At 43.4% G+C, this 57,671-nt stretch carries 42 protein-coding genes (2 of these 42 cut by a window edge); 19 read left to right on the top strand and 23 right to left on the bottom strand.

Annotated features, from left to right (window positions below; genetic code table 11):
* Positions 1–34, top strand: the 3' portion of a protein-coding gene (locus BM736_RS18315) for a GntR family transcriptional regulator (RefSeq protein ID WP_076414835.1). 638 nt of this gene lie to the left of the window's left edge; the window shows 34 of its 672 coding nt (coding positions 639–672); the start codon falls outside the window, past its left edge; it ends in the stop codon at positions 32–34.
* 114 nt (positions 35–148) lie between these two features.
* A complete protein-coding gene (locus BM736_RS18310) occupies positions 149–1,213 on the top strand; it encodes a ketoacyl-ACP synthase III (RefSeq protein WP_076414833.1) in 1,065 nt (354 codons plus the stop codon).
* Between the two features lie 203 nt (positions 1,214–1,416).
* Here BM736_RS18310 and BM736_RS18305 read toward each other — a convergent pair whose 3' ends face one another.
* Entirely contained in the window at positions 1,417–3,447 is a 2,031-nt protein-coding gene (locus BM736_RS18305) for a PhoX family phosphatase (protein WP_076414875.1), read from the bottom strand.
* Between the two features lie 777 nt (positions 3,448–4,224).
* Here BM736_RS18305 and BM736_RS25210 point away from each other — a divergent pair.
* Positions 4,225–4,380: a hypothetical protein gene (locus BM736_RS25210; RefSeq protein WP_179079076.1), complete on the top strand. Its 156-nt coding sequence runs from the start codon at positions 4,225–4,227 to the stop codon at positions 4,378–4,380.
* A gap of 121 nt (positions 4,381–4,501) precedes the next feature.
* On the opposite strand, the gene BM736_RS18300 is transcribed toward BM736_RS25210, so the two are convergent.
* The 17 genes from BM736_RS18300 to BM736_RS18220 form a co-directional block, all read right to left on the bottom strand.
* Positions 4,502–4,681, bottom strand: a complete 180-nt coding sequence (locus tag BM736_RS18300) for a hypothetical protein (RefSeq protein WP_076414831.1) — start codon at positions 4,679–4,681, stop codon at positions 4,502–4,504.
* A 980-nt stretch (positions 4,682–5,661) separates the two neighbouring features.
* Positions 5,662–7,062, bottom strand: coding sequence for a Re/Si-specific NAD(P)(+) transhydrogenase subunit beta (pntB, locus tag BM736_RS18295; RefSeq protein ID WP_076414829.1), 1,401 nt, complete (start codon positions 7,060–7,062; stop codon positions 5,662–5,664).
* A 12-nt stretch (positions 7,063–7,074) separates the two neighbouring features.
* Positions 7,075–8,619, bottom strand: a complete 1,545-nt coding sequence (locus tag BM736_RS18290) for a Re/Si-specific NAD(P)(+) transhydrogenase subunit alpha (RefSeq protein WP_076414827.1) — start codon at positions 8,617–8,619, stop codon at positions 7,075–7,077.
* A gap of 459 nt (positions 8,620–9,078) precedes the next feature.
* The gene (locus tag BM736_RS18285; RefSeq protein WP_076414825.1) at positions 9,079–9,660 is read right to left on the bottom strand and encodes a lecithin retinol acyltransferase family protein; all 582 of its coding nucleotides are present in this window, start codon (positions 9,658–9,660) and stop codon (positions 9,079–9,081) included.
* A 128-nt stretch (positions 9,661–9,788) separates the two neighbouring features.
* Positions 9,789–10,475 carry an exonuclease domain-containing protein gene (locus BM736_RS18280; protein ID WP_143562430.1) on the bottom strand — a complete coding sequence of 229 codons (687 nt, stop codon included), beginning with the start codon at positions 10,473–10,475 and terminating at the stop codon, positions 9,789–9,791.
* Between the two features lie 54 nt (positions 10,476–10,529).
* Positions 10,530–12,401 (bottom strand): DUF294 nucleotidyltransferase-like domain-containing protein, encoded by a 1,872-nt coding sequence (locus BM736_RS18275; protein WP_076414823.1) that lies wholly within the window; start codon positions 12,399–12,401, stop codon positions 10,530–10,532.
* A 107-nt stretch (positions 12,402–12,508) separates the two neighbouring features.
* Entirely contained in the window at positions 12,509–13,357 is an 849-nt protein-coding gene (locus tag BM736_RS18270) for a lipopolysaccharide assembly protein LapB (RefSeq protein ID WP_076414821.1), read from the bottom strand.
* A 2-nt stretch (positions 13,358–13,359) separates the two neighbouring features.
* Positions 13,360–16,773 carry a DNRLRE domain-containing protein gene (locus BM736_RS18265; protein ID WP_256717970.1) on the bottom strand — a complete coding sequence of 1,138 codons (3,414 nt, stop codon included), beginning with the start codon at positions 16,771–16,773 and terminating at the stop codon, positions 13,360–13,362.
* A gap of 592 nt (positions 16,774–17,365) precedes the next feature.
* The gene (locus BM736_RS18260; RefSeq protein ID WP_076414817.1) at positions 17,366–19,084 is read right to left on the bottom strand and encodes a sodium:solute symporter family protein; all 1,719 of its coding nucleotides are present in this window, start codon (positions 19,082–19,084) and stop codon (positions 17,366–17,368) included.
* A gap of 41 nt (positions 19,085–19,125) precedes the next feature.
* Positions 19,126–19,392, bottom strand: a complete 267-nt coding sequence (locus tag BM736_RS18255) for a DUF4212 domain-containing protein (protein ID WP_076414815.1) — start codon at positions 19,390–19,392, stop codon at positions 19,126–19,128.
* Positions 19,393–19,717: 325 nt separating this feature from the next.
* Positions 19,718–20,308 carry a thiol:disulfide interchange protein DsbA/DsbL gene (locus BM736_RS18250; protein ID WP_256717972.1) on the bottom strand — a complete coding sequence of 197 codons (591 nt, stop codon included), beginning with the start codon at positions 20,306–20,308 and terminating at the stop codon, positions 19,718–19,720.
* Positions 20,309–20,407: 99 nt separating this feature from the next.
* On the bottom strand, positions 20,408–21,271 hold the full coding sequence (locus tag BM736_RS18245; protein ID WP_083700338.1) for an SDR family oxidoreductase: 864 nt from the start codon (positions 21,269–21,271) through the stop codon (positions 20,408–20,410).
* Between the two features lie 65 nt (positions 21,272–21,336).
* Positions 21,337–22,545, bottom strand: coding sequence for an HD-GYP domain-containing protein (locus tag BM736_RS18240; protein ID WP_076414871.1), 1,209 nt, complete (start codon positions 22,543–22,545; stop codon positions 21,337–21,339).
* 784 nt (positions 22,546–23,329) lie between these two features.
* Entirely contained in the window at positions 23,330–23,857 is a 528-nt protein-coding gene (locus tag BM736_RS18235) for a DUF2919 domain-containing protein (RefSeq protein ID WP_076414809.1), read from the bottom strand.
* Between the two features lie 140 nt (positions 23,858–23,997).
* Positions 23,998–26,034 (bottom strand): NAD-dependent DNA ligase LigA, encoded by a 2,037-nt coding sequence (gene ligA, locus BM736_RS18230; RefSeq protein WP_076414807.1) that lies wholly within the window; start codon positions 26,032–26,034, stop codon positions 23,998–24,000.
* Between the two features lie 82 nt (positions 26,035–26,116).
* The gene (gene zipA, locus BM736_RS18225) at positions 26,117–27,190 is read right to left on the bottom strand and encodes a cell division protein ZipA (RefSeq protein WP_076414805.1); all 1,074 of its coding nucleotides are present in this window, start codon (positions 27,188–27,190) and stop codon (positions 26,117–26,119) included.
* Between the two features lie 22 nt (positions 27,191–27,212).
* The gene (locus tag BM736_RS18220) at positions 27,213–30,623 is read right to left on the bottom strand and encodes a chromosome segregation protein SMC (protein ID WP_076414802.1); all 3,411 of its coding nucleotides are present in this window, start codon (positions 30,621–30,623) and stop codon (positions 27,213–27,215) included.
* A gap of 212 nt (positions 30,624–30,835) precedes the next feature.
* Here BM736_RS18220 and cysZ point away from each other — a divergent pair, with 212 nt between their 5' ends.
* The gene (gene cysZ / locus BM736_RS18215) at positions 30,836–31,612 is read left to right on the top strand and encodes a sulfate transporter CysZ (RefSeq protein WP_076414799.1); all 777 of its coding nucleotides are present in this window, start codon (positions 30,836–30,838) and stop codon (positions 31,610–31,612) included.
* 375 nt (positions 31,613–31,987) lie between these two features.
* Here the strand turns inward: cysZ and BM736_RS18210 are convergent, their stop codons facing one another.
* The 3 genes from BM736_RS18210 to BM736_RS18200 form a co-directional block, all read right to left on the bottom strand.
* Complete coding sequence (locus tag BM736_RS18210) at positions 31,988–32,662, bottom strand: hypothetical protein (protein ID WP_143562429.1); 675 nt, start codon at positions 32,660–32,662, stop codon at positions 31,988–31,990.
* Between the two features lie 276 nt (positions 32,663–32,938).
* Positions 32,939–33,571: a type B chloramphenicol O-acetyltransferase gene (gene catB / locus BM736_RS18205; RefSeq protein WP_076414795.1), complete on the bottom strand. Its 633-nt coding sequence runs from the start codon at positions 33,569–33,571 to the stop codon at positions 32,939–32,941.
* Between the two features lie 77 nt (positions 33,572–33,648).
* Positions 33,649–35,835, bottom strand: a complete 2,187-nt coding sequence (locus tag BM736_RS18200) for an OsmC domain/YcaO domain-containing protein (protein ID WP_076414793.1) — start codon at positions 35,833–35,835, stop codon at positions 33,649–33,651.
* A gap of 340 nt (positions 35,836–36,175) precedes the next feature.
* Here BM736_RS18200 and BM736_RS18195 point away from each other — a divergent pair, with 340 nt between their 5' ends.
* The gene (locus BM736_RS18195) at positions 36,176–38,551 is read left to right on the top strand and encodes a carbohydrate binding family 9 domain-containing protein (protein WP_076414791.1); all 2,376 of its coding nucleotides are present in this window, start codon (positions 36,176–36,178) and stop codon (positions 38,549–38,551) included.
* 149 nt (positions 38,552–38,700) lie between these two features.
* On the opposite strand, the gene BM736_RS18190 is transcribed toward BM736_RS18195, so the two are convergent.
* A complete protein-coding gene (locus tag BM736_RS18190) occupies positions 38,701–39,951 on the bottom strand; it encodes a diguanylate cyclase (RefSeq protein WP_076414789.1) in 1,251 nt (416 codons plus the stop codon).
* Between the two features lie 222 nt (positions 39,952–40,173).
* Positions 40,174–41,361, bottom strand: a complete 1,188-nt coding sequence (locus BM736_RS18185; protein ID WP_076414869.1) for an RDD family protein — start codon at positions 41,359–41,361, stop codon at positions 40,174–40,176.
* A gap of 341 nt (positions 41,362–41,702) precedes the next feature.
* Between BM736_RS18185 and cysK the strand changes: the two genes are divergently transcribed.
* From cysK to BM736_RS18110, 14 genes are all read left to right on the top strand, one after another.
* Complete coding sequence (cysK, locus tag BM736_RS18180; RefSeq protein WP_076414787.1) at positions 41,703–42,671, top strand: cysteine synthase A; 969 nt, start codon at positions 41,703–41,705, stop codon at positions 42,669–42,671.
* 744 nt (positions 42,672–43,415) lie between these two features.
* Entirely contained in the window at positions 43,416–43,847 is a 432-nt protein-coding gene (locus BM736_RS18170; RefSeq protein ID WP_076414785.1) for a CBS domain-containing protein, read from the top strand.
* Between the two features lie 224 nt (positions 43,848–44,071).
* A complete protein-coding gene (locus tag BM736_RS18165) occupies positions 44,072–44,461 on the top strand; it encodes an NADH-quinone oxidoreductase subunit A (protein WP_076414783.1) in 390 nt (129 codons plus the stop codon).
* A 61-nt stretch (positions 44,462–44,522) separates the two neighbouring features.
* The gene (locus tag BM736_RS18160) at positions 44,523–45,104 is read left to right on the top strand and encodes an NADH-quinone oxidoreductase subunit B (RefSeq protein WP_372828708.1); all 582 of its coding nucleotides are present in this window, start codon (positions 44,523–44,525) and stop codon (positions 45,102–45,104) included.
* Between the two features lie 3 nt (positions 45,105–45,107).
* Positions 45,108–46,901 (top strand): NADH-quinone oxidoreductase subunit C/D, encoded by a 1,794-nt coding sequence (gene nuoC / locus BM736_RS18155; RefSeq protein ID WP_076414780.1) that lies wholly within the window; start codon positions 45,108–45,110, stop codon positions 46,899–46,901.
* 8 nt (positions 46,902–46,909) lie between these two features.
* On the top strand, positions 46,910–47,629 hold the full coding sequence (gene nuoE, locus BM736_RS18150) for an NADH-quinone oxidoreductase subunit NuoE (RefSeq protein WP_256717967.1): 720 nt from the start codon (positions 46,910–46,912) through the stop codon (positions 47,627–47,629).
* Complete coding sequence (nuoF, locus tag BM736_RS18145; protein WP_083700335.1) at positions 47,626–48,987, top strand: NADH-quinone oxidoreductase subunit NuoF; 1,362 nt, start codon at positions 47,626–47,628, stop codon at positions 48,985–48,987. The genes nuoE and nuoF overlap by 4 nt, the downstream gene beginning before the upstream one ends.
* Positions 48,984–51,953 (top strand): NADH-quinone oxidoreductase subunit NuoG, encoded by a 2,970-nt coding sequence (gene nuoG, locus BM736_RS18140; protein WP_076414779.1) that lies wholly within the window; start codon positions 48,984–48,986, stop codon positions 51,951–51,953. Before nuoF ends, nuoG begins: the two co-directional genes overlap by 4 nt.
* Positions 51,937–52,893 carry an NADH-quinone oxidoreductase subunit NuoH gene (gene nuoH / locus BM736_RS18135; RefSeq protein WP_076414777.1) on the top strand — a complete coding sequence of 319 codons (957 nt, stop codon included), beginning with the start codon at positions 51,937–51,939 and terminating at the stop codon, positions 52,891–52,893. Before nuoG ends, nuoH begins: the two co-directional genes overlap by 17 nt.
* A 12-nt stretch (positions 52,894–52,905) precedes the next feature.
* Complete coding sequence (gene nuoI, locus BM736_RS18130; RefSeq protein WP_076414776.1) at positions 52,906–53,421, top strand: NADH-quinone oxidoreductase subunit NuoI; 516 nt, start codon at positions 52,906–52,908, stop codon at positions 53,419–53,421.
* Positions 53,418–54,095, top strand: a complete 678-nt coding sequence (locus BM736_RS18125) for an NADH-quinone oxidoreductase subunit J (RefSeq protein WP_076414774.1) — start codon at positions 53,418–53,420, stop codon at positions 54,093–54,095. Before nuoI ends, BM736_RS18125 begins: the two co-directional genes overlap by 4 nt.
* Entirely contained in the window at positions 54,095–54,397 is a 303-nt protein-coding gene (gene nuoK, locus BM736_RS18120; protein WP_076414772.1) for an NADH-quinone oxidoreductase subunit NuoK, read from the top strand. Before BM736_RS18125 ends, nuoK begins: the two co-directional genes overlap by 1 nt.
* A 1-nt stretch (position 54,398) precedes the next feature.
* Entirely contained in the window at positions 54,399–56,240 is a 1,842-nt protein-coding gene (gene nuoL, locus BM736_RS18115) for an NADH-quinone oxidoreductase subunit L (protein WP_076414769.1), read from the top strand.
* Positions 56,237–57,671, top strand: partial view of a NuoM family protein gene (locus BM736_RS18110; protein WP_076414767.1) — the 5' portion only. The gene runs 92 nt beyond the window's last position; only the first 1,435 of its 1,527 coding nucleotides appear in the window; the start codon lies at positions 56,237–56,239; its stop codon lies beyond the right edge, outside the window. Before nuoL ends, BM736_RS18110 begins: the two co-directional genes overlap by 4 nt.

The following is a 57,671-nucleotide window of genomic DNA, read 5'->3' as shown; positions in this document are numbered from 1 at the left end:
AATACGTGATCTAGTCGCACAGCAAGTGGCATAAGTCACTACTCTTAAGCTTAAAAAGCGTTAAGCTTAAGAGACGCTAAGCTTAGTTTATTATGTTAGATAAGGCAGAGCTCAATCAGGTTCTGCTTTTTTATTTGAGAGAAAGCACATGCAGTACGCCACAATCACTGGCTGGGGAAAATGCGTTCCGCCGGCCACATTAACAAATCATGATCTGTCTACATTTATCGAAACTTCTGATGAGTGGATCAAACCTCGAACGGGTATTAGTCAACGTCATATCAGCCATGTAAATACTTCAGAGCTTGCTTCAGTTGCAGCGCAGCGTGCTTTAGCTGCCGCAGGTATTGAAGGAAGCGATCTTGATATGATCATCCTGGCTACTGCCAGCCCTGATACGTTAATCCCTAACATAGCATCAACAGTACAAGCTAACGTAGGTGCAACCTGCGCAGCATTCGATATCAATGCGGCTTGTAGTGGCTTTTTATACGGCTTAGGGTTAGGCAGTTCGCAGATTAAGAGTGGACAGTGTAAGAAGGTGCTAGTCATTGGTGCTGAGCGACTCTCTTTCTATTTAGATTGGTCTCGCCGCGAAACAGCCGTTCTTTTTGGGGATGGTGCTGGCGCTGTCGTACTTGAAGCCACTGATGAGCCTATTGGTGTACTTGGTTATGAGCTTAACAATGACCCCGCTGGACGCGATATCCTTAAAGCAGGTTTCGGTACTGCAATGGATAGGTTTAGCGCCGCTTCATTAGACTTCTACATTGAGTTTAATGGTCAAGAGATCTTCAAGCGTGCTATTGCCGGTATGGGTAAACTAAGTACTAAGGTACTCGAAAAGTGTGATACGTCTAAGGATGATGTTGACTGGGTTATCCCTCATCAGGCCAATGAGCGTATTATCGATACGCTAATCAGTCGTATGAAGATCCCGAAAGAGAAAGCTATCGTCAATATTGCTAATTATGGTAATACTTCGGCAGCGACTATTCCAATTGCGATTTGTGATGCATTAGAGCAAGGCAAGATCAAACCAGGCCAAACTATCCTCTCTTGTGCCTTCGGTGCTGGCCTTACATCAGCAGCAGCATTGATCAAATGGGGTGATAGAGTCACGCCAATCAACGAAAGCGATGCAGAGTTACCACCTTGTGATAAAACAGGTATAGAGCTTGTAAGTAAAGCAGTTAAGCATTTTTGTGGCTAATTATAAGTAAGCCTATCGACGATAGGTGAAAAAGCTAAAATAAAAAATACCAGCCTCGGCTGGTATTTTTGTATCGGGATATATCTAGCTTCAAGATCCATTTATAGCTAATAAGCAACTATAAAACAAAAGCTTACCAGAGCACTTGATAGCACTTAAGTAAACTCGGACGCAACAAACCAAATATTGTGCCCGCTTGTTAATTAAACGCCAATCTCTCCACCATCCTCTTTGCGGATGATAACGGTAGCAGAGCGCGGACGAACCAACTCCCCTTGCGGTGTTTCATCAGTGGCATTCATGCTATATGGCCAATTACCAGGATGCTGCACATTCAAAAAACAGTTCTTCTGATCTGGCGTGAAGGCAAGCCCTGTGATCTCACAGTCATTTGGACCCACAAAGAAACGTCTTAACTCGCTTTGATTGTCTGCGTGTATGGTATCCGCTTCTCCATCACTGTTGACCAGTTGAGTCGGAATGACCGCTAGCATTTGGTCATTCGTCTTGTCTTTTACCTCCATTGCCCCGCTATTATCTGTTTGTACCCAGAGAATACCGCGGGCATCAAAGGCCAGCCCATCAGGACAAGCAAACTCATTTGATTCAGTTAACCCCGATAGGTTGATATCATCACTGCCGTCTGACGGTGAGCCAAATACAAATATGTCCCAGTTGAACTCTGTGCTGTCTTCAACATCGTTCCAGCGAATGATATGACCAAACTTGTTATCAGTCCTTGGGTTAGCCACATTGGTTTCCTGACGCTTAGTATTATTGGTCAAGGTTAAATAAACGGTACCACTAATAGGATCGACGGTTGTCCACTCTGGGCGATCCATAGGGGTAGCACCAACCAGATCTGCAGCGCCAGCAGTATTAAGAATGATCTCTGCCAAAGAGTTAAAGTGATCCGCTAATGTGCCACCGGTTTTTGTCTCCCCCTCTAAGGTAAGCGGTAACCAATGACCGACTCCCTCTTCACTGAAACGTGCCACGTATAAAGTACCTTCATCCATATACTTAGCACCGACTGCAAGTCTGTCTGTACGATCAGCGTCATCTGGATCCCAAAGGGCATCAGAGACAAACTTATAGATATATTCGAAGCGGGCATCATGACCGGAGTAGAACGCAAGAGGTTTGCCCTCTTCGACTTTTCCGTAAGCACAGCCCTCATGGCGAAAACGCCCTAACGCAGTACGCTTTACAGCAACCGATTGTGGATCATGGGGATCGATTTCAACGATATACCCATAACCATTGGCTTCGTTTCTATAATCATCTAACGCACTATCACCAGAGGGTGTGATGTCAAAGCGAGAAAACTCACTCTCAGTCTCGGTTTCATCACCAGCAAGATCTTCCCAGCTATAACGCCCGCCACTAGTTGAAATACCTATTCTTTGCTGCTGCTCCGATAACTCACCATGATTAACAAAGTATCCCGGCCAATTCTCCTCACAGGTCAAATAGGTGCCCCATGGTGTAAAGCCATTGCCGCAATTATTCGATGTACCGCGTATCATCTCCCCAGTTGGCGAAAATGGCGTGATCAATTCGCTATGACCAGATAAAGGCCCCGCTATCCTCATCTCGCTGGCAGCAGTAAAGCGGCGATTGTACTCATCATTTTTTATCACTTGCCATTGGCCATCAATGAGCTGAATACGCACAACACTAATGCCATGTGCGTTGATCTCTTTTCTTATCTCTTCAGTGCTATCTCTCAAACCTGAGATCAGATCGACAGTAGGACCATTCGGATGAAGCGCCTCTTGCTGAATATATTCATGGTTAATACATAACAAGCCATCAGTTGATGAGTCATTGAGCGAATAAAAGTACATGCCATCATGATTTTGACCGACAGAATTAGCCTGATCTAATGCCGTATTGCTGCCATCGCTTTTCCAGTCATCGGCCATATCATTCAGCGGCGTTCCCCAAGGGGCTAACACTTGTGCTGAGTAACCTTTAGCCACGACTGCTGCATCCTTTTTTGCCCCTGCAATAGAATCGAATCCGAGTTTTAGCTCAGGAATGGGATCGGGCTTAGGGTCGCTACTACTAAAACAACCAGTGAGTCCTATACCACTAAATAGTGAGAATCCCGCAGCGCCCATTCCTGTTTTTAACATACTCCGTCTTGAGATATGCTTGTCCAATACATCTGAAAAGGCTTCATTATTGCTCTTGTTATAGACTGTTCCATCGTGCGTTGCTTTACTCATAATATCCTCAGTACGACTAATTGCTGACATATTCTGAGCTGCACTCTAATGAGCGTAAGTGACATTAACATGACGAAATCAAAACAGATTTATGACTAAAACCTGATTATTGATGGTGCTTATACCAATCGGTATAAAGATGTGGCCATTCAGCGAGAGTTTAGCGCTTGTGAGACAAGGCAACGAGTGAAGAGACATAGTTATTCTACGTTTAAGCTCGTTAACGCAGCATCAGAAGTGCTAAAACTCGCCTTCTAGGAGTTTTTTGGCAGCCTACTTCTGTGTTGAATAAGCTCGAAAGGGATCACCATTCCCTCACTCATTCGCCTTGAATTAAGCCGCCAAAAATAACTCTGAACTGACCACCTTCTTATACCGATTGGTATTAATGAAAAAATTTTTAATAATGCCTAAGCGTCACTCAAGCAGGCCTTAGGATTGAATTAGCACAGGGAGTCAGATAAGCGTCTTACTATGGCGCACTATTCGACTTAGTGAACCCATCAAGAAAAGTGATGCCCGATTACCACCTTGTGACAAAACAGGCATAGAGCTTATGAGTAAAGCTGTTACGCATTTTGTGGCTAATTCCAAGTAAGCCTATCAATGATAAGTAAAGAAAACTTAAATAATAACCACCTACTGAAGAAGGTACCTTGAACATTGTGCCTTTAAAATGAGTCACTCCAAGGGAGCTTTAGCTATCGTGCAGCTGCAAGTCGCCGTTAATATCCCTATAGGCTCTGCTAAATCATCGACCGCTAAGGATGGCTTGGAATGCAGATAAACGTATGGAACATTTCCAGCACTGATTTAGCAGCTTGCACTGCACGACTCGCTATACCTCTGCTCAACATTCGACATAAAAAGGAGCTATTAACGACTTCAGGCAAGGCTATGGATGATAGCCACTTACTGAAGTCGTTGGTTTAGAGCTGTAAATAAAAATACCAGCCTAGGCTGGTATTATATTTTAGGATATCTCTATCTTCGAACTCCATGGATAGTGAATAAGAAGCGTTTTATCCAAGGGTGTTGGCCACTTTATTAGCCTTTAGTTATAACCACGCACATAGTTCCAAGTCACATCATCGCTCATATTTGCTTCAATATAATAAGCCTCATACTCTTTTTTTATTACGCTTGTGATGCTGAATTCCCCAAAACCTTCAATCTGATCATCAAGGTGATTATTCTGATCATTTCTTAAAACGACTTTTTTTGAATTGTTCATAATACTTCCTTATCTATATTAATACGCTAATGACCGAGTCAGCTTAAGGAAGTTCTAGTGCTCGCAGAGATACTAAACAATTCCGACTGATAAAATGATTAAACAGTAAACTTAGATCAGCTTAAATACCAAACATTCAAACTTAAGTTTTATAAAGCCCAAACTTAATGCAAATAAACCGATGACTCTAAAACCCAACATACACGATAGAATAAGATATTCAATCTAATATCCCATTCCACCATGCGATAGCAATTCCACATTGTGGAATATATGTAAAGAATCTACCTTTTGAAGAAAGTGATTTTGAAATTTCGGCCTAAGAAGGGAGCTTTAGCTAGCGTGCGCCTGCAAGTCGCCATAAAAATACCACTATAGGCGCAACTAAATCATTGACCGCTATGGATGGCTTGGAATGCAGGTAAATGTATGAAGCATTTCCAGTACTGATTTAGCAGCTTGCACCCCACTACTCGCTAAACCTCTGCACAACATCTGGCATAAAAAGGCTAAACCTGGATGAACTTATAAGCTGTGTACCCCATAGATACAATAATCGACTCACCCCAGATGGTCTCACTTTAACAAGATACTTTCAGGCAAAGCCTAATTGATGATAACCACCGACTGAAATAGGTGGTTTAGGGCTGAAAGTAAATAATCCACCTTCTAAAGAAGGTGGCTTTAAAATGACTCCCTATAAGGGAGCTTTAGTTACTGTGCACCTGCAAGTCGCCGTTGATATATCCCTATAGGCTCTACTAAATCATCCCTGATTTAGAAGCTTGCACTGCACTATTCACTAAACCTCTGCACAAAGTTCGGCATAAAAAGGCTCTATTTACGACTTCAGGCAAAGCCTATAGATGATAACCACCTACTGAAGTAGGTGGTTTAGGGTTGAAAACAAAAATGCCAGTCATTACTGACTGGCATTTCAATATCATCTTAAGTAAACGTATAAACGCTACTTATTGATTTTAGATACTCGCTAAGATCTTAGATACAGATGCTTTCGCATCTCCAAATAGCATCTCAGTATTCTCTTTAAAGAAGAGTGGGTTCTGTACACCAGCATAACCTGTAGCCATAGAACGTTTAAATACCACAACATTCTCAGCATTCCACACCTCAAGGACCGGCATACCCGCAATCGGGCTTCCAGGCTCTTTAGCTGCAGGGTTAACGGTATCATTTGCACCAATCACGAGAACAACATCGGTATCACCGAAGTCTTCATTTATCTCGTCCATCTCCATCACAATGTCATATGGCAGCTTTGCTTCAGCAAGCAAAACATTCATGTGTCCTGGTAGACGACCTGCAACCGGGTGTATAGCAAAGCGCACTTTCACACCACGATCACGTAGCTTTTGTGTTATCTCAGCAACTGGATATTGTGCTTGAGCAACAGCCATACCATAGCCTGGCGCGATGATAACGCTACGTGCGTTTTTAAGCATTTCTGCGACATCTTCAGCTTGCGTCTCACGATGCTCGCCTTGTTCACCATCAGCGATAACCACGGTACCGCCTTCTGCGCCAAAGCCACCTAATATCACAGAGATGAACGAGCGGTTCATCGCTTTACACATGATATAGGACAGGATTGCACCCGAGCTACCCACTAATGCACCAGTAATAATCAATAGATCATTGCCTAACATGAAACCTGCTGCTGCCGCAGCCCAACCTGAATAGGAGTTGAGCATTGAAACAACAACTGGCATGTCAGCACCACCGATAGCGGAAACTAAGTTGTAACCGAACACGAAGGAGATCAGAGTGACAATAACCAAAGCACCGATAGCATCGGTCTGCATAAAATAGATGCCTAAGGCAACCGATACAATCAGCATGGCCAGGTTTAGCTTATGAGCACCAGGGAGTGCTTTAGGCGAACTGCTGACTAGGCCGCGCAGCTTAGCAAATGCGACAATAGAACCGGTGAACGTTACACCACCGATAAAGATCCCAAGAAAGACCTCAACATCATGGATACTTTTTGCAACAGGGTCGATAGCGCCTGTGACCGCATCCATTAAACTGCCATGATCAACTGTGCTTGAAAAGCCAACTAATACAGCCGCTAAACCTACAAAGCTGTGAAGTATAGCCACCAGCTCAGGCATCTCAGTCATTTCAACTTTGAGTGCCAAACGGATACCGATAGCGGCACCGATAGCCATTGCACCAGTAACAATCCAACTGTTACCATCAATTTGAGTACTAGCAAGTGTTGCTACAATAGCAATCACCATACCCACGATACCCAAAATATTACCCCTTTGGGCAGTTTCTTGTTTACTTAAGCCAGCAAGACTAAAGATAAACAGTACGGCAGCAACTAGATAAGCTGCAGTAACTAATCCTATAGACATTATTATCTCTCCTTAGTCTTTACGGAACATCTTCAGCATACGCTGAGTCACGGTGAAACCACCGGCGATGTTAATTGAAGCAATCAAAATGGCAATACCAGACATAATCAGCACCGCAGTATTATCACTGTTCATCTGAACAAGCGCCCCCACTACGATAATGCCACTAATTGCATTGGTCACACTCATCAACGGGGTATGCAGTGAATGACTCACATTCCAAACGACGTAGTAACCAACAACACAAGAGAGAACGAACACACTAAAGTGCTGCAGAAAATCTGCAGGTGCATTATTAGCAATCAGACCAAATAGTCCTGCAGCAACAACTGCAATAGCTGGCTTAATCCAAGGATTTTTCGGTTTCTCTTCAACAACAACTTCCGCTTCTTCAACTTTGGCTTGAGGCTGCGCACTCACCTGAATCGCAGGTGGTGGGAAAGTGATCTCCCCCTCTTTTACCGCTGTTACGCCTCGAATCACTTCATCATCAAAGTTAATTTCATACTTGCCATCTTTTTCTGGCACCATCAACTTGAGCAGGTTAACTAAGTTAGTACCATATAGTTGGCTTGCTTGAGTAGGTAGACGACGAGATAGCTCTGTATAACCGATAATCGTGACATCATTAACAACAGCAACTTCACCTGGTACTGTCAGTTCACAGTTACCGCCATTAGCAGCAGCCAGATCGACAATCACGCTACCAGGCTTCATTAAGCCAACCATATCCTCTAGGATAAGTTTTGGTGCTGGCTTGCCAGGAATAAGGGCGGTAGTGATAATAATATCGACATCTTTGGCTTGTTCGCGGAACAGCGCCATTTCAGCATCGATAAACTCTTTACTCATCACCTTCGCGTAACCGTCACCAGAACCAGATTCCTCTTCAAAATCTAGCTCAAGAAACTCAGCACCCATTGAGTTGATCTGCTCTTTCACTTCAGGGCGAGTATCAAAAGCACGCACGATAGCACCTAAGCTACCTGCAGCACCTAATGCTGAGAGTCCTGCAACACCTGCACCAATAATCAATACTTTTGCTGGCGGCACTTTACCTGCTGCAGTTATTTGACCGGTAAAAAATCGACCAAAATGATTAGCAGCTTCAATTACTGCACGGTATCCATCGACATTAGCTAAAGAGCTTCGAGCATCGAGAGATTGCGCACGCGAAATACGCGGCACCATATCCATCGCCAGTAAGTTAATCCCCTTAGCTTTAAATTTTTCTAACAACTCAGGGTTTTGAGCCGGCCATGCAAAACTTGCAACTGTCGCACCGGCTTTAAGTAGATCAACTTCGTCAACGCCCGTATCACTGTTGATAGTCGGCGCATTCACTTTAAGTATGAGATCGGCATGAAATGCATCTTCAAGGCTAACGATGTCAGCACCTGCTTCTTGATACGCTTCATCTTTAAAGTTAGCTGCCGCTCCGGCACCGCTTTGGACAACAACACTGAAGCCTAATTTCTTAAGCTGAACTACAGTGGCTGGTGTCGCGGCTACCCGGCTCTCCTGCGCGAGGATCTCCTTTGGTATTCCGATTTGCATAGTGTTTTCCTGGTGTAGATGGTGATGTTTTCTATTTGCTGATGCCTAAGGTATAAACTCAGTCATGCAATAGCTAATAATTTTTAGTTCGTTCAGATATAACAAAATATCGCATAGGGTCAAATGCGCCCTTCAAATGGGTAAAAACCATAATCAGGCATCTTGCTAATGTTCTCAAAACCAATCAACAATACCAAGATATTTGAGTTGTGGGTCAATAAATTTCAAGAAGTGGGGCTGAGGTCAATAATTTTGTTGTGAAAATGGAGCTCTGCGGGGCTGTCAATCTCGATCGGGTATTAGTTATTTACATTAGTTATCAGATTCATCCACATATTAAGCTGTGATTAAAGTGAAATCATCATCACTTAACTGAAATTGCCGTGCCATGGACTAGTGCTTTAACTCTATTGTTTCGATTATTAAACAATCTAACTCATATATGAACAGTAATAGGCTTTACCGAATATCGATTAACGCCTCGTCCCAATAGATACTCTGCTCAAAATATTGCGCTAATTTCTTATTGAAATCGTTAAAGCTTGGCAGTGACTCCTCTACGCCACTAAGACAAGACCAGACAAAACGGTGGCAGTTATTATCAAATAGGTCATATTCACGGTAACTAAAAATTTCCATCTCAGCACGATGCAGCACCTCCCCATCGATAAGTGGCTGATGAGCATGATTGCAAGCCACATAAATTTTGGTACCTGTTCGACCAGCTAAAAATCGTGCTGTTGAGACCGCGCGAATAAGCCCATTACCATGAAGCTCTATTAAAGTATTATCATCAAGCCAAATGCCAGTGTGCTCGATGACACCGTATACAAAGCAGCATATTATTGCCCCAGGCTTTGGCTTTACTTGCTTATGGCCGCTTTGCCAAAGGCTTGGGTGTAAACCAACTGCTTTGCCATTTAGCTGTTGGGGGTCAACACCACTATGACGCTGGCGCTCTAAAGCATGTCGTTTTTCACGTTGATCAGCCAGTATTGCCGCGCCAAGTGCACCACCCACTAATAGAAGAGGTAAAGCCATAGATAAGTCTCTGAGAAAGTAGCTTAATATTGAGCCTAATCAGTTAACCTAAAGATGTGAATATTAACTTTGTAACTATTTTTGTGTTTCGCTTACTGCTTGACGGATATCGTCATATTTATGAGAGCTCATTTTATGGCAAGCAACTCTGCAAGCTTTAGCCTCTCGCCTTGACCGATAGCCGCAGCCTGAGCAAGCAGGAGTTCACCACAAGCAAGTGCGTCAACCAAAGCATTATGCGCAGCGTATACAGGCAAGCCATACCGCACTCGGCAGGCACCTAGCCTCAATGTTCCCTCCTTCAGTAAGTCATGCTTTCTCAGTAGTCGTTTTCGCTCTACCGCTAAGGTATCAATCGCTAATAGTTTTACCGGCTCACCAATACAACTTGAAATCGCATTTTGTAAAAAACTTAAATCTAATGGTGCATGGTGTGCCACCAGCATCTTGCCCTGCGTTCTTTCAAGAAACCAAGTTATTGCCTCTTTAATGTCGATAGCATCGTCTAAGTGATTATCTAAAATGCCATGGATCACCGCACTTTGACCGACCCCGCCATCTACTTTTATTAATTTTTGCTCCGCCTTATCGAGCGCAAGTAGATTATTCTCTATGGGAATTAACCCTATGCTGAGGATCTGGTCGTTAATAGGATCAAGTCCTGTCATCTCTAAATCGACAGCAATCAAGGAGGAGTGATCAAAGTCTTGTGCAATGACAGGCATCAAGTCTCGATAATAGCCCTTCATCAGTTCTGAGCGAGTCTTAAACGCGCGCCAACAGAGTGTCGACTTATAAAGCTGAGTTATCACCATTTAGCACTCCGAGTGCAGTTAAGCTCAGAAGCGAATTGAACACCGCAAATCATGTTAAAAACTCCGAGTAAATTTGAGTTTAATCCCAGCCTGAGCGTCATGAACGACCTTAAAAGCATCTCTAAGTTGATGGCGAACGAGTGAGGAGAGGTGTTGTGGCTTTAAATAGTTTGAGATCTCTTGGGAGTGAGTATGCTGATAGCCCTGATTGGATAAACGCATATGTGCAATAAATTCATGCGCATCAGCCAAGTTTAACGCATCTTTTCGATTGATAATATTAAGCTCAATCAGCTCACGGATCCGTTTGGCGGTATTAACCTCTTTGATCCCTGCCGATAACGCATAAACACGGGCAATGTCATTAATCAATGCATTGCCTTTATGTTTAAGATCTATCCCTTTCACTTCACGCCCATCACGTTCAAGGACAAACTTTTTGAAGAAACCCAGTGGCGGTGATTCGATTAAGGCATTTCCCGCCATCCCAGCCAGGAATATATCGTTATTCTTGGTATTTGCCAGCACCTCATCCTGTAAGCTATCAAACAATGAACTTGGGCCATATACAGAGCGCATATCAAAAAAGATACTGGCATGCATTAATGCCTTTGGCTCTGGCGTATTCACCCAGGACGCAAATTTCTGTTGCCACTGTTTCAATGTCAGTCGCCATTGAGGGTTTTGCGCCATAACATCCCCTGGGCAATAGATATAGCCACATTGATCCAGCCCTGCGCACACGGCTTTAGATAGTGCCTCGAAATAGGCTGATGCTGCAGCATCTGGCTCATGAGCAAGTAACAGGCCATTGTCTTGATCTGAGCAGGCAGCTTGGTCTTGGCGACCTTGAGAACCAAACGCTAGCCAGCAAAACGCCATTGGCGCTTCACCGAGTAATTGTTGATTCAACACGATAAGCCGTCTTGTCAGCGCATCGGTCACAGAGGTTAAAACCCGACCTATCTCCTCAGCCCTAGCGTCTGCGCTTATAAGGTTTTGTAGCAGCAATGGGATCTGCTTACTGACACTGATGAGACTTGCCACTGTATCTTGTCGTTCGATTTCACCAATCAGTAATAACGGCTGAGAGCTTTGTCCACGTAAAATATCTGTACTCGTCAAGATACCTACAGGTATCTCATCCTCTACGATAGGGAGATGATGAATACTATGCTCACTCATCAATAACATAGCTTCAAATACTAGTGAGTTAGGCGTTAACCTTTTTGGTCGAGTCGTCATCGCTTGGTGAACTGGTAGCTGGCCATCTAAGCCTTCCGCTAGCACACGATTACGCAGATCTCTGTCAGTTAATATGCCGCACAGTTTCTGCTGGCCCTTTATTTTTTCATTGTAGTTATCTAGCACTAACACTGATGAAACCCGTGCTAGGCGCATTTTTTGCGCAGCCTTCGAGATACTTGCATTCTTATCTATGACTAAGGGTTCTCTAGACATCAAGGTACTGACTCGACTCGTTGTTGCAAGTTCTTTAGCTTTAAAACGACCTTGATGACGTAAACGTTTTGCAAATGCACGATTGAAGAAACGATCAAACTCGCGTGATTCCACTCGCAGATGATCAAATGTTTGTGGGTCTAAGTGGTAAACCAGACCATCTTCTAATATCTGCACCCGGTTACTGACTTTCTCCCCAGAAAGTAATGAGGGAAAACCAAAGTAATCCCCCTCACCAAGCCTGTCTAACAGTTCACCTTCATTATCTCTTACTTCAAAAGCACCACTTCTCACGATATAAAGCTGAGGATGAGTTTCATCTAGGGGGACAATTGCTGAAGCCTTACTGTAATAGCCTACGGTGAGATTTTTACAACAACGTTCGAGTACGCTATCGGTTAAAGAGTCGAAAGGCACTTGGGCTTTGATAAACTGTGTAATCGGCTGTAGTTCGCTTGCGTCCATAAACGGATACCTGAAACAGTAAAACTCATCTCAAAACTATACCCAATTTAAGGAGATAGAGGTATTCGACTTATGGCGATGCTATGACACTTTTAGCGTGAGTTCACTTACTCTATTAACTTTAATTCAAGGCGTTTTTGCATCTCTTTACTCGCAACCGTTGCACGGCGATGCGCAGGCTGGTTATTGAGTGTCATTAAGCCTTTTTTATAAGCGGTTTGTGCCTCTAAAAATCGTTTTTGTTGTTGATAAATGTCCCCTAATTTAAGTTGCCAACGCGGCAAGCTTTTAACACGCTCAGCCAACATATCGATTGCATTTATTGCTGCTTGCCATTCACCTTGAGCTAAATGGCTCTCAACTAAGAGATCAACAATCGTCACTATGGGACCTAACAGCTCCACAGCCTCATTGAGTCCATCAACTGCTAATGCACTTCCCTCTTCATCAATCAGCATAGCCATATTTGCACGTTCAATGAATTGATCTGGCGTAGGCCTTGATAGGGAGCTAATAAAGATATCCATCTCATCGACAGCCGCACTATACTCCTCGAGCGCGATAAAGGTACGTGCTAGATTAAGCCTCGCGGCCTGGTAACTTGGATCGAGTTTGATGACTTTAGACAAGAGTGTATGCGCCTCACTGGGCATCCCCGATTGTAACCGCATCCTCCCCATGTAAAACCAAATATTAAGACGTATATTAAGATCGTCAGTGATATCCATTGCACGTTGAAAATCTTGCCTAGCAAGCTCCCAATGTAAGGCTTCGGTATAAACCTGCCCTCGATGTAAAAATAGCTGGGCTTGCTCCGTTTTTGAGGCGAGTTCAGTAGTTAAAGCCAGATCGAGTTGATGGTTTAAGTGTTGTACTCGCGTATCAAATTGAGCATGGCTTGATGCCAGCAGCGAATGAAATAGACAATATAGACAAAACCCATAGATGATTTTCATGGCTAAGGAACCGTTACAGACCCAAAGGTCATGACATCATTGAAACTATCACTGTCTCGCTCAATGTGAGTGACAGTGAAAAAGAAGCTATCACCACTTTGAGCCGTTTGCTTTGAGCGCTTCAAGGTCAGCACGCCATTGTCAGCGGTTATCCCTGAATCACTCTCTTTTGCACCACCAGGTAAAGTCCACTCCCCACTAACCAGTGCCCCTGGTGCTGGATTATTCGCATCATCCCTTACGGTAATTTGCGCACTGACATCATAACTGCGCCCTTTTCGCTTAAGGGATAAAGAAACGTCCTCAGCACCTAATATCACAGGTGGTGAGATAGTCGTGCTAATCGCCACCTCTTGAGACATATCTGACTCATCCAAACCAACAATCACTGATACAAGATAATAGTAATTTTCATTGTCTATGACTGAGCTATCTGGATAACTCGTTAGTGAAGTCTGTCCTAAAAGAATGTAACCACTGCCAGCAGTTTGGGAGCGATAAATATTGTAGTACTCTGCTTGGGAAACGACATTCCAATTGAGCAACACATGACTTCCATCAAAGCTTGCTGTGAGCCCAGTTGGCGCGCTGATGCCATCACACGCGTTAGCATCTGATTGAATGCAGTCACTGCTCTCTATATTGTCACTTTCTTGGTAGCTGTACCCCGCTAGATTCACTGAGTTTACTGACAAAGTAAATTGGCCATCATTGCTCTTATTAACATTCGTTGAATTAAAAAGGACCTTACCGTCACTGCCTGTCACATCAGATACCGCTAAGTTTGACAATCCTGTCCAACTCGCTTGAACACTTGCATTGGCAACAGGAGTACCTAAGGCATCGACCACAAGCACTGCAGCCTTTGCTCTTTGCTTTTTCTTATTTACCGACTCCATACTCATTGTGATGTCATCCACATGAACCGATGCGGATATTGCATCAGTGGTAACCGTTAACCCGCTACTGAGTAGAGACTCATTGTTAGCCGCATCAAACGCTAAGATTTGATACAGATAACTGGTAGCAGGTGCTAGGTTTGAATCGACAAAGCTAGTCGTTATCGAGGTTGATATCATCACCTCGTTACGAAATACTTTATAGCCAGTAACAGCCACATTATCACTCGCTGCATCCCACGAAATTGATGCGCTATCGCTATCAACTGATCCTAATAGCAGGTTTTCAACTTGAGTGGGAGGTACACTATCCCCTTCTGGCTGAGGCAAGGAATAAATCAAAGTCAACTTAGGGTGAGTACTACTCGACTCCCGAGCGTAAAAATCCGCACCATCACTGGCGGATGTGCTGGCCAGAATAATCCCATAGTTATTTGCTGAACCATCTACCCAAGACTGCACCAGTGCGATACCAGCTGTATTTAGATTAAAGGTATACAAGCCCGATGACGGGGAGATTGATGCTAGAGAGACTAAGTTTCGGTCCGCAGCCCCCAGCGCACCGGCAACCTCCCAAGCTTGACCGGTCGAATACGCTTGCCAAGTCACCTGCGTCTCAGCCCAATCTCTGTTGAGCGAATAAACATCATATTGACTCGAGGATGGATTGAAGACATCGAGTGTAATGGCCACGGATTCAATAATGGCGTCGACAGGGACCTGAGTGAGATCCCAACGAATTAGACTTGATAGATCGACGCCAGCCCCATCATCACCATCAATATATAAGTTAGGATTTAAACCATAATTACTGCTGCTATTAAGTTCGCTAATGTACGCATCACGAGTACCGTCATAACTCGGGTCAGGAGAGACACCATCTTGAAACGCCACCGTGAGCAGGTTGATAAAGGTGAATGTATGCTGAGTATTAGTGGCAATAGTATTCAAGGCGACATCTTGAATATCGTTCATCGTCAACATATACAATTGTGAGGGTTGCAGAGTCGATGTCGTTAGCGTGACTTGCCGTTGGTTATCACTCAGTTGCGCCGATATAACAGTCGCGCCGTTGTCGAGTTGGTAATGTGAAGCATCTTCTGCACTAGATTGACTCAAGCTCTCCGAGAAGTTAACCCTTATTGTCATAGCATCTAGTGCATTTAGTGATACCACAGTAGGCGGTATAATATCTGGGCCTTTACTGATGGTGAATTCATCTTGCGACGTATTAGTACTATCGATAAAAGTGGCGGTTAGTTCATTTTGCTGAACTTCCAAAAGCACAGAGCCGAGCAAGTTGATAGAGGCGTACATGGCCGGATGATTTAGGGCGCCACCTGATATTTTCCCAGAACTGCCTGCGACCACATACACTGCACCATTGTTAGCCTGCTGTAACTGGGCCGTTTTTTGATAGCTTCCATCACTCGTTTTATTACCATCGCCCCCATCGAGCTTCATTGATTCAGTAAAGCTTGATGAACTGCCGTAATGGCTATCTATTAGGTATGAACGCTCATAGGAATGACTATGACCAGATAGCACCAGATCAACCCCATATGATTCTAGTATGGGTAGCGCATTTTCTCGCATCTCAATTAAACGACTTTCCGAGTCTGAATCATGAGAGCCTTTGGTATAAGGTGGGTGGTGCCAGTAAGCCACAATCCAAGGCTGGCTAGTCGACTCTAAATCATTAACCAACCAAGTTAACATCGCTCCGCTACTAGAGCGGTCGGTCTCATATGACTCTAAGCAAATAAAGTGGATCTGACCGTGATCGAAAGAGTAGTAAGCCTCAGTCCCAGAAGGAACGCCGCCGGCCTCACCGTTGGTGGGTAATGTAAAAATGTCATAATAAGCACCTGACTGCGTCGCAGAATCTGCAGTATAGCCATCATGATTGCCTAAGGTTGACCAAAGCGGTGACTGCCTTAACAACTCTGGGTAGATGTCAAAAACGGCAACTTGATATTCGCTGTCAGTGCCAGAAGAGTACGCATTATCACCTAGCATTATCCATAGATCTGTATAATTGCCACCAGCACGCGCTTTATAGGCGTCTCGAACTGCTCTTGCATTATTATTGGCGGTGCCTGAATCACCGATAATCCAAACCCGAGTCAGATCTGAGTTACCAAGAGCAGGAGAAGTATTGAAAAAGTGGCTAGTGTCACCGCCAGCAAGCACATCGCCTTGATTGTCGAGTACGGCATAATAATAGCGCGTATCAGGCTGTAACGAAGAGATGATCACACTATGATCAATGGCACTTTCACCACTAGCCGTATTTAGTAAACTATCGTGCTCAGTACCATACTTGACCACCGAAGGCCCAGCAACATCAGTCCGCCATTTGACCGTCATGCTATGACTTGTACCTAACTGCAGATAAGGTCCTCTTTCTATCGTTTCACTCTGGACAAAAAGTGGAAACAACAAACTCATGCTGAACAATATCGCACAGAGTAACCTGACTTTAAGCTTCTCTTTACCTGAAAATAAGCTGTACATAGCAACCATCACAGCATGTATACAATGAGCTAAGTATATGCCGTAAAGCCGCTACCTGCCTGTGGTTATGGCCTTTGAACCTATAGATGAAAACACGGTAGAAAGGTAACTCATTGAGGAGGCATAGCTTATCTCGATTAGCATTAGATCAACTAATAATGTAATCGACGTGATTTTTAAGCTGCTATTAATACCAATCGGTATAAGAAAGTGGTCAGTTCAGAGTTATTTTTGGTGGCTTAATTCAAGGCGAATGAGTGAGGGAATGATGATCCCTTTCGAACTTATTCAACACAGAAGTAGGCTGCCAAAAAAACTCCTAAAAGGCGAGTTTTAGCACTTCTGATGCTACGTTAACGAGCTTAAACGTAGAATAACTATGTCTCTCACTAGTTGCAAAGAACATGGATGTTCTGAATGTCGTTAATGCAGGAAGCAATTAATGACCTTGTCTCACAAGCGCTAAACTCTCGCTGAATGGCCACATCTTTATACCGATTGGTATAGCTAGCGATGATAAGCAAGGTTTCTCAATTACAGGGCAAAAAAAAGAGCGCCTAAGCGCCCTTTTCATTGTTATACCTTACTGACTCTAGTGATCGTGAGCTTCACCCGAACCTTTAGGGAAACGAATTGATTCAACCATCTCAACAACATCCTGAGGAACAGCTTTTGTTACTTTACTCACAGCAAACGCTGTAACGAAGTTAATCACCATACCTAGCAGACCAATACCTTCAGGTGACACGCCTAAGAACCAATGCTCCGCACTGTTAAGTTCAGGGCTAATAAACTTGAAGAAAGCAATGTAGCTAGCAGTAAAGAGTAAGCCGACTACCATACCTGAAATTGCACCCTCTTTGTTCACAGTCTTAGAGAAGATACCCATGATAATTGCTGGGAATAGTGAGGCGGCGGCAAGTCCAAAGGCGATTGCCACGACCGCTGCGACAAACCCAGGTGGATTAATCCCGAAGTAACCCGCCATTACGATACCAAGAGCAGCTGCTATTCGTGCAAACATCAACTCCTTCTTATCCGAGATATCTGGCATCAAGTTCTTCTTGAGCAGATCATGTGAAACTGAAGTTGAAATTACCAATAGTAAACCCGCTGAAGTAGAAAGCGCAGCGGCTAGACCACCGGCAGCAACAAGCGCAATAACCCAAGCTGGTAAGTTAGCAATTTCAGGTGTCGCGAGAACCATAATGTCTCGGTCAATCTTCATTTCGCTTTCAGCACCTTTGGCATAATAGATCTTGCCATCTTGGTTCTTGTCATCCCACTTAATCAGACCTGTTTTTTCCCAGTTCTTAATCCATTCTGGCGCTGTTTCATATGCAACACCTGTAGACTCTGGACCATTGATGGTTTCAATCATATTGACACGAGAGAAAGCAGCCAGTGCAGGAATAGTTGTATACATGATTGCGATAAATACTAGTGCCCAACCCGCTGATACACGTGCATCTTTCACCTTGGGTACAGTAAAGAAGCGAACGATAACGTGCGGTAAGCCAGCAGTACCAAACATCAATGCACCAGTGATAAAGAACACATCGATCATGCTCTTAGAGCCTTCAGTGTATTGTCCAAATCCGAGCTCTGTGGAGAGCCCATCTAGCTTATCTAGCAGATATACACCCGTTCCATTGCCCGCAGCATCAATTAACTCAGCGCCGAAGCCAATTTGAGGAATAATATGGCCTGTCATCATCACCGAGATAAAGATTGCAGGAACCATAAAGGCGAAAATAAGTACACAATACTGAGCAACCTGGGTATAGGTGATCCCTTTCATTCCACCAAGCACTGCGTAGAAGAAGACCACGGCCATACCGATGTATACCCCGGTTTCCACTTCAACTTCGAGGAAACGTGAGAATACAACCCCTACACCACGCATTTGACCTGCAATGTACGTGAAACAGATGAAAATGGCACACACGACTGCAACGGTACGCGCAGCTTGTGAGTAATAACGGTCACCAATAAAGTCAGGGACAGTAAATTTACCAAACTTTCTTAAGTAAGGAGCCATACACAGGGCAAGTAATACATAACCCCCTGTCCAACCCATGAGGTAAACAGAACCGTCATAACCAACAAATGACACAATACCTGCGAGGGAGATAAATGAGGCTGCAGACATCCAATCTGCCGCGGTGGCCATTCCGTTCATGACAGGGTGAACACCACCACCTGCTACATAAAATTCTTTTGTCGATCCGGCCCTAGACCAGATCGCAATGCCGATATAGAGGGCGAAGGTCATGCCCACAATAATATAAGTTAAAGTTTGTACGTCCATTTCATGGCTCCTTTCTTGATCAGGTATTCTTCGACCCGATATTAGTCTTCGTGAACATTATATTTTTTGTCTAATGCATTGGCCTTCGCCACATAGACAAAAATCAAGGCTACGAATACATACATTGCACCTTGTTGTGCAAACCAGAATCCCAACTTGAATCCCATGAAATGAATTTCATTTAGAACATCTACCAATAGAATGCCGCACCCAAAAGATACTGCAGCCCAAATTGTTAATAACCCAAGTACTAAGCGCAAATTCTCGCGCCAATAACCCTCTGCCTTGTCGTTGTTTTCAAAACTCATAGCGACTCCCCTGTGCTGATTTTTAATTTAAAGTCCTAGTTAATCTATCAAGGCCGTACACAACAACAATCGCGACCTTAGTCTAACGCCAGCGGAAACTTATAGGGAAGAAACAAACAATTCACTAATTAACAACAAGATAGAGCTTTACGCCAACGTCAAGTAAACAAACATTATGTACAATGAGTTAGACTAAGGTAGGAGAAAACAAGTCAGGTTTATGCAGTAAAAATGAACACTTTGGGTCAATAGCAAGACAGCTTGATAACAAAAAGCCTGCAAACAGCAGGCTCTTTAATCATGTGAAATGAGCTTAGATAGAAGACTAATCTAATGTTGAAAGGTAAGCGACTAGCTCTGCTAACTCTTCAGGTGTTCTCGTTTTTGACTTAATTAAATATCGACCATTAACAAGTAATGAAGGCACCCCACGAATACCAGCCAGTTGAGCTTGAGTATCATAGTTAGAGATCGCCAGCTTGAAATCTGCAGATTTCATGGCACTCTCTATGTCATTTTCATCAACACCTTGTTGCACGAAAAAACGCTTTAACTGATCTGCACGAGTAAAGGGGCCCTCTTTTTCATGGATCCGCTGAAAAATATTACCATGTACTTGGCGTGTCATATTAAACTTCTGGGCTAAGTAATACGCTTCTTGGCTTAAAATCCAACTTGGCCGACCAGCCCCAATGGGCGTACGTTCAAATACAACCTTATCGCCGAGAAGCTCAACTGTTTCTTCGAAAATAGGGTCTTGTCTATAACAGTGTGAACAATTATAGGAAAAAAACTCTCTAACAACTGGTGAGTTAGACTCAGGGATCCCACTCACTTGTACAAAGTCCACCCCCTCTACAAAGTCAGCCCCGTGCGCTTTGTCTGCAATAAACAGGCTCGCTGCCACCATAAACATTAATGCGGTAATAGACCACCTAATCACCCCCATCTGTATCTCCTTATCTATTTATACTAGTCAGTATTATTACCACTATAAAGTGAAAGTTGAGGCCGTTCAGCACTGACTTAACATGCCTAATGGCGAGTTATGTTGATAATTAAAGCCTAACTCTCTTGTTATCTTACTGCCATCAATTATTTTTGCTACCTGAGGCTTTTCGCCAAACTGAGGCACTTCTAAAGACAAGTACTCTGCAGCCTGAGTATAGAATTCTCGACGACTAGGATGCTCAGGTGCCGTTAAATTATAGATACTTGATACCTCGTCACTTTGAAGTAAACAAGATACTGCAGCGATACAATCATCGAGGTGAACCAAGTTAACTGGCGCATCAGCTCCCTCTAAGCCCGTTTTACCGGCGAGAAAGCGACCAGGGTGCCTTGCAGGTCCTATCAAACCAGAAAACCTCAGCACACACGTCGACTCCAGCTGTAAAAATAGCGCTTCTGCTTGAAGAAGAGTTTGACTCGCTGGTGAGTAAGCAACCGCATCGCTCTCAGTCATAGCCTCACCCGTCGAGGGGTAAACGCCTGTCGTACTAATAAAAATGATACGTTTATAAGTATGCTGACTGATTAAACGGTTAAGCAGTCCAAGCCGCTCAAGGTAAGCGCCAGGTTGCTTTTTTAGTGAAGGGGGAATATTTATGACAAGTGCATCGGTATAGAGTCTTGAGACAAAGCTTGCGCGAACTTCAGAGTCAGACTTAGCTGCAAGTACTAAATCAAGCGTTTCACCATTAAATTTCTGGTTATCGAGATCTAAACTGAAGGCTTTGATCCCATCATTGGCAAGCTGAGTTGCAGCCTCTGCGTCTCTTTTGCTGCCGCAAACCTTAAACCCTTGCTCAATTAAATGCTTAGCGAGTGGTAAACCAAACCAGCCGCAACCGACAATAGAAACAGTATTAATCTTCAAGGTAAAATCCATCGTTGAAAGTGAATGGCAATATCATAGTGCGAATACAGAGCGTTAACTAGTCGTTAGCTCGGCACACCACTAAAATAAAAGCTAATTCCCATATCAGCCTGCAGCGATTTCATCGCACCTTCGGATAACTCTTCAAGTTTTAGCACTTTCTCAACTAATACATCCTCCTTAGTTAAGAATCGTAATGCTGCATCACTGCCATCGGGTTGGCACGCCCATACCTGAGGTTGCTTCACCTCTTTTGTTGTCATCATCACTTTGCCAACACTTTTATCTGATAATTCAACAATGGTACCAGGTGGATAGATCCCCAAAATTTTCACGAGTACCGCAATTAAGGCTTCAGCGTGTTTTCCTGCTCGGTTTTTAAAGAGGTAGCCTAAGGCGACTTGAGGAGAGCGGATATTTTCAGTCCATAGCTGGCGATCATAATCATTCGCTAAGCTCACAATCTGAGTCACCATCGGAATTTTATTGCCCTTCAAGCCATCAGGATAACCAGTGCCGTCAATAAACTCATGGTGATGCAGAATTATATTAAGTACAGCTTGATCATAAAGACCAGACTTACTCAACATGTCATAACCAAAGTTAGGGTGCATTTTCATAAAGTTGGCTTCATGTTCAGTCAAGCCACCTTTCTTACGACGGATAACATCAGGTACCTTTAACTTACCTATATCGTGATACAAACAACCGAGTGCGATATCACGCATATCCGATTTAGATAGATCCATGGCTTTAGCAATCATTAGAGCAACAACGGCCACTGATATCCCATGTTGAGTCACACTGGCATCTGACTCCCCTGCACTGACGAGTGCCAAAAATGGCGTGTCGACTTCAAGCATATGCTCGAGTAGATCCTCAACCAAGGCAGCTGAACTACGATATGCTCCTTCAGGATCGCTGCCAACTTTACTGAATGCAGCTCGACTTTCGTTGACACTTTGAACAAACCTTTGCTGACTTAACCTAAGAGACTTCCTCACTAACAACTTAGGGTCGATTTCCTGTTCAACAACCTCCTCTGCAGCTTCATCTATGACTTCCTCGACATCATCTTCAGGTAGCAGCTCGCCACCCTTGAGTAAGATCACATAAGGCACACCTAAGCTTTTAATTAATTCAATCTGTGCTTCTTCTTTAATTTCGACACGATTAAGCAGGAAAGGATGATTCTTCCACGAGAGAGGTAGTTTAACTGTAAGCCCAATTTGTAACTTAGATAAGGGTAATTGTATTTGCTCGGCTTTAGCCACCCCAAAAAACTCCTTTGTAGCTTCTGTCCTATCCGCTAATCCCATTAGACGATCCCACTCCATCTCAGCCATCAATGCTCGCTAGCTGCAGCAGATAGCTTAAGTATAATACTATTAGTGAAAACCTACTGAACTTAATGAGATAACTATAGAGCAATAACAAAAAATCATAATATAAAAATGGTAAATATTTATAAAAATGTGTCGAAGTTAATAAAAAAAGTGAATGTAAATGCCATAACTAGCCATAAAATGAGCGAATAACACTTCAACAAGACAATTGCATTGTACCTTGCCCCTACTAACAAGACAGATCTTATCTAAAATTAACAGCTTAATTAAACTTGGTTGCATGGATGGAGTAGGAAATTAGGCAGAACTGAAGATAAAAAGTCGAGATGTCTTTGTCATATTTAGGTATAAGCAGAGGTAATATCATATAACAAAGTGTTGACATAAATCCTTGCCAAATTCAAATTCGGACATTGTATACAATATTCTTTATGCTATAGTGGTTTTGTTCTTTAGGAAAATGTGCACACCCCGAGTACATCGACTTAAAGAGTGTTGCTGTCAATTGTCCTTAATGCCTTAACTGGAATTGAGTTTCTTAATGAAGCTAAGCTGCAGTTAAGACAAGGTATTTTGTTAACATTCCTGGATCGGAATACAGTTTTGATGTATGTATTTTCTGCTCTTTAATTAGAGTAACAGATCTTTAGGCGCTGCCCATGCAGCGCCATTTTTTTATCTATTCGTTAATCACTATTATCAACTGGGGATCTTACCCCCCTTTATTACCCACTTTTGACTCAAGATTATCTGGCTTAACCGCATCTTCATATTCCTCCTCATTTTTCCAATCAGAAAAGTAATGATTTAAGCGCTTAGATTGAAACAGATAGATGAAACTCCAAAAGAGAAACAGTGCATCTAATCCAGTGCTCCAACTATAGAGGTAATAAGCATTGATGGTACGTTCAACCAGTAGCGCACCATCAACTAAAAGCAGTAAGAGTAACATCCACTTCAGCTGATTAAACATAGGTCTTAGCCAAAGTGGAGAGCGCTTTCTTTCAGCAATCACTAACACATAAATAAGCACGGCCCCGACACCCGCTACCAACGCCATGATAAAATCAGATTTTTGTGGGTAAAAAAGTGCGACTAGCGCAGCTCTATCGCTCGCTTGAGTCAAAGATGCAGCAAATATACACCAGCCTCTAGCAATGAAAATCAACATCAAATAGAGAAAAATAGGGGGCTTAATGTGACCCTTTTCATCCAACCAAGTTATATTACTAAAGTTCACGCATCGCCTATTACAGTGTTGAGAATGACCTTCTATAGATATGGTGGCAAATAACAAATTTTCAACACAGCAACAGACATAAAAAAACGCCACCATGGGTGACGTCCTTTAACAAGATAGGCAGATTAATTGATAAACGCTTAGTTAGCGGCTAATACCGCCAATAAGCCATCTTCATCCAATATCTTAATACCTAAATCCTGTGCTTTAGTCAGTTTAGAACCTGAAGCCTCACCGGCGACTAAACAGTCTGTATTTTTAGAGACACTTCCAGCAACTTTAGCCCCTAATGCCTGTAATTGAGCCTTAGCATCACTGCGATTTAACTGAGTTAATGTCCCCGTTAACACCCAAGTTTGCCCCTTTAATGATAGTGCCTCTTCGGCAACCTCTTCAATTTCAGGCCAATTGACCCCAGCCTCAATTAAGCTATCAACAACGTCTAAATTATGCGGCTGAGCAAAAAAGTGAGCCAGATGTAGGGCAACAATAGCCCCAACATCATCGACCTTAATAAAGGTGTCAGTATCGGCAGCTTTTAACTTATCGAGCGTTTTAAAATAGTTTGCTAAATTGGCAGCCGTGGCCTCGCCCACTTCACGGATCCCCAAAGCATATAGGAAACGAGCAAAAGTGGTCTGTTTAGCAACATCAATGGCAGCAACGAGATTGGTCGCTGATTTCATCCCCATCCTATCTAACATAGTGATGGCCGACGCTGTGAGCTTAAACAGATCCGCAGGGCTTTCAACCAACTCTTTATCGATGAGCTGTTCGACAACTTTATCGCCCATACCATCAATATCAAGCGCCTTGCGTGAAGCAAAATGCTTAATTGCTTCCTTGCGCTGTGCTTCACAATATAGTCCACCAGTACAACGTGCCACAGCTTCACCTTCAACGCGCTCAACTAAGCTGTCACACACAGGGCACCTTGTTGGAAACTCGATATCAGTGGCATCATCCGGACGTTTTTCAGCAACGATTGCAACTATCTGTGGAATAACATCGCCCGCACGTCGAACGATTACAGTATCTTTCACTTTAACGCCAAGCCTAGCTATCTCATCGGCATTATGTAATGTGGCATTAGATACTGTCACGCCCCCGACAAAGATAGGCTTAAGCCTAGCTACAGGGGTGACCGCGCCGGTACGACCTACTTGAAAATCAACCTCTTCAAGTAGTGTCATCTCCTCTTGTGCTGGAAATTTAAACGCCGTAGCCCATCTAGGGGCTTTAGCGACAAAACCCAGTAGCGCTTGCTGCGCGATATCATCGACCTTAATCACGACACCGTCAATTTCATAAGCAAGCTCGCTTCTGCGTGTCATGATGTCGGTGTAATACTCAATAACTGCGCTTACGCTATCACATTGCTTAACCTCGGCACTCACAGGAAAGCCCCATGATTTTAGCTGCATCAGCTGACCATAATGATTTTCAGCCAGTGGCCAGCCTTCAGGCTCTACCACTCCCAATGCATAAGCGTAAAAACCTAACGCACGGCTTGCAGTTACTTTACTATCAAGCTGACGCAAACTGCCTGCAGCGGCATTTCTCGGGTTAACAAACTCCTTTTCCCCTTTGGCTCTGGCACGCTCATTGAGTGAATCAAATGCTTGCTTTGGCATGATCACTTCACCACGCACTTCAAGTAAGGGCGGGAAATTCTCGCCTCTTAACTTCATAGGAATAGAGAGGATCGTCCGTACATTTTCAGTGATATCCTCTCCAGTCTTGCCATCTCCTCGCGTTGCTGCACGTTCATATACACCGTCACGATAGAGAATGCTAACCGCAAGACCATCAAGCTTAGGCTCGCAGCAAAAGCTTGGTGCTTCAGCTGTTTTATCACTAATGCGATTATAAAATGCCTCAAACTCCTCATCATCAAACACGTTATCTAGGCTCAGCATAGGTTTTAAGTGCTGTATTTGATCAAACTTAGCCAGCGCTTCACCTCCAACCCTCTGTGTCGGAGAGTCTGGTGAGCAGAGCTCTGGGTGAGCCGTCTCTAGTGCGATAAGTTGTTTTATTAAACGGTCATATTCCGCATCTGGAATTGAGGGAGCATCATCAACATAATAACGATAGTTATGTGCATTCAATGTATCTGAGAGAGTCGCTATCTCTTTAGCAACATCCTGTTTGTTTTGTAAGTTTTCGTCTTGCATAGGAAGATCCAGATAAGCATGAGAAAGGCCGCAAAGGCGGCCTTTTTAAAATATAAAAGAGTTAATTTTGTAACGGCAAATATTAAACCTGCTGAGTACGAATTCGCTGTAAATAGCTCTGTTTGGTAGCATCACTCCAAGCATCTCTACCGCCATCTAATACTTGTCCACCTAAATCATCAGCCAATTGGTGTGCAGAGTTAAGCATAATAGAGAAATTCATTAATGGGTCACCGTGACAAGGTAGTGTCATAAATAATACGACCCCTTCGGTTGAGAACTGCTCCATCTCATCTGGATTAAATACACCAGGCTTAACCATATTAGCCAATGAGAATAGTACTTTACCTGTGCCAGCATTATCTTCATGACGATGGAAAATACTCATATCACCAAACTTAAAGTTAAGCGATAAAAGGCAAGGCAGTAACTCAGCGCCATTTAATACCTCTCCGTCTGTAGCAACCACATGAAGCACTAAAACATCACTCGGTTCCGGCAACTCTTCTACAGCTTGCTCTGCAGGAGCGGCTTTAATTTCAGGCTGGGCTTGAGTCACTGTATCAGCGCTTGTATCAAGATTTGTCACTTGGGGAGCTTGAGGTTTAGGCTGAGTAACAGGTTGTTCGTATGTTGGCGTTGTGACTACTGCAGGCTCAACGGGTGCGTCGAATAATGAATTCTGTGTTGGTGCACTCTCTTGAGCTAAGTCTTGAGCTAAGCCAAGCTCCATCTGATCATCAACATGTTGGCTTTGTTGATCAATCATAGGCTCATGCCTTTGGCGAGTCGCTTTTTGAGAAGGTTGATTTGACAATGAAAAATCAATTTCAGGTTCAGCATCAAAGTCTGTTCTATCAGACTTTTCATCGACATCATTCATCACAAATTGAGGCTCACTTTTCATAAGTGGATCGCTCACACTTTCTTGAGTCGCCTCAGTTTGATCATTTTTACGTACTCTAACTTCGCCAATACCGTCAGCATCGAAGCCTTGAGAGTCACGATTAGCTGCCTGGTCTTTATAAAAGCCTGACATAGGGCTGTCTTTGATTGATTTAGGTTGCTGCTTTCTAATGGACCAAAAACCATGCACAAGTACGGCGATAATTGCTATTGCGCCTAAAACGAATAATACAAGTTGCAAATTTTCCATTGGTTACCCTGTCTTTCCTATGTTATCCAGCGTCGGCTAGCGCCACCGCTTCATCAATATCTACAGCAACAATACGTGAAACTCCTGGTTCATGCATCGTTACTCCTATCAGTTGATCAGCCAACTCCATGGTTATCTTGTTATGACTGATATAAATAAATTGTACACTCTGAGACATCTCTTTTACTAAGCGACAGAATCTGTCGACGTTCGCGTCATCCAGAGGAGCATCAACCTCATCTAACATGCAAAACGGTGCTGGATTCAGTCTAAAAATCGCAAACACCAATGATAATGCGGTTAACGCTTTTTCTCCACCAGAAAGAAGGTGAATTGTACTATTCTTTTTACCTGGTGGCCTAGCCATAATGGTGACTCCGGTCTCGAGCAGGTCATCATGGGTAAGCGCAAGCTCAGCACTCCCGCCACCGAACACTTTGGGAAACAGCAAACCGAGATCTTTATTAACTTTATCAAAAGTCTCTTTAAATCGGCTTTTTGTTTCTCTGTCTATCTTGCGAATCGCTTCCTCAAGGCTAGTCAAGGCTGAAGTTAAATCTTCATCTTGGCTATCTAAATATGTTTTTCGCTCACTTTGCTGCTCATACTCTTCTATGGCCGCTAAGTTAATCGCACCTAAATGCGTGATCCTCGCCCTTATTCTCTCTAATTCACGCTGGCGTGTCTGTGAAGTTTTCTTAACATCCAGTAAAGACTTCACCTGTTCAAGCTCAATCTTTTGCTCTTTAAGCTGCATCAGTTGGCTGTCAGCTTGGCCTTTTAAACCTTCGCGACGTAACTTTAACGTGCTGATAGACTGAGTCAAGTTTTCTATCTTGCCAAGCTGTTGTTTTTTCTTTATTCCTGCGCTATCACTCGATTCTTGCAACTGGGCTTGATGCTGCCTTAAAGACGCTAAATCTGTCTGCTTTGTTTGTTGTTTAGCTAAAGCCTCAGCGAGTTGTTCCTTTATTGAGCTCAGCCGTCCCTCTTCACCTTCACTCGTTTCAGCTGTGAGTTTCTGCTTGAGGGCCGTTTTAGTGACGGTTAACTCTTCAATACGGCTTCGCTGTTGAGTGATCGCTTGGGAATTAAGGGCAAGTTTGGTCTTTTGCTCCTGACAGATATGACTTAAGTCGCGATATTGATTTTGATGAAAATGGTTGAGCTCTTTGCACTTAAGCACTTTTTCTTGCTGTGTGTTAACCGCTAGGTTTAACTCAGCTTGTAACAACTCACCTTGTTGTAAATTTGCGGATGCATCCTCAAGAGCTTGTTCAAATGCTAATGCCTCTTCCTTCTGCGTTTGCTGCTGCAGATTAAGGCTGGCGCGTTTTGAGACAAGTTGCCCTCGACGCAGCGCTCGCTCATCATTACGCTGCTTTTCAGATTCAATTTGAGAGCTTAAACTGGCGACTGTTAAGTTAAGCTGTTGAATATGCTCATACCCTGAATTCAATGCTAATTTGAGCGGCTTTATACTGCCAGTTAATTCACGCTCATCTTCATTAAGTTCCGTGAGCAAACGTTCTGAATGCCCTATGCTGGCCTCTAAAGCTTGCTGCTCGCCCTTGAGCTGTACCAAAGACTCAGAATCAGTTCCCTTTTTGATCACAAAGCCTTTTCCAAGCATATAGCCATCAGCGGTCACAATTCGTTCATGCTCAGCTAAAGATTCAACCTGTGATTCAGCCTCTTGCAGTGTATTTACCCATCTCACATCTGTTAACCAGGGCGTTAGGTTAATATCACACGTGAGGCCATGCCATTGCTGGCTCTCCTGGCTCACAAACCCCAATTGATTAACATCAACATCTGCAGGCACTTTTAACAGGCCATCAAACAGCATCTCAACCGCTTTTTCCCAACCAGGCTGAACATCAATCAGTTGCCATAACAGCTTTTTACTTTTCGAATGCGCCTCAACGGGTAACAGTTTTGTCACTAAGGCTAATCGACCTCTCTCCTCAGCCAAAGACTGAGTCAACGCTTCCTGCTTTGTTTTTACTTGTGCCTGTTCTTGTTGAAGATCGGTAAGCTGCTCTTCTCGCTCTTGGTTGATCTCTTTAAGCTGCTTGAGCTCAACATGGACCAGCTTAAGCTTATCGTGATTCTCTTCAGTGTCGAGTTCCCGTTCCTGTGCGCTAAGTTGCTCACTTTCCTGGTCAATCTGAGTCAACTGCCTCAAAGTGTTCGCTTGTATCACTTGTTGTTGCGACAACTTACCCTTCGCCACTTCAAGTGTTAAGCGTTGATTTGAAACCAACTCTTTATGGCTCGCGAGCGCCAACGAATCAGTAGTAGTACTGCTTTCTTGCTCATTAAGCCTTACTGCAGCCTCTGTCGATGACAATTGAAGTTGTTCCAGTTGCGGCAATTTAACGGCTAAGTCGGCTTTTAATGATGTTTCAATTGCCTCTTCAGCACATAATTCTTGCTTATACTGGCCAATTCTTGCCTCTATCTCCTCAACCTGCTGTTCAACTTGAGAATCTTGTTGCTGACGATGCTTAAGCTCCTGCTCAAGTTTAGCAATATGCGTCCCGGACAGATAAAAAGACTCAACTTGCTTTTGCTCTTCGCCATCTAATTCAAGCAACTGCACTTTCAACTGAGTCAACTCAAGTTCAATACGCTGCTTATCAGCCTCGACTTCAGACTTGGCCAGCTCCAGCCTGTTGACCTCTAAGCTCAGCTTTTCTGTTTGCTCAGTTAACTCAAGATAGCGACTCACTGACAGCTCTGAATCTAGCTGACGTTCAGATTGCTTCAGTTCTCGATATTGTTTAGCCGCTGATGCTTGTTCAGCAAGTTTATCTAGCTGACGACCTAGTTCACTTCTGATATCACCGAGTCGTTCGAGATTTTCTCTGGTATGGCGAATACGGTTTTCTGTTTCACGGCGGCGCTCTTTATAGCGAGAGATCCCGGCCGCTTCTTCAATAAATACCCTAAGCTCTTGTGGCTTCGACTCGATTAACCTGGAAATCGTGCCTTGCTCGATAATCGCATAACTTCTCGGGCCCAAGCCTGTGCCCATAAAAAGTTCGGTGATATCTTTGCGGCGGCACTTTTGACCATTTAAAAAATAGCTTGAATCACCATCACGGCTCACCTGACGCTTAACCGCAATCTCTTGATAACTGGCGTACTCTCCAGTGAGTCTACCATCGAGGTTTTCAAAGCTCAGTTCAACACTGGCCACAGAAACAGGTCGTCGCGCCGTTGAGCCATTGAAAATAACATCTGACATAGAATCGCCACGTAGATGTTTAGCCGAGCTTTCGCCTAACACCCAACGTACGGCATCGATAACATTCGATTTGCCACAGCCATTGGGGCCTATGATTGCGCTTAACGGGTTAAGAAAGGGGATCTTTGTGGAATCGACGAACGACTTAAATCCAGCAAGTTTTATCTGTTTGAGTCTCATGATGCCGTTTAGGTCGTTTTCAGCGTAAATAAACTAAATTTAATTTAGCTGAACTGAGCTTGTTGAGAGTTGATTTTCTGCGGCTACTTTACCAAAACGGGCTGGTTTTTGTAACGTTTTTATTGAAGGGAGCATGATTTACTGCTTGTCTTCATGCAGTTGGTGACTCACAATCTCGTTAAGCTTACAAGGAAGAGTGATTGAACCAATTTATGAATGCTAAAACTAACCTAGCAACGACCAAGAGCGGAGTTAACTACTTCCTCGACGGGTTTAGCCTAATAAAAACTAAAGGGCTGAGAAGCTTTGTATTTATTCCCTTGATGATTAACTTAGTGATCTTCGCAAGCGTTATCTATTTTGCCATTGGACAGCTGGAAAGCGCATTTGCTTGGGTATCGAGTCAACTGCCCGATTATTTAAGCTGGCTTAATTTTATTCTTTGGCCGCTCGCTGTTATCACCTTACTCGTCGTACTCTCCTTCCTATTTAGTTCTGTCATGAACTGGATAGCGGCTCCCTTTAATGGTCTTTTAGCCGAAAAAGTTGAGCAGCACCTGACAGGTAAAGATCTCAACACAGGTACAAGTATAGATTTGGTCAAAGATTTACCCCGTATTTTAGGCCGTGAATGGATAAAGCTTAAATATTATCTCCCCAGGGCGATTATCTGCCTGTTACTGTTTTGGGTTCCCTTTATTGGCCAGACCTTTGCGCCTGTGATCTGGTTCCTGTTTAGCGCCTGGATGATGGCCATTCAATACTGTGATTACCCGTTCGATAACCACAAGGTTCCCTTTCCTGATATGAAGTTTGCCTTAAATCAAACGAAAGGAAGCAGTTTCAGCTTTGGTGCAGCCGTCACCTTGTTCTCGATGATCCCAATCGTGAACTTTATTGTCATGCCAGTGGCAATTTGTGGCGCAACATCCATGTGGGTCGACAAATACCGCGAAGCCTATAAACATCCAGAAATTGCGCCAGAGTAACCGAACTTGAGTTATGTCGCTCTAAACTGATGAGCGACATAACGGTGATTTATCAGCAAGACGCTATAATACCAATCGGTATAAGAAAGTGGTCAGTTCAGAGTTATTTTTGGCGGCATAATTCAAGGCGAATGGGTGAGGGAATGGTGATCCCTTTTGAACTTATTCAACACAGAAGTAGGCAGCCAAAAACACTCCTGTTAGGCGAGTTTTAGCACTTCTGATACTGCGTTAACGAGCTTAAACGTAGAGTAACTATGTCTCTCACTCGTTGTCTTGTCTCAGAAGCGCTAAACTCTCGCTGAATGGCCACATCTTTATACCGATTGGTATAGCATTTGCTTAATCGCTATACCCTTGCCCAATAGGTTGTTATCAGTGAAGGTGACTATGCCCAGCACCCGATACCAACATATAAAGCACTGCAAAACCCAACAGCCCGCCTAATCGCTCTGGAAGTGATTTATCATAGCAGTTATTTTCATTATGCTGATGCAGTAGAACATGCATAATCACACCGACGACAAATGCCTGCAAATATACGGTGCTCTGAAGATTTAAATGAACTAAAAGTTGCCCGCCTACAAAATAGCCCACACAGGTCATCAGCATCATGATAACCAGTACCAACATAGCGCCTACATTGCCAAACCTAGGCTGAACAAGCCACCAAATTGCAAGGCCTTCCGGCAGTCTATGTAATATGACCCCTAGTGCCAGCTTGATTGAGGCATCGGCTTGCTGAGCCAACATAATTGAGCAACCATCGGTGATATTGTGAAGAATTAACCCCAATATACTCAATGAGATGGTAATATTCCGTGTAACAACAGAATCTGTTTTAAAGCACTTCTCAGCGCCAATGGGCAATAAAAGCCCAGTTAAAACAAGCACGATTGTCGCCCCTCCTCCGGCCCTGACGATATCAGGCAAGATGTGCAATATCACCAAACCAGACAGAGCAACAAAGACAAAGCCATCAAGGCCCTTACGAAGCCCTGTGGCGGAGGAAAAATATCGGTAGAACAGCGGGCAAATGAATAGCGACAAGCAGCTAGCAATAAGATAGAACATGGTAAGAAGTATTAATCGGAAAAAATTGGCACCATTATCACTAACCCAATGTACCAATCATCATCAATAGCACTAGTAATAAAGTGAGTACTATGTTTCCCCGTTTGTTTATGCTCAGAGACTATGAGTCTTAAAGGCATTGCGAGCATATAGCGAAAAAAGAGTGGGACAAGTGCAAACGAAATAAGCTGTTTGACTCAAACTCTTCCCCTAACTCTTACCGTAATTCTTACTGTAATTCCTAACCAATAGTTAGGTTACTTCTAATTTTTGCCAATATGCATGCAAGCCCTTGATATCAGATGAGCAAAGTAAACTCATCGCCCCTTTAAGCTGCTCATCACTCCACTGCCACCACTTCATCTGTAGTAAGTTAGCAATTTCAGCCTCAGTAAAACGAAAACGAATATGTTTTGCGGGATTAGATCCAACTATCGAATAGGGGGCTACATCTTTAGTCACCACTGCTCGGCTCGCGATTACTGCGCCATCCCCAACAGTCACCCCACTCATTATCATCGCTTCACTGCCAATCCAAACATCATTACCGATAACGGTATCACCAGCACGTGCAAACCCATCTTTTGCACCAACAAAAGTTTCATTTTCTTGGTAAAAAAATGGAAAAGTACTCGCCCAATGGTGTTGATGACCTTGATTGCCAGCCATCATAAACACAGCGCCAGAACCGATTGAGCAATAGCTGCCGATGATGAGTCGATCCACATCGGTCCTATTCGCGAGCAGATAGCGAGCGCAATCGTCAAAGCTGTGATTATGGTAATAACCAGAATAGTAACTATGGTCGCCGACGATTATATTGGGATTAGTGACTTGCTCTTTCAGAGACTTGCCAACAAAAGGACTGTCAAAATAGTTGTTCACTGTACAACACCCTATATCAAGAAAAAGCCCATCATCTGATGGGCTTTAGCACTATCTTAAATTCAAGACCTACCCGTTTAACTTGAAGCGCTCAACTTACGTGCTTGATGAAGCTTCTTGTAGCTTTCAATCAAGCGTAAATGTGGCTCTATACCTTCAAGCGCCATACTCGTTTTCGTTAGGCCAAAGAATTTAACGTCACCGTTAACGGAGCCAACGACATTATCCATCGTCTCTTTGCCAAACATTCTATTGAAGTTATTGATGAAGTAATCGAGCTCTAACTCATCATCTAAGGTCACTTCCAGTACTGCATTAATGGCTTGGTAGAATAAACCACGCTCTACAGTATTGTCATTGTATTGCAGGAATTCACCAACCAGTTCGATGGCGTCTTCGAGCTCCCCTAAGGCAAGATAGATTAAAATTTTCAGCTCTATGATTGTGAGCTGACCCCAAGGGGTATTTTCATCAAATACGATACCAATCAAGGTCGGAATATCCGTTTGATTATCTAACTGGCTCTCCTCAAGGCGCTCAGCTAAGCCAGCGAGTTCATCATTGGATAGCGAGTGCAAGTTCAAGATATCTTCACGGTAATCGAGTGACTTGTTGGTATTATCCCAAATGAGATCTTCTACTGGGTAAACCTCTGAATAGTCAGGCACTAAGATACGGCATACTGAAGCGCCTAGCTGATCGAATTCAGCAATGTAAGCCTCTTTGCCTATATCGGCTAAGATACCAAATAAGCTCTCTGTTTCTTCGGCATTAGTGCCTGAGAAATCCCACTCACAGAACTCATAATCATAATTAGTGCCAAAGAAACGCCAAGAGATAACCCCAGTTGAATCAATAAAGTGTTCAACAAAGTTCTCAGGTTCCGTGACGGTTAAGCTATCGAAGGTAGGTTTAGGTACATCATTTAAACCTTCAAAACTACGGCCTTGTAATAGCTCAGTCAAACTGCGCTCTAACGCCACCTCAAAACTAGGGTGCGCGCCAAAAGAAGCAAACACACCGCCAGTTCTTGGATTCATCAACGTCACGCACATGACCGGAAATTGCCCGCCAAGTGATGCATCTTTTACCACAACAGGAAAGCCTTGTGCTTCTAGTCCCTTAATACCCGCTAAAATACTAGGGTACTTCTCTAACACACTCTCAGGCACATCGGGTAAAACGAGCTCTTGCTCAATAATCTGCCTTTTAACGGCGCGCTCAAAGATTTCTGACAAGCACTGAACTTTAGCTTCTGCCAAGTTATTACCTGCACTCATCCCGTTACTGAGAAATAAGTTTTCGATTAAGTTTGACGGGAAATAAACCGTTTCACCATCGGAGTGACGAACATAGGGGATAGTACATACGCCACGCTCAATCATGCCAGAATTGGTATCAATCAGGTGTGAGCCACTGAGCTCTTCATCTGGATTGTAAATAGCTAAACAATAATCATCTAGCATGCCTGCCGGAAGCGCATCATTTTCCTCTAGCTGAAACCATTTTTCATTGGGGTAATGTACGAACTCACTATTAGCGATATCCGTACCGAAGAATTGGTCATTATAGAAGAAGTTACAGTTTAGTCGTTCGATAAACTCGCCAAGTGCTGAACATAGCGCACTCTCTTTGGTTGCCCCTTTACCATTGGTAAAGCACATAGGTGATGCTGCATCACGGATATGCAAGGACCATACATTCGGCACTATGTTACGCCATGACGAGATTTCAATCTTCATACCGAGGTCTGCTAGCATAGCCGTCATATTTGAAATGGTTTGCTCAAGTGGTAGATCTTTACCCAAAATGAAGGTGCTGGCATCGCCATCAGGCTGGCCCATCAACATCGCATTGGCATCTTCGTCGAGGTTTTCTACCGTTTCAATTTTAAACTCAGGCTCAGTTTGCACCACTTTCTTTACGGTACAACGATCTATCGATCTTAAGATCCCTTCTCTATGCTTTTCTGAAATGTCGTCAGGTAGCTCAACCTGTATCTGGAAAATCTGATTATAACGATCTTCAGGATCAACGATATTATTCTGCGACAGCCTGATATTATCTGTTGGAATATCACGTGCCTTACAATACACCTTGACAAAATAAGCCGCACAAAGGGCTGATGATGCTAAAAAGTAATCGAAAGGACTTGGGGCTGAACCGTCACCTTTATAGCGAATAGGCTGATCAGCCGTGACAGTAAAATCATCAAACTTTGCTTCAAGTCGAAGGTTGTCGAGAAAATTAACTTTGATTTCCATTGAATATATCCAGAGTCGTGCGGTTTCAATCGGCGAGATTGTCTTAATTGAATAGAATTATCGGTGTTTTTGCCTCATTAGTCTTGGGTTAATTGTGCTAATTGCTTAAATAATGCAGTTCAAAGATGTAATAGCCTTCAACTATTAGCATTTACAACTAGCTCGTTAGATAGTTTATGGCGATACATCTACCAAAACAGTGTTAACAAGTATCATTAACCACCAAAGAAATAGTGACAATTCTTGTAGCATATTCTCACAGGCTAATGCTTCGCATCCTCTCAGCCTCCTGTCATAACCCGCTACATAACAACAACATAAATCTATCAGTAATTACATAATGACATTTTTAACACCTTCTAAATATTTTGCCCTCCCCCAGCTTATCGCTTTACTTCTTATAAGCTTTGTAGGGAGCTTTCCAGCCTCAGCAGGTACAAATCAGCAATTTCATATTGATATTCCAACGCTTGATCAAGGTGTCACTATCGATGGCCATCTCGATGAAGTTCAGTGGCAAAAAGCCACCAGCGCACTGCTTCAATATGAAACAAGCCCGGGTGAAAACATCCAAGCCCCAGTAGCAACTCAAGTGAAAGTCTTCGCCACTGAAACCAGTTTATTTGTGTCATTTATTGCACAAGACCCCGACTCTAATGCCAACACGAATTTAATCCGTGCCAATATCACAGACAGAGATTCCCTTTGGGGTGATGACTTAGTCGGCATTAAGCTCGATACATTCAACGATGAGCGACTCGCTTATCAATTTTTTGTTAACCCCTACGGCGTACAGATGGACTCCATTGAAAATGAGCTTACGGGACAAGAGAGTAACGCGTGGGATGGCATTTGGCACAGTAGTGGCAGGAAAACCGATGAAGGTTATTTGGTTGAAATGGAGCTGCCGCTTAGGCTGTTTAATTTCGATAGCAAGCTTGATATACAAACTTGGGGCATCGAGTTTATTCGCTTCTACCCAAGAGATAAGAGTCACAGACTTTCAACCCATGCCATAGACAGAAATAATAGCTGTCAGCTCTGCCAATTAGGCACAGCAACAGGACTGAGTGGCGTTGAGTCAGGCCAAGATCTTCAGTTGACACCTTCACTGGTGATGAGGCGTAATAGCCAACGAGATCTACAGCCTGTTGATGATTGGGAAAGTGATAACACTGTCGAACCTGGCCTAGATATCAGATGGGGGATCACCCCAAGCACCTTGCTTAGCGCCACCATAAACCCGGACTTCTCTCAAGTTGAGGCAGATGCTGGGCAACTCGACATTAATAGCACCTTCGCCCTCTTCTACCCAGAAAAACGTGCTTTTTTCTTGGATAATAAAGACTACTTCGATACCCAACTTCAGCTCTTACACACACGAAATATCGTTTCCCCTGACTATGGCGTCAAGTTAACCAGTAAGCTTGATAACCACACTTTCGCTGTCATGGCCACTAATGATACTAAGACCAATTTTTTAGTACCGGGTAACTTAAGCTCAGATATCGCTAGTATCGACGAAGAGAGTTATAACTTAGCTGGTAGATACCGAGCTGACTTTGGTAGCCAACTCTCTATCGGCGCTTTAATGACAGCAAAACAGAGCGATCAATATCATAACTATGTTGCTAGTGGAGATATCAAATACCAGCCAACAACTAAAGATACTTTTACTGCTCAATATGTCGCATCGAACACAGAATATCCTGAGGAGCTTTATAAGACATTTTGTTCTGAAGATGATTGCCTACCCGATGAACAATGCGAGATAGGTGAATGTGGTACTAATGAGCGCGTACTTAGAACAAATATTGATGGCGAAATCAGCGATGATTTTTACCGATTGAAGTATGTACATGAGAATCGAAATTGGGTTGCATTTACTCAGTATGAATCTGTGGGAGAGGACTTTAGAGCCGATCTTGGTTTCATAGATAAAGTCGATGTAACTAAGCTTGTCGCCGGTGGTGGTTATACTTGGTACCCGCTTAACTCAAGCTTTAGCCGCATTGAACTTAGCGGCGACTGGGATATTAGCCATAATCAAGCGGGTGAAATGATTGAGCAGGAAACTGAAGCTAAAGTTGAACTTGAAGCTTCAATGCAAAGCTATGTCGCCTTTGGTTTCGTTAATCGAGAGCGAGTTGGCCGACGCCATGATAGCTCCACTCTAGCGATAGAGGGGAACACGCAACTTTTTACTGAAAATATTGGTTGGTTATACTTTGAGTTCACCCCAATTCGAGAGATGCGATTGGAGCTAGATGCAGACTTTGGTGACAGCATCGACTATGCCAATGACAGGCTAGGTAGTCAGCTATTTATCAACCCTGGCATTGAATGGAAAATCACAGATTCAATATCACTGGATCTATCGCACATGTACCGTACATTAGATGTGGATGATGGCACACTATTTACTGCTAACTTGACTGACATGCGGTTAAATTGGTATTTCAATATTAACAACTTTATTCGTATTTCAAGTATCTACACAGATATCGAGCGTGATCCTAACCTGTACCTCTACTCTACGCCAAAAGCGACAGAACAAAGGCTTGGCAATGAAGTACTCTATGGATACAAGTTGAACCCTCAAAGTGTATTTTACCTAGGGTACTCAGATGGTATGCGCTCAAATGAGCAAATTGACTCATTAACACGGGATGAGCAAACCTACTTTATGAAAGTGAGTTACGCTTGGTTATTATAGGTTTTAGGAATAGGTTCTGGACTTAGATGTTAGAAGCTTCTAACAGTAAAAACACCACATAAACCAAAGGCCAACAGATTGCTGTTGGCCTTTGGTTTTAATGGCTCTTCACAAGCCGAAAAACATAGCTCTATCAACTTACAGAGCAATTACTCATGTTCGGATTCGATACACACTAAATTGCGGCCTGACTCTTTAGCATCGTACAGCGCTTTATCAGCTCTTTGTATCAATTCATCTAAGCTATCATCCGCTAATGATGCAATACCGGTACTCACCGTAATAAACAGCTCGCCTTTAGACGTTTCTATCGGCGTCATCTCAAGCTGTGAGCGAAACTTATCCATTAAGGCAAACGCCTTTTCTTCGCTCAAGCCTTTAAATGCAACGGTAAACTCCTCACCACCAAAACGTGAGACAGTAAAATGTTGTCCGAAGAAATGCTTCAATCTGGCAGAGAACTCCACGAGCACTTCATCACCAACATCATGGCCGTATGTATCATTCACCTTTTTGAAAAAATCGATATCGAGCAAGGCTACAGATAACACCCCCTGCTTCTGGTTTATCTGATTAAGTTGCTCTTCAAAAAGACCAAAGAAATAACGACGGTTATAAACACCTGTAAGGTAATCTAAATTAGCTTGCTCCCATAACTTCCTGATCATATCCAGAGAATCTAACGTATTGAGCACCCGGCAGTGAAACTCTTCATGAACAAAAGGCTTTTGTAGAAAGTCATTGGCACCATTTTTTATAAAACGGGCAGATAAGCTCTCGTCATCATCACTTGATAAACCAATAATCGCCAGCTCTTCACGGCTAAACTTCTCTCTCACTTTGAGGATCAGCCCAAAGCCATCCAAGCCTGGCATATTATAATCCGTAATAAGTAGCTGAATATCAGGTTGGCGCTGCAATACCTCCCAAGCTGAATGACCATCATCAGCTTCGATAACTTGATATAGATGTTGCTCAAGGAGACTTCTGACGAATTTACGGCTGACCTTGGAATCATCGGCAACAAGCACTTTTACATCAATATTGCGCTGCAAACGACGAACCAAACGAACAACATACTCGTAGCTGAAGCGGTTTTCTTTCAATATGTAATCGACAATGCCTAGCTGAAGTAATCGCTTACGCTGCTCAGAGTCGAGGCTGCCAGTCAGGACAATGCAGGGAGTCTGTTTTGAAAGAACCAGCTTAACAATCTCCCCCTCTTGAGCATCAGGAAGGTTCAGATCCGTTATCGCAACAAAATACTCTTTTTGTTCTAAAAATTTTTTTGCAGAGGCGAGATCCTCTGCAAAGTCGACCTCGCAGTCTAACTCTTGAGCAATAAGATGCTGTAATATTCGGGACACAACTTTACTGTCCTCAACAACTAAAATACGCAATCTCTTCTCCTAACGCTGACAATTTATTTTAATTATATTTGTGCCACTATGCTTAATCAGCACATCTATTAAAGGTAGCACTTAAGATCTTTTTGCCATATAAGATTTACCCTGTTCACAGCAAAAGATACTGTAATTGCATTATTTATCGACAGTTTGACAAGATAGTTAAGCCTTTTAAAGCAGATAATCAAATAATAAGTTCATGAAACAAAGCTAATTTCAGCTGTTATGCCTGTTAATTTGCTTAGTGTCGATAACAACAGTAGCCGATATTTTATCTTGTATGGCTTGCCTATTTGCATCCCAATAGATTTGCAGAAATCCCAATAACCCAGTTGCAAACCCTGCTCCATATCCCCCGTATCGACCAAAAGCATCCCAAAGAGACAGTTTTGTTCCATCAAGTTGAATCACTCGAATACTAAAAAGCTTTTTACCCAGTGTTTGTCCATCAAACCAGGCTGTAAATACCGTGAAATAGAAAGCCGCCCAACCAAAGCCTAAACCTAAGTCATTTAATATCCCTTTCGCCCAAGAGATTAAGCTGTAGCCACTTTCTTCTTGCTCCACCTCTCCTGTATCTAAATCTTGCAATTGGTTCAACTGACTCAAGGAGTTGCCCACTTCCTCTATCTGCTCAACATCAGATGAAATCAACCCGGGTTCGATTTTTGTATCATCTAGGCTCGACACGTCACTTGGTAAAGAATCATCCCGGTCAACTGAGTCTTGGTTATCTATTTCTTGTTCAAGCCCTACTGCGCCAGCAGGCTCTTGAGCATTAAGTTGTGCTAATTGAGCCAATATCTGTCGTTTTAACCTCTCTCTATCATCAGCAGAAAGTTCACTATCATCAATGGCGTTAGTGAGTATAGAAGCTTGCTCAGCAACTGGCAGCTTTGAACGGCTTAGTATCGGCAAGAGTTGCGCTAACTCCTCATCGGCACATGCGTATGTTTTGCATACTGAGAACCTTATGATGTAAGGCATAAACGCAATAAACTGACCTACCACTTCAACAGTTTGCTGATTTTCTGAAAAGCCTGGCTCCTCACCAATGCTTTCATCATCAATGGTGGGGAGTAAGTTACCTACAGTGACCCACAGCATCATGATAAGCATCGAGAGGTATAATCCCCATTTAAACAGCTTGCCTAGCTCACGACTCTTTCTTTGAATAAGAAGTGTTAAACCAACCAGTAAGATAAACACCCAACCAGCCTGCTCTGCCAGTACTGAAATGAGTAAACCATCGACTAACATGGCTAAACCACGTTTCAATGGAGTCGCTAATGGCGTATAGAGAACCTGAGGCGCTATCTCAAATGCAAATGGGGTCACGATCGACTTGGGATCTGGCTCAGTATTAGGGTTTAGCTTTAGCGCATCTAAAGCGTCGCTTTTCATGTCACTTGCGACATTTTGCTGTTGATTTCCATTATTCATATCTATCCATTTATTTTTTATTATTATTTTTTTAGAGTTCTCACCGCAATTTATCTATGGATTTTGTGCCCCTAAGGGCCATTTTGCTCTATATTAAAGCATCCTACTTTAACCAGCTGACAAGCGGTACAATCCAGTTAGCTTACAACAGGTTAACACTTTTCACTTATCAACAACCCTAGATTTATTACTAAACGACTGGTGATTAATAACCAAATGGAATAACGAAGAACAAACAATCACTTCTATTGCCGCTAAAGGCGATTATGATTTACTTGTATATTCAAAGGAGCAAGCAATCCATGAGCAAAATTTTCGAAGATAATTCACATACCATAGGTAACACTCCACTTGTTCGTCTTAAGCGAGTGAGCAATGACCAAGTGCTAGCCAAAGTAGAAGCTAGAAACCCAAGCTTTAGTGTTAAGTGCCGTATTGGTGCCAATATGATCTGGGATGCTGAGAAAAAGGGTTTGCTAACTCAAGATAAAGAGTTAATTGAGCCTACATCAGGTAATACAGGTATCGCTTTAGCCTATGTTGCTGCAGCTCGTGGCTACAAGTTAACCTTAACAATGCCAAACACTATGAGCCTTGAGCGTCGTAAGTTGCTAAAAGCACTTGGTGCAAACTTAGTACTGACTGAAGGTGCTAAAGGCATGAAGGGTGCTATCGACAAAGCTGAAGAGATCCGCCAATCGGCTCCTGAAAAATTTGTCCTATTACAGCAGTTTGATAACCCAGCTAACCCTGAGATCCATGAAAAAACAACGGGCCCTGAAATTTGGAATGATACAGACGGTGAAGTTGATGTCGTTGTGGCTGGTGTCGGTACCGGTGGTACTATCACAGGTGTTAGCCGTTACATTAAAAATGCTAAAGGCAAAGCGATCACCTCTGTTGCCGTTGAGCCTGCAGACTCTCCAGTCATCGCTCAGACTCTAGCGGGTCAAACTGTTCAGCCAGGACCACATAAGATCCAAGGCATTGGCGCAGGTTTCATCCCAGGTAACTTAGATCTAGAGATGATTGACCGTGTTGAGGCGGTATCAAATGAAGAGTCTATCGAAATGGCTCAACGCTTGATGAAAGAGGAAGGTATCTTAGTGGGTATCTCATCAGGAGCTGCAGTTGTTGCAGCTAACCGTATCGCTGCTCTACCTGAATTTGAAGGCAAGAATATCGTTGTGGTATTACCTTCTGCCGCAGAGCGTTACCTCTCTTCTGTGCTTTTCCAAGGCGAGTTCAGCGACGCAGAAAATGTTCAGTAGTATTTGAAGATATAAAAAGTATTTAAAGCTGAAAAAACCGGATCTTGTATCCGGTTTTTTTTCTTCAACTTCGAGGAATTTGAAATAACCTTTCTTCATCACGCTCACTAACCACGCTATCAATATCTCCCAACTTCTACTCCAAAATTCCTCAGTAGCAATGGCGCTAACCTAGCTAGAACATTCAGTAATCATTATCAATAAAGTGGCCATCAGTTAACTGTCACAACGAAACTAAAACCCTAGTTTAACTTACCATTTCCCTACTTTTTACATTTTTATCTCACAAATTATGAATTGCGTCTAACCTTAAAATAACGAGCATAATGTTATACCAACCAATATAAAGATGTGGTCGCTCAGCGAGAGTTTAGTGCTTCAGAGGCAAGGTCATTAAATGCTCCTGCGTTAATGACATTCACCACTTCTATGTGGTTTACAACGAGTGAAGAACATAGTGATTCTACGTTTTAGCTCGTTAAGGCAGCATATGACGCGCTAAAACTCGCCTTTGGGGAGTGTTTTGGCTGCGACTTCTTCGTTGAATAGCTTCACAAGGGACTAACCATTCCATTAGCTATCCGCCTTGAAGTTAGTTGCCAAAAAGCACTCTGGGTAGTTCACTTTTTATACTGATTGGTATTTGATATAGCGTCTTCATTTTCAGGAAATTACGCTATCAATAATTTCAGTTAACTCGCTATGGCTAACCGGACTACACAGTTATGATAAAAGGAGATTGTTATGGAGTCGATTAAAATTGCTGACTATATGAACAGGCATCCAGTTACATTTACGGCCCAAATGCCAATAGCTGAAGCCGTTGAACTTTTCCTAGAAAATAACCAAATTGGCGGCCCTGTTGTAGATGAAAATAGAAAGGTTATTGGCTTTCTATCAGAGCAAGACTGTTTAAGTAAAATGCTTGAAGCCACCTACCTCAATGAAAATCATTACCATGTTGGCGATGTTATGCATAAAGAGCCACTCACTGTAAAAAAGGAATCATCAGTATTGGACCTTGCCCAGCAAATGACCCATCACAAGCCCAAGATATATCCAATCACAGATCATGATAATAAGTTAGTCGGGATAATAAATCGTTCTGCAGTGCTAAGAGCGATCGATGAGCATTTGAAAGCCATGTATAGCCAAGGCCATACACGCTTAGTTTAGCTAATCGATATCGGATCACTGTGTGCTTAACGCATTGCTCGCACCCACTTTTATGTAGTTTTGCAGCGTAAGTTCATTAGATATCAATATGCTGCAAAATTATTAATTAATAACAATAAGAAATTTTTGAACTAATATTGTGAACTATGCTTTGACTCAATCGAAGCATAGGGTGAATACACGTATTTTTGGGATAATAAACAAAGAATAAGGCGCTGAACATTATGCTCTCTGCGAGTTTTATTTTTTATATATTTGCAATAATCATAGTCACCTCGACCATGATTATTGTATCCCACGCGCTTAACCCTAAAGGCACTAAGCGTAAAAATATTGACCCTTATGAATCAGGCATTGTACCTGTAGGTGACACGAATATTCGCTGGAATGTAAATTACTTCCTCATTGCCATCTCTTTCGTCATTTTCGATATAGAAGCTGTTTTTCTTTACCTATGGTCTCTTGTTGTGCTTGAGACTGGTTGGCCTGGATTTTTTACGGCAAGCATTTTTATTCTCGCGTTATTTATTGCGTTAATTTATGAGATAAAACTGGGCACCTTTGATTGGGGCACAAAAGATGGGGGAGCATCTGATGCGCTGGCAACTGAGTAAACCTAACGATAAAAAGAGTGAGCTAATTGCTACAAGCTCCTCCGCCCCCTCTTTAAATGAAGTGGTTGAAAAAAATATATTGGTTACCCGCTTAGAAGATCTTGTTGCATGGGGTAGAAGTAACTCTCTTTGGCCATTTAACTTCGGATTATCCTGCTGCTATGTAGAGATGGCTACCTCGTTTACCAGTCGACACGACATCGCTCGCTTTGGTTCTGAAGTCATTAGAGCGACACCGAGAGAAGCGGATCTTATTGTTATTTCTGGTACCGTCTTTTTAAAAATGGCTCCTGTAATTAAACACCTTTATGACCAAATGTTAGAACCCAAATGGGTGATCAGCATGGGGTCTTGTGCCAACTCTGGTGGTATGTACGATGTGTATAGTGTGGTACAGGGTGCCGATAGCTTCTTGCCTATCGATATTTATGTTCCTGGCTGCCCCCCAAGACCTGAAGCATTGATGTACGGGTTAACCTTACTTCAAGAAGCCATTAAAAATGGCGAACCGAAGCAAAGAAGGCCACTTGATCGTGTGCTCTCACCCGAAGAGATACACGCATTTGCTTGCAGAAACCTACGCGATGAAAAGCAATCGGGGCGTCAAACGGTTAATAAACTGACGCCACCGGACAGGGTGTAACCTATGGGTATCTTGACGAAGGAGTTGTCAACACCACCTAGCGCCCCTTTCCAACGCGCCGAGCACACATTGGCTGGCCTGCCTGAACTCGAACGTTTACTGACTGATGATAGCTACATCCAAAAAACCAAAGATGAAATATTAACCATCTGGATAGATAAAACCCAATTAATCCCCGTATTAACCCTACTTAAAAACCTACCAGAACCATTTAACTTTCTATTCGACCTCTATGCCGTTGATGAACGTTTAAGACTTGATAGGAAGAGTTTGCCAACCAAATGTTTCACCATTGTCTATCAACTTCTGTCAATACAGCGCAACCAAGACATACGGATAAAAATCGCGATAGAAGAAGCTGAGCACCAGGTAAGTATTACCCCGATTTGGCCATCGGCAAACTGGTATGAGCGCGAGGCGTGGGATCTGTTTGGGATTGTATTTGATGGACACCCCAATTTATGCAGAATCCTGTTACCGGCAACTTTTACAGGCCATCCATTAAGGAAAGAGTTTGCCTGCCGTGCAACTGAGAACCCGCCCTTTACACTCGATGATGACAAGCTAGCAATGGAGCAAGATGCACTTCGTTTTGACCCAAAACAGTGGGGAATGGATGATTCGAATGAAGATAATGATTACCTATTCCTCAATTTAGGCCCTAATCACCCAAGTGTTCACGGTGTGTTTAGAGTCGCATTACAACTCGATGGTGAACGGATAAAAAATGCAGTACCTGACATAGGGTACCATCACCGAGGTGCAGAAAAGATTGCCGAGCGACAAACCTGGCATGGCTTTATCCCCTATACAGACAGAATCGATTACTTAGGGGGAGTGATGAATAACTTCCCTTACATATTAGCCATTGAGCAATTAGCCGATATTCAGGTTTCAGAGCGGGTTAAATGCATTCGAGTCATGTTAGCTGAGTGCTTCCGTATTCTCAGCCATATGCTGTTCTTTGGCACGTTTGCTCAAGATGTCGGCCAACTTTCCCCCATATTTTATCTTTTTATTGATAGAGAAAAACTGTTTAGCATCATAGAGGCTATCACTGGCGCTAGGATGCACCCAAGTTGGTTTAGGATTGGCGGTGTCGCCCAAGACCTTCCTCACGGCTGGCATATTATGATGCAAGAGTTTGTTGACTATTTCCCAGCCAAACTCGACGAATATGAAGTCATGGTGATGCAGAACAGTATTCTTAAACAGCGAGCCGTTGGTATTGGTAAATATAATACCCAGCAGGCGCTAGAGTGGAATATTTCCGGAGTCGGTCTTAGAGCCACAGGCTCTGATTGGGACCTTAGAAAATCCCGCCCCTACTCAGGTTATGAAAACTATCAATTTGATGTACCGACATCTGATAACGGTGACGCCTATGATCGTTGTCAGCTCAGAGTTGATGAGATGAGGCAGAGCATCAAAATCATCCAGCAATGTATCGACCATATGCCCGAAGGCGATTACAAAACCGCTCACCCCTTGACCACACCACCAAAAACAGAGCAGAGCAAACAAGATATCGAAACCTTAATCCAGCACTTCATTAATGTTAGCTGGGGGGCGGTGATGCCAAAAGGGGAGTCTAGCTTTGCGGTAGAAGCCACTAAGGGGATTAATGCTTATAGCCTTATCTGCGATGGAACCAGTTCCAGTTACAGAACACGGATCCGTACCCCCTCATTTCCACACTTACAGATGATCCCTCAAATGACAAAAGGACTGATGGTGGCCGATTTGATTGTGATACTGGCCAGTATCGACTTTGTTATGGCCGATGTGGACAGGTAGGAGCTGATATGCCTCAATCATTCAATCAAGAGTTGATGATACCGATCCAAGAGGTGATGTCTGTAAATAAGACATCTGATGATAAGTGCCAAAGTACAAGCAGAACAGACTCACCTGATGATTTAGAAAGGCCTGAAACTCGATACGAACAAACCCAGACTCAAGCTTCAATGAGTACCATAGGCACTTGTCCACTCACAACAAGTAACCAGCAGGTTCCATCTAAGATGGAATCTCAAGGTGAAAGCTCATCACTAAGCAGTTGTGAAATGAGACAGATTGACAAATTACTTTCATCTGCGCCTAACCGAGCAGCTATTTCTATAGATGCCCTTAAAATCATTCAGGAAAAGCGTGGCTGGGTCAGTGACGAAAGCTTGTTACTACTCTCTCAATACACCCATATCCCAGTTTCTAACCTCGACTCTGTAGCGACTTTTTATAATCTCATTTTCAGGCAAGCTGTTGGTGAAATAGTGCTTCATCCATGCAACGGCATCAGTTGTGATCTGATGGGGGGGCAGTTAGTGAGGGACACCATCATTAATCAGCTACATATTCAACCGGGACAAACTACTGCCGATAATCGATTCACCCTTATTCCGCTGCCATGCCTAGGCGCCTGTGATAAAGCGCCAGTAATGATTGCGGCAAAACAGCTTTATCAACAATTAGCGCCACACAGTACAACCCAGCTGATTAACCAGTTACGCGGTGATAAGTCATGAACCCTCCTCATAACCCACTAACGCGCTTTATTACAGATGACCCCAACAGCTGGCGCTTAGCCAGCTACATCCGCTTAGGTGGTTATGATGGGCTCAAGCAAGCCTTAAGTATGAGCCCAGAGACGCTGTTAGAAGAGATAAAACAATCTAACCTTAGGGGGCGCGGCGGTGCAGGATTTCCAACAGGGCTAAAGTGGAGCTTTGTACCACGTGGCGAAGACGCGCCATCACAAAAATACCTCATCGTTAATGCCGATGAAATGGAGCCCGGTGCATTTAAAGACCGCTGGTTACTTGAGCGTACCCCCCATCAAATCATTGAAGGATTACTGATTGCAGGCCTTACTCTAGGTGCCGATCAGGGTTATATCTTTTTAAGAGGGGATTACTACCTCGCCCAGCAGCGATTACAAGCAGCTATCGAGGAGTGTCGTAATAAGCAACTACTTGGCAAGCATATTTGTGGCCAGACATTTAACTTCGATATTCATATTCACAGCAGCGCTGGACGCTATATCTGCGGTGAAGAAACTGCGTTAATCAACGCTATGGAGGGGAAAAGGGCTAACCCTAGAAGTAAACCACCTTTTCCGCAAGTGGCAGGACTTTGGGGAAAACCAACCATAGTCAATAACGTTGAGACTTACTGCAACCTCCCCCACATCATCAACTTTGGTAGCCAATGGTTTAAAGCACTTGGGCTCGGCCAAGATGCTGGCACTAAAATTTTTGGGGTGAGTGGTAGAGTCAAACAACCAGGGCTCTGGGAGCTGCCCATGGGGACAAGCATTAGGGAGATCATCGAGGAGCACGCTGGCGGAATGAGCCTAGGCTACCAGCTAAAAGGCTTCCTTCCTGGGGGCGGCTCTACTGACTTTCTAACTAATGAGCACTTAGATGCCCACATGGATTACGATGAGATTGGTAAATTAGGCAGTCGTATGGGCACTGGAACGATTATTATTCTAGATGATAAATATTGCCCTATTGCTATGGTACTCAACTTAGTTAAATTTTTCGCTCAAGAGTCTTGTGGCTGGTGTACCCCTTGCCGAGATGGCCTACCTTGGGCCGTATCATTGCTCGAAAAGATTGAGCGTGGAGAAGGTGAGCTACAAGATCTGCAGCAATTAAAGGAGCTCTGCCAGTTCGCCGCCCCAGGTAATACCTTTTGTGCGCTTGCACCTGGCGCGGTTGAGCCCCTACAGAGTGCGCTTAAGTATTTTAAAAAAGACTTTGAATCCCACATTAATCATCAGTGCTGTCCCTATCAGCAAACTGACAGCCTTATTTCAAACAATGAGCAGACAGCTTCAGACACCTCAAGCTCTCATGGGCACCAAGAGGTCAACCTATGACTCATAAAGCTCATGAACCCCAAGGTGTCACTATCACCATTGATAACAAAAACTATCAAGTACCCAAAGCGGGAAACCTGTTACAAGCCTGTCTCTCATTAGGTCTCGATCTCCCCTACTTCTGCTGGCATCCTGAGTTAGGCTCTGTGGGCGCATGCAGACAGTGCGCGGTGAAACTGCATCAAAATGCCGAAGATACTGTTGGGCGCTTGGTCATGTCATGTATGACCCCAGTGACTGATGACATGATCATTTCAATGCAAGATCTAAGCTCAAGCACCTTTAGAAAAACAAATATTGAAACTATCATGACTGGGCACCCTCATGACTGCCCAGTATGTGAAGAGGGGGGAAACTGTCACCTGCAAGATATGACTGTAATGAGTGGCCATATAAACAGGCGCTACCAAGGAAAAAAACGCACTCATCTGAACCAATATCTCGGCCCTTTGCTCACTCATGAGATGAACCGATGTATTGGGTGTTATCGCTGTGTTCGATTCTATCGCGATCACTGTGGAGGTGAAGATCTCAATGTATTTGGATCCAAAAGTCATCTCTATTTCGGCCGAGTAAAACCTGGAAAGCTGGAAAATAGTTTTTCAGGTAATCTCGCAGAGGTCTGCCCAACGGGTGTATTTACCGATAAGCCTTTTTCTGAGCACTATACTCGCAAGTGGGATCTACAAACCGCCCCGACCATCTGCCCACACTGCAGCCTAGGATGTAATATCACCTTAGGTGAGCGTGATGGTAAGGTTCGCCGAGTCACGAATCGACATCATGATGATATCAACGGTCACTTTATCTGTAATACAGGCCGTTTTGGTTATGAGCATGTCAATCATAGTGAGCGACTTGATGAACCATTAAGAAGAAACAATCATACACAAACCACAGATACGATTAGCTCGACACAAGCCATACAAGCGCTAACTCAAATAATTACCCCCTTAGATACAGCTAACTCTCATCGCTGGATTGCACTTGGCTCAGCAAGAACTCACATAGAAAATAATGCAGCATTAATGAAACTGGTAGGTGAAGATAATTTCTACCTCGGCGTATCCGATAATGAGCTATTGATGTTACAGATGCTCACTCACTTTTATCAGCAGCAAGGGATATCCCCCCTCTCTATTAAACAAGTTCAAGCCTGTGATTGCGCCCTCATTATTAATGAAGATATCAGCCATACCGCGCCTAGATTAGCACTATCAATTCGACAAATGAGTCGCAATTTAGGCATACAACAAGCAGCAAGATTGGGTGTCCAGTACTGGCAGGACGATGCCGTTAGAAATATCGCACAAGATACTCGCTCACCCGTTAACATTATCAGCGTTGCAATATCTGAACTCAAAAACATTGCGAGTGATGAGCTGATAGCCTCGCCGAATGAGCAAGTCTCGCTAGTGAAAGAGCTACAGACGCTGATATTTAACGCCTTATATGAAAAAACGGTAGCGCTCCCCTTACCCGATGAAGCCAGTCAACTCAGGCTTAAATCACTCAGTGAAGCAATAACCCAGAAAACCAACCCAACGCTCCCTTTGCCTCACACCCCAACCTCTACTCGTATACTCGCTATTGCTCAAGGCCTCATTAATGCTAATAACCCAGTAGTCATATCTGGCTTACAGAGTCAAAGCCCTACGCTGTTAAAAGAGACTCTGCTGTTAATACGCTTGCTCAAAGCAGTGAACGGTAATACTGGATGCTATGGTGTCACTAAACATGCTAACGATCTTCATCTGGGGATGCTCGCCAATCAGATGGTTACCGCGCCAGTGGGTACAAAAGGTGTTAATGCAAAAGATGTTGAAAAAAGGGGCCCTAAAGGCGTTGAGTCATTTGTGAGTATGCTCACAGCTCACTCAAACAAACAAGGTGAAAGCAGTGAAAATACCATCGCGTTGCCAGTCAGCATTATTATTCTTGAGACTGATCTATACCGCTATATCGACGCTTCACAGCTTGAGGCCGTTTTCGACGCAGTTGATAACATAATTGTTATCGACCAAGTACTCACACCCACGGCCAAAATGGCCGATCTTGTTTTGCCTGCAACCTCTTTTGCAGAATCAGAAGGTTGCTACTTAAGCTCAGAAGGCAGACTGCAATTTGCCTTCTCGACTATTCAGCCACTTAATCATCGTCAAATGCCATGGCGATGGCTATCAGAACTCACGGGCCTTACAACGAGTGAGCAGATACATCTATGGTTATCAGAGCAAAACCTTGACTTTAAGCCTATCAAGACATTCTCTACACTCGATGAAATAATCCAAGCGAGCCCCTTTAACATTGCTAAGCAAACTTGCCGTTCAAGTGCTCGAACCGCTATCAATGCCACTTCAGATGTAAAAGAGAAGCCCCCTTTATCTGATAGCAAGATGCCATTTACTCAATCTATGGAGGGAGTAGCAGGCTTCAGGCAAAGCCAGATTAATGTGATCACAGTATTACCCGCCAATAGCTGGTCACCCAAATGGAACTCAGACCAAGTCCGTTATAGCAATACTCAAGACTCTCCATGGATAGCTGGTATAAAGATTTTTGATAGCGCCAAAACAGATGACAGGATACAAGAGTGCGACTTATCTGAGGTAAGCAGTTATGAGCAAGAGGCTCTTCATCATGATGAATCTCTCACAACGCCTTTAACACCAAAGGCGAATCTATACGCTGATTTTGAACTTGCTGCGTGCTCACTATCAGTTAGAACAATGACACCAGAGCCACGTATTAGCCTCCACTCATCCCTTGCAGCAAAACTGAACCTAGCTCATGGCGAGCTTATACTGGTTAAAGGTTCAAAACACAGCGTCAAATTAATATGTGAAGTCAACGACTTCCAATCATCAGCTGTCGCTCAAATTCCTAACCCCTTGCTCTGCTTACTTGGCAAGCGGGCCAAGTTAATCCCCCTTAAAAATAGAGAGGTAAATGATGGCACTTCTTGACGTTCTGCTAGTGCCAACAAGTGTTTTGCTGCTATTACTGTTAGCCGCAGCTTGGTCGACTTGGCTTGAAAGGCGCTTACTAGGGGTGTGGCAAGATAGACTAGGGCCTAATCGAGTCGGCCCAATGGGGCTACTTCAGGTCATCGCTGACATGATTAAGATCTTTACTAAAGAGGATTGGGTGCCTCCCTTTGCTGATAAAGCGCTCTTTATCATCGCCCCTATGATACTCATGATGATGACACTACTTGGCTTCGCCATCATCCCATTTTCACCAGACATACAGATTGCTGATTTTAATAATGCACTATTGTTTATTCTCGCATTAAGCTCATTATCAGTTTACAGCATCATGCTGGCAGGCTTCTCTTCAAATAGTAAGTACGCGCTACTCGGCGCAATGCGAACCGCAGCTCAAATGCTCTCTTATGAAGTCTTTATGGGCTTGGCTATAATGGGAGTCGTAATAATCAGTGGAAGTTTCAGCCTCAATGAGATTGTCCATCAACAACATGATTACTGGTTTATTGTCTATCAACCGCTTGGGTTTATACTTTTTTTAATTGCAGGGGTCGCTGAAAGCCACAGGGCACCATTTGATCTACCTGAAGCTGAAACAGAGATTGTCGCAGGTTTTCATACCGAATATTCGAGCATGAAGTTTGGTATGTTCTTTATAGGCGAATACCTTGGCGTTATCTTTATCTCCTCGCTTATTACCACACTCTATTTTGGCGGATGGCAAGGCCCTCTTCTCCCCCCCATTGTTTGGTTTTTACTAAAAACAGTTTTTTTCGTTTTGTTTTTCATACTTCTACGAGCAGCCATTCCTAGACCTAGGTACGACCAATTGATGCGGTTTGGCTGGGCGGTACTCCTTCCTCTATCACTTTTGAATCTACTGTTAACAGCCCTTTGGCAGTTAACAGTAGAACTTTAAAGGAGAGTGAGTTTGATTAGTCAAATAAAAACCCTTATCTCTGTCCTTAAACATACGTTTACACCTGCTGATACCCGCCAGTATCCAGAGGAGAAGCCTTATCTTTCACCTCGTTACAGGGGACGTATTATCCTCACTCGAGATCCTGACGGAGAGGAACGATGCGTAGCATGTAACCTTTGCTCAGTAGCATGTCCAGTCGACTGTATCTCTGTGGAAAAAACAGAGTTATCCGATGGCCGCTGGCAAGCAGATACATTCACCATCAACTTTTCACGCTGTATTATGTGCGGCTTTTGCGAAGAGGCATGCCCAACACATGCCATACAACTTACCCCTGATTTTGAGATGGCTGAATATGACAGACAAAACCTAGTTTACGAAAAGCAACACTTGCTGATTGATGGCCCTGGAAAATACCATCAATACAATTTTTATAAGGTCAGTGGTAAAGCAATTTCAGGTAAAGAGAAAGGCGAAGCAGTGAATGAACAGGCGCCTATCGACGTAAGGAGCTTACTGCCATGAACGAATTAATATTTCTGCTCACAGCCACTATTGCCATTGTAGCTGCACTCATCACGGTTACATCGCACAATATTGTTCACGCCCTCCTCTATTTAGTGACTATGATGCTAGCCGTTGCACTCATCTTTTTCTTGCTCGGCTCCCCTTTTGCTGCCGCTTTACAGATCATCGTATACGCAGGGGCAATCATGGTGTTATTCGTTTTCGTCACTATGATGTTGCACCAAGGTGAGCACAGCTTATCTTCTGAGCGTAAACTTTTTAGCACCAAGGCGGCAATGGGCCCGCTGATACTGTCGAGCATATTAGTGATTGAACTGCTCGTGATCTCCATGGGTGCTGTCGGCCTACATACCGAAACGTTAATCAATAGTGTTTCAGTGAAACAACTCGCTATTGCGCTGTTTGGGCGCTACCAAGCTCTAGTGGTTTTATCTGCAGTTCTGCTGCTAGCAGCCCTTGTCAGCGCGATACATATAACCAAGAGACAGTTCGGTAAGGGGCAGTACAGTAAAAACCAGCTCGAGGTTAACCACAGCCACCAGCCCGGCGAGGCTAGTACTGTAAAAGCTGGTTTTGTAAAAGCGGATCATGCCCCCATCAAAATAGTATCAAGTCTCGACAGCACAAACCTGAACACTATTGACACTATTAACACAGGGAGCAAACGCTGATGATAGCGATTATCTGGGTGCTCGTGTTAAGTATCGTGCTATTCACTATCGGCTTATTTGGTTTACTTAGCCGTAGAAACTTGCTCTTTATGCTTATCTCATTGGAGATAATGCTTAACGGTATTGCTTTAATATTCATCGCTGCTGCAAGTTTACATAACAATGTAGACGGGCAACTGATGTACTTGCTCATTCTCACACTGGCAGCTTCTGAGGTCGCAGTCGGTCTCGCACTCGTTATCCATATATTCAGACATCAAAAAGACTTAGATGTCGATAAACTCACCAAGTTGAGGGGCTGATATGGATATTATTTTGAAAGCAATCCCTTTACTCCCGCTTTCTAGCGCTATCTGTTTATTACTTTTTCAGCCCCAAATAGGCTGGATAAGAGTGCTAGGCGTAGGCTCTGTCACCTTATCCGCACTGCTTACCCTGACACTGAACGTTATGCTTTGGGAGCATGAGTTATTCATTGTTCAAGCCCAACTGGGAGAGTGGCTAAACCTTGATCTCTTAACGTTTAGATTTGGGTTATATCTCGATCCTTTATCACTGGTCATGCTCACTATCATCACCTGCATCGGTACATTGATTCACCTCTATTCAGCAAGTTACATGATAGATGATAGTCATCAATGTCGATTTTTTGCCTACTTAAACCTGTTTGTTTCAGCCATGCTGTTTCTGGTGCTGGCAGATAACTTAATACTCCTTTATTTAGGCTGGGAAGGCGTTGGGCTTTGCAGTTATTTATTGATTGGTTTTTGGTATAAAAAAACGGTAAATAATCAGGCCGCTAATAAAGCTTTTATTATCACTCGTATTGGTGACACAGCGATGCTAATCGGCATCATCATACTGTTTTATCAATTCAACTCACTTAATATTCAGCAGATCCAAATTGAGTCACAGTTAATATCACAGCAAGCAGACCTCCCTAACTCAACGTTAATTAATTTAGCTTGTTTACTACTGTTTGCAGGCGCAGCAGGTAAATCAGCCCAGGCCCCTCTCCACTCTTGGCTACCAGACGCGATGGCCGGCCCAACACCTGTCAGCGCACTTATCCACGCTGCAACTATGGTTACCGCTGGCATCTACTTAGTTGCCAGAAATGATGCCCTCTATCAGCTCTCTCCACATGTACTCACTGTTATCGCATTTACAGGCGTGTTCACCTTGCTACTAGGGGCAACATCGGCACTTTGCCAATCTGATCTAAAACGCATATTGGCTTACTCGACAATTAGTCAGCTCGGATATATGTTTCTCGCATTAGGTGTTGGCTCTGTATCAAGTGCAGTATTTCATCTAATGACACATGCTTTCTTTAAAGCACTGCTCTTTCTTAGTGCTGGCGCACTTATCTATTGTATGAATCATGAGCAAGACATAACAAAAATGGGAGGATTGCGCCAAAGACTACCACTGTTAGCAACTAGCTTTGCTATCGGCTGTGCCGCACTCGCATCGCTACCGATGACATCCGGGTTTTTCAGTAAAGAATTAATATTAGAGCAAGTAGCCTTAAGTCATCAGTCCATATTGTGGTGGTGTGCATTGCTTGGTGCCTTTTTTACTGCACTCTACAGTGCAAAGCTATTTCTTCTCATCTTTTGTGGCCCTCAAAAGCTCACGCCGACTCACAGCACACCTATCGTCATGGGCTCAGTACTTATCATTTTGATGACTTTATCTCTACTCGGTGGCATTCAGCCTACAGGAGTTTCACACCTTTTTAATGAGTTCGGAATGTCAGGCTCAGGTACGTTAAGTCCACTGCAACATTGGTTGCCAATCATATTGCCTATCGCGACCATTTTATTGGCATGGTGGTTATTCAAAAAAGGCCTGTTTACTACGACAAATAATTCAGGTCAATCAACAAACACGATTGTCGTTTTCTTGCGTTCAGGTTGGGGGTTTGATGCACTGTATAACACATTAATTATCCAGCCATTTCGTAACATAACGTACGCCAATCGTCATGATTTAATTGACTCAGCTTATACTGCTATGGAGAGATTTAGCCACCAACTGCACTTATTACTAAATCAACTGCAAACGGGAAAACTCAGAAGCTATAGCGCCAGTTTAGTCATCTTTTGTGCCGTTGTAATTGCATGGGGATTGATCAGATGATATTGACGACGTTAATCATACTCCCTTTGCTAGGTGGCGTTATCGCCTTATATAGTGAGAAAATAAGCACTAGACTCCCTAAGACAATAACGCTTGTTACTCTCAGCTTAGTCTTACTTCTCTTATTAACGACAACCCTTTCAAATACGCTTTTCAATGGAGACCATCGGGGGCAATGGCTATTTGACGAAGGGGTGATCTGGATAGAGAGGCTGAATATTGGCGCACAGTTATCAATGGATGGTTTAAGTCTAGCGCTAATCATACTCACCTTATTGGTTGGGCTACTTGCTCTCTCTTCAGCGTGGGAAGAGATAAAAAAGCACCAAGGTTTCTTCTACTTCAACTTTCTTTGGACTTTTGCTGGCATTATTGGTGTTTTTCTTGCCATGGATCTACTGCTATTTTTTGTATTTTGGGAAGTTATGTTGGTCCCACTTTATTTTCTTATTGCAATTTGGGGACATGAAAATCGTCGATATGCAGCACTTAAGTTTTTTCTGTTCACCCAAGCTGGCGGTTTATTGATGCTACTCAGCATTATCGCTTTAGCAGCAACACACTACCAGGAAACATCAATACTCAGTTTTAACTATCACACACTCATTCAATCTCCTATTGTCGCCCCTATTGGTCAATGGATCTGCTTAGGCTTTATACTCGCCTTTCTCGTCAAACTTCCCGCATTTCCCTTTCACCCTTGGCTGCCAGATGCTCACACTCAAGCACCGACACCAGTAAGCATCATTTTAGCGGCTATTTTGCTTAAAACTGGAGGCTATGGATTAATTAGGTTTGTGCTCCCCTTATTCCCTGACGCTGTACAGTTTTGGTCTCCAGTTATGCTGCTGCTTGGGGTGATGAGTATCATCTATGGAGCTGTCTTGGCATTTGCTCAGCATGATCTGAAAAGAGTCGTTGCATACTCGAGTGTGAGTCATATGGGATTTGTTGTACTCGGGTGCTTTAGCTTGAACTATATCGCCCTTCAAGGTGCCATGATACAGATGCTAGCTCATGGCCTGAGTAGTGCTGCTCTATTTATGCTTGTTGGCTTGATACAGCACAAGTTACACACGAGAGATCTCAATCAGTTTTCTGGCTTATGGCAACAGTTACCTAATTTGAGCGCTATGGGACTCTTTTTCGCCGTAGCCTCTTTAGGCATGCCTGGGTTAGGTAATTTTATCGGCGAGCTACTCGTACTCATTGGCACATTTGAGCAAAATGCTTATTTTGCCGTAGCTGCATCTCTTGGATTAATTCTAGGTGCAATTTACTCACTTCGGCTTATTCAAAAAAGCTTTTGGGGCCCAGGTAAAAGCAATATATTAGCTGCGACGGTACATCTAGATAAGGCTTTAGCGACTCCTTCAGATCTGAATATTAAACAGCGAGCAACACTATTTTGTATTGCCACTGGTTTAATAT

The organism is Shewanella sp. UCD-KL12 (genome assembly GCF_001957125.1).
Taxonomy (GTDB): domain Bacteria; phylum Pseudomonadota; class Gammaproteobacteria; order Enterobacterales; family Shewanellaceae; genus Shewanella.
This window is presented reverse-complemented; position numbering and strand designations above follow the sequence as displayed.

Bases quoted from the DNA above. Each gene is read 5' to 3' on its own strand.
- BM736_RS18300 (WP_076414831.1), bottom strand. From the start codon at position 4,681: ATGAACAATTCAAAAAAAGTCGTTTTAAGAAATGATCAGAATAATCAC.
- BM736_RS18250 (WP_256717972.1), bottom strand. From the start codon at position 20,308: ATGTTTATGGTGGCAGCGAGCCTGTTTATTGCAGACAAAGCGCACGGG.
- BM736_RS18290 (WP_076414827.1), bottom strand. From the start codon at position 8,619: ATGCAAATCGGAATACCAAAGGAGATCCTCGCGCAGGAGAGCCGGGTA.
- BM736_RS18170 (WP_076414785.1), top strand. From the start codon at position 43,416: ATGGAGTCGATTAAAATTGCTGACTATATGAACAGGCATCCAGTTACA.
- nuoH (WP_076414777.1), top strand. From the start codon at position 51,937: ATGATGGCACTTCTTGACGTTCTGCTAGTGCCAACAAGTGTTTTGCTG.
- BM736_RS18270 (WP_076414821.1), bottom strand. From the start codon at position 13,357: ATGAAAATCATCTATGGGTTTTGTCTATATTGTCTATTTCATTCGCTG.
- BM736_RS18125 (WP_076414774.1), top strand. From the start codon at position 53,418: ATGAACGAATTAATATTTCTGCTCACAGCCACTATTGCCATTGTAGCT.
- BM736_RS18280 (WP_143562430.1), bottom strand. From the start codon at position 10,475: ATGGTGATAACTCAGCTTTATAAGTCGACACTCTGTTGGCGCGCGTTT.
- BM736_RS18200 (WP_076414793.1), bottom strand. From the start codon at position 35,835: ATGGAAATCAAAGTTAATTTTCTCGACAACCTTCGACTTGAAGCAAAG.
- BM736_RS18275 (WP_076414823.1), bottom strand. From the start codon at position 12,401: ATGGACGCAAGCGAACTACAGCCGATTACACAGTTTATCAAAGCCCAA.
- nuoE (WP_256717967.1), top strand. From the start codon at position 46,910: ATGCCTCAATCATTCAATCAAGAGTTGATGATACCGATCCAAGAGGTG.
- BM736_RS18255 (WP_076414815.1), bottom strand. From the start codon at position 19,392: ATGAGTTTTGAAAACAACGACAAGGCAGAGGGTTATTGGCGCGAGAAT.
- pntB (WP_076414829.1), bottom strand. From the start codon at position 7,062: ATGTCTATAGGATTAGTTACTGCAGCTTATCTAGTTGCTGCCGTACTG.
- BM736_RS18195 (WP_076414791.1), top strand. From the start codon at position 36,176: ATGACATTTTTAACACCTTCTAAATATTTTGCCCTCCCCCAGCTTATC.
- nuoL (WP_076414769.1), top strand. From the start codon at position 54,399: ATGGATATTATTTTGAAAGCAATCCCTTTACTCCCGCTTTCTAGCGCT.
- nuoF (WP_083700335.1), top strand. From the start codon at position 47,626: ATGAACCCTCCTCATAACCCACTAACGCGCTTTATTACAGATGACCCC.
- BM736_RS18165 (WP_076414783.1), top strand. From the start codon at position 44,072: ATGCTCTCTGCGAGTTTTATTTTTTATATATTTGCAATAATCATAGTC.
- BM736_RS18310 (WP_076414833.1), top strand. From the start codon at position 149: ATGCAGTACGCCACAATCACTGGCTGGGGAAAATGCGTTCCGCCGGCC.
- BM736_RS18260 (WP_076414817.1), bottom strand. From the start codon at position 19,084: ATGGACGTACAAACTTTAACTTATATTATTGTGGGCATGACCTTCGCC.
- BM736_RS18285 (WP_076414825.1), bottom strand. From the start codon at position 9,660: ATGGCTTTACCTCTTCTATTAGTGGGTGGTGCACTTGGCGCGGCAATA.
- BM736_RS18220 (WP_076414802.1), bottom strand. From the start codon at position 30,623: ATGAGACTCAAACAGATAAAACTTGCTGGATTTAAGTCGTTCGTCGAT.
- ligA (WP_076414807.1), bottom strand. From the start codon at position 26,034: ATGCAAGACGAAAACTTACAAAACAAACAGGATGTTGCTAAAGAGATA.
- BM736_RS18305 (WP_076414875.1), bottom strand. From the start codon at position 3,447: ATGAGTAAAGCAACGCACGATGGAACAGTCTATAACAAGAGCAATAAT.
- nuoC (WP_076414780.1), top strand. From the start codon at position 45,108: ATGGGTATCTTGACGAAGGAGTTGTCAACACCACCTAGCGCCCCTTTC.
- nuoK (WP_076414772.1), top strand. From the start codon at position 54,095: ATGATAGCGATTATCTGGGTGCTCGTGTTAAGTATCGTGCTATTCACT.
- nuoG (WP_076414779.1), top strand. From the start codon at position 48,984: ATGACTCATAAAGCTCATGAACCCCAAGGTGTCACTATCACCATTGAT.
- BM736_RS18185 (WP_076414869.1), bottom strand. From the start codon at position 41,361: ATGAAAAGCGACGCTTTAGATGCGCTAAAGCTAAACCCTAATACTGAG.
- cysZ (WP_076414799.1), top strand. From the start codon at position 30,836: ATGAATGCTAAAACTAACCTAGCAACGACCAAGAGCGGAGTTAACTAC.
- zipA (WP_076414805.1), bottom strand. From the start codon at position 27,190: ATGGAAAATTTGCAACTTGTATTATTCGTTTTAGGCGCAATAGCAATT.
- cysK (WP_076414787.1), top strand. From the start codon at position 41,703: ATGAGCAAAATTTTCGAAGATAATTCACATACCATAGGTAACACTCCA.
- BM736_RS18265 (WP_256717970.1), bottom strand. From the start codon at position 16,773: ATGTACAGCTTATTTTCAGGTAAAGAGAAGCTTAAAGTCAGGTTACTC.
- BM736_RS25210 (WP_179079076.1), top strand. From the start codon at position 4,225: ATGCAGATAAACGTATGGAACATTTCCAGCACTGATTTAGCAGCTTGC.